Here is a 53919-nt window from a genome sequence, read left to right as displayed (position 1 = left end):
CGCGCTCTACGGCGGCCTTGAGGAGAAAGAACTCTTCGAGGGCATAGCTTCTTACCTAGCCGTTATAGTGCTCACGAGCATGATATACTGGATGGCGACCAAGGGGAAGAACATCAAGGCAGAGATAGAGAGCAAGGTGAGCAAAACAATCAACCCTCTCGCGCTCATAGGCTTCACATTCATCGTCGTCTTCAGGGAGGGGCTTGAGACTGTGCTCTTCCTCACGCCCTTTGCAACTCAGGACTTGGGCGGAACACTGGTGGGACTCCTGCTGGGAGCCGGTGCTGCTTTGGTACTCGCCTACCTCATCTACGGAGTGGGCATGAGGATAAACCTCAGGACGTTCTTCTACTACAGCTCGATACTGCTCGTTTTCGTTGCAGCTGGATTAGCCGGCTACGGAACCCACGAGCTCATTGAGTGGGCCGAGGAGGAGGGAATGCACCTCGGCTTTATTGAAGAACCCGCCTACAACCTCGGCATTCCTGAGGAGAGCGTGTTCCACCACAAGGGAGCTATTGGCTCGATCTTCGCGGTCCTCTTCGGCTACTCCGTGAAGATGGAGTGGGGAAGGGTGATAGTCCAGTTCGGGTATCTAATAGTGGCCCTCTACCTCGTGCTGAGGGCCTATGGAAAGGAACCCTCGGTGAGTCCAAGGGAGGCCAACGCCAGGAGCGTCTCGTAGTTCTTGCCGTTTTCACTTTTCCTTTTTTGGCTGATTGTTGGACGGTGGGTGTATGAAAGGCGGGTTTGACGCTTCGAGGGTCCGTTTTATGTACACGGGGCCAGCTGGTGCCCCGGCTGCAAAAGGCTGAGAGAGGATATCACAGAGACCTACGGAAAAAGGCCCTTGTGTACTACGAGCTTGAGGACAATGAAAAGAACCGCAAGCTCTTCTCAAAGCTCCATGAGATGACGGGTGTAAAGGGTGTCCCAACCACGGGCGTGTTCTATGGGGACGAACTCTGCGCTGTCGTGGAGGGTACGTTCAACGTAGCCCGAGCCCCTGAGATGATTGCCGAGGCGATGGAAGAAGGGGGTGTCCTGTTGGTGCTGGGCAGTGGAAAGTACCTTGTAGGCTGGGCTGATTCCAGGAAGCTTAGGGAGCTTTTCCTGGGTGGAGAGGGGGAGTAAGTTGGGCATATAGGTTGCCCATTTTTGGCTAGTAATGTATAAAAAGGGTGAAAACGGATTCAGCCTTGGTGAAAAAATGAACCCGAAGGAATTCAGGAGGATAGCCCTCGTGGGAGCGAGCAAAAACCCAACCAAGTACGGCAACATAATTCTAAAAGACCTCCTTGGTAAGGGCTTCGAAGTTCTACCTGTGAACCCGAACTACGATGAGATCGAAGGCCTCAAGTGCTACAGGAGCGTGGGGGAGCTCCCGAAGGACGTGGACGTTATCGTCTTCGTCGTCCCGCCCAAGGTGGGTCTTCAGGTGGCCAAAGAGGCCGTTGAGGTCGGCTTTAAAAAACTCTGGTTCCAGCCGGGGGCGGAAAGCGAGGAGATAAGGGAGTTCTTGGAGAGGGCTGGAGTTGAGTACAGCTTCGGAAAGTGCATAATGGTCGAGACGGGCGACAAAAAGATGTTCCTGGAGGTGTGAGCGTGTTTTATACGTGAAAAAGTTCGAGGAGGACCTGGATTTCCTCTGGGAGCGCTTCAAGAAGAGGCTTGAGGAGGAGGGCTTTCTCCTCATAGGGGAGCGAATACCGGTGGCTATCGTCGAGAGGGAGGATGGCATTGTCGCCGACTACCACCTGCTCTTCATATGCGACAGGGAGCTCGTGGCGGAGCTGGTGAAGATAGACCCTAACATAGGCGCTTTGCTCCCCTGCACGGGCTTTGGCTACAGGAGGGAGGACGGCAACTACCTCGGCGTTACACTGCCAAGTGTGGCGTGGAAGATAGCTGGGGAGGATGTAGTTAAGCTCATGAGGCCCATGGAAGAGAGGGTCCTCAGGATCATTGAGTCGCTGTGATTTCAATTTCCAAAGCCCTTCCCGCTTTTTCTTCTCACTTTGGAAAAGGTAAGGGCAATAAGCAATTCTTTCCAATAAATCCCTGTGATGCAAATGGCGAAGGCCGTATTGAGGATACCCAACATGAGCTGCAAGCACTGCGTCATGAGGATCAAAAAGGCCATCGAGAGCGTTGGCGCCAGGGGAGAGGTCAGCCTTGAGAAGAAAACAGCCGTTGTTGAGTTCGAGCCCGGAAAGGTGAGCCTCGACGAGGTTATAAACTCGATAAAGCGCTACGGCTACGAGGTCGAGCTTGGCGGGGAAGGCTGCTGATATATTCTGTTCTCCATCTTTTGAAGCGGGAAGAAGCTGCCGTGTGTGGAACCCATTCCCTTTAGGGAGCCTTTAGGGGCTTCACCATTCGGTAGAACCCATACCTTCTCCCCTCAAGCTCCACTTCGTGCTCCCGCTCGATGGTATAGCCGAGCTTTTTGTAAACCGCTATCGCTATCTCGTTGTCCTTCTCAACGTCCAGAGCGATTCTCTTCGCTCCGCTCTCTCCCGCCAGCTTCTCGGCCTTGAGCATTAGGGCTTTTCCTATCTTCTTTCCTCGAAATTCGGGATAAACCGCTATGTTGCCGATGTAGTAGTCGCCCTCATCCAGCTTCCCGCTCCCCGACCTGGCGCTTATGAAAGCTGGAAGCCGCTTGAGGAAGTCAAAGCCGAGGATCTTCAGCAGGAGCCAGCCGGTTTTCTCCTCCTTGTTGTACTTGGATCTCCAAGAGTAGCCGAGGAGTATCCCGACTATCCTTCCGTCGTACTTTGCGAAGACCACGTGCTAGTTGCTGAAGAGGTTTCCCCTCCAGAAAGGCCGTCTTGAAGAGCTCTTTGAATTTCTCTCCGAGAAGACTTGGGAAGTACTCGGGGGCTGAGATGCGCATGAGTTCCACAAAGTGCTCGACCTCGTCATCGGTTCCCTTTGCGGGTTCGATAGTGACTTTTGACATGGAATGTACTGGGGCAAGGAGGTATATTAGGTTAGCCTCCCAGAGCCGAGCGCTCCCTTAAATGTCCGTAGAAAATCTTTTTATTTTTTCCGCCTCACTTCCTTCATGAACGCGATAAAGAGACTCCTCGCAACCCTCTCGCTCGGCTACATCCTTTACTTCTACTCCGAGCTCGCCTTCTGGAGCAGGTGGAAGGCTGACGATACCATCATCGGGGCACTCATGACGTGGCTGATCTACTCGGTTTTGGCTTTCTTCGTCCTCCTAATGGCGGAACACTTCAAGGCGGATTCTCCCTACCCAGTATTTCTGGTAGGGGCGGTCTTTGGCTGGCTCGTTGAGGGAGTTATCGTTCAGGAAGCATACAAGGCTTTCCCCTTCCAGCTGGTGTGGACACCACTGGCGTGGCACGCACTGATTTCCATGCTTCTGGGGGCTTATCTCGCGAGAAGGGCCATTGGTGAGTGGAGCCTCCCTCGGGCGGCGGCCCTTTTTGCCGGCCTCGGCGTTTTATTAGGCCTCTGGGCGACCTACTGGAAGCTTGAGGACGGCTACGCGGTGAGTGTTGAACACTTCGCGGCCTACACCCTCATCCCGGCGGTCTTTCTCGTGGTTGCGTACTTTGCCCTCGATTTAACCTCTCCCGCGGAGTTTATCCCGACTAGGTGGGAGATTGGGGCGTTCGGCGCGGTGGTGGCGTTCTTCGCCCTCTTCACGTTTATGGCGGTGCCCTTTTCACCCCTTGTGCTCCTTCCCCTGCTTGCCCTAACGCTGTACGCACTCAAAGGGTTGAGGGGTGAGAAAAACTTCCTCAAGGGTTCGAGAGCTCCCACCTACAGATATCTCCTTTCCCTCATTATTCCGCTCTTCGCCGTGCCTACATATGCCGCGTTGAGGGATGTCTGGTTTGAGGTAAACGTCCCGGTGGCACTCGTAACGTCGGGAGTGGGGCTGTTCCTATACGTTAAAGGCATCTACCGCGGGCTGAAGGCCCGGCGTTCTGGAAAAATTTGGGATTAATGATCGTTGGTTAGGGATATGAGTGTGTAGATAATATCCCGCTACTAACTGGCCCATATTAAAGCAGGTATTCAACGGCCACAACCGAAAAAGCCTAAGTTTTGGACACTTTTCTCCCAAAGCTCAACTGGAGAGCGTAGCCTAATACCAGCATAAAGAGCGAAGTGGTTATAAGCCCCCTCATTATTCCAACGCAGTTGAAGAGAAGCCCAAGAAGAACGTTCAGAACTCCACTTGTTATTGCTGCCGTGAGGGAGTAAAGAGAGCCCAACGTTGCCCTTTTCTCGTCTGGAATAGCAGCTTGGAACCGTCCCTGCCACTCCTTAAAGCTCTGGGTAAAAACGAATGTGCCAAGAATCATCGTAAGAAAGCCAAACCACTCATTGAGACCTGCAAAAAACAGAAGGATGGGTAAAATAGCGCCAGCTTTATCGTAGATCCATTTCCTATATTTCCCGGTGTCTATGTACCATGAAGCACTGTTAATTACGGCTTGAAGGGCCATGACCATAGAGACTCCAAGGACAGAGGAGAGGACATCGTAAAAGTAGAGCTGCATAAAGGAGGTAAAAGCGGCGAAGGAAAGCCCAATGAAGTTCGCATATACGATGAGCCACGCCACAACGGAAGAGCTTCGAACGAAATCTATGCTCTCAAAAATGTGGGACATGTAAGATGTCCTGCTTTTTACCGTGTCCGCAGGAATTGTTGCCGTGAGCACCAGCGACAGCAGGAAGAACGGTGCGCTCATTAGGACGGCGAACCTCATTCCAAAAGTCTCCGCCAGCATGCCACCAGTGATCATCCCCACGAGCCCACCAGCCAGTTCAAAAGCCCTTAGCCTGCCGTATACCCTGGGATAGTCGTTAGCCCTGCCGTCCCTGCTGAGCAGTTCGTAAACCCAGGCGGTTTCTGCACCAGTTCTAAATGCCGTGGCCAGCGCGGCAATTATCATGGAAGCGAGAACCATGGGAAAAGAGCTTGCCAGATATAGAACTGTCACGTAGAGGACGGAGAGGCCCTCAGAGAGAAGGACGCTCAGCTTCTTTGAGACTCTGTCGGCAACCACGCCCGTTGGCACCTCAAGGAGGGCGACTAAAATTAAAGAGAGACCCATCAGGAAGCCGATCTGGGCCTTTGAAAGCCCAATCTCCTGGAGGTAAACCAGAAAGAAACCAGAGTAAAAGGCTATCCTGAGGAATCCAGATAGGTAAAAGCGGGTTGTGTAGTCCAAGTCTAACCCCCCATATCGAGGGACTAATCCTACATCACCTATGCTCGTGAGATTCTCTATTCTTTCTCTTCTCCTGCCATGGCTTTCTCTAAGTTCTCCCTCGCCTTTTTGAACTCCCTCAAACACGTCGGGCAGCAGAAGAAGTAAACCTTGTTTCTGTACTTGTAGACTATCGGCTCGCCAACTATCTCCTTCCCGCAGTAGTCGCACTTGTAAGAGACTTTTATCCTTGGCTTGGGTGGTTTCTCTTTGTTCTCAAGGATCGGCATTATCTCAATGACTTCAACGCCGGTGCCCTCGATTACCCGCTTGAGGTCTTCCATGTTCTCAACTGCCACCTTTATGAGGTACTTAGTGCTCGTGAAGCGGTTTACCTCGATTATCTCCTCAAACCCGTCCATCTTCTCCGGGTTCTCCGTTTTGACAACAAGAGCGACAACGTTGTGAGCCCTCTGGAGCTCTGGGTTGAGCTTTATCGTGTAGCCCTGGATTACCCCCTCTTTTTCGAGCTTCTCCAGTCTCGCTCTCACCGTCGGCCTGCTGACGCCGAGCCTCTCAGCGAGTTCAGAAATGCTCAGCCTCGCATCGTCCATTAACAGATATATGAGCTTCAGATCAAGGTCGTCTATTTTCATAAAACCACCGATGAGTGTTCTCGCACACTCATAAAAATACTTTCCCTTCACTCTTTCCACTGTGGCCAAAAACTGGCGCTCAAATTTTATGCTGTGCAAACTTACGCCGCGACACTTTTTTAGCATAAAAATGCTAATTTTTTCCAAAAAAATTTATAAACTTAGCATTTTTTAGTTAAAAACATGAGGGACGGCTTTAGAATTGGAATCCTCGGCGGCGGACAGCTGGCCAAGATGAGCGCGCAGGAAGCAAGAAGGATGGGGTTTGATGTCTTAGTTCTGGATCCAACCCCGGGATGTCCCGCCAGCATGGTGGCGGAGCAAATAGTTGGGAGCTTCCAGAACGAGGAGAAGATAATCAAGCTCGCCGAAAAGGCCGACGTCGTAACTTACGACATAGAGAGCGTCAACGTTGAGGCGCTCAAAAAGGTGGCGAAGGAGAAGCCGGTCATTCCAGAGCCGCACGTCTTGGAAGTAATCCGCGACAAGTACGTCCAGAAGAAGGTGTTGAGGAGGGCAGGAGTCCCAGTTCCGTGGTTTCGGGAGCTGAAGAGTTTAGATGAGCTTGAAAACCTGATCCCCGTTGTCCAGAAAGCCCGGAGCGGTGGCTACGATGGGAGGGGTGTTGTGGTCATTAGAGACGAAAAAGACCTTCAAAAGGCTCTGAACGTTCCTTCGTACGTTGAGGAGCTCGTGCCGATCGAAAAGGAGCTTTCCGTCATAGTGGTTCGCAACGATGACGAGACGCTGGCTTATCCAACCACCGAGATGGTCTTCAACAGTGAGGGGAACATTCTGGACTTCCTCGTGGCCCCCGGGCGGGTCGAAAAGGACGTCGAGAAGGAGGCAGAGGAGATAGCCATTAGAGCCGTTGAAGCCCTCGATGGGCGCGGGGTTTTTGGGGTCGAGATGTTCCTTGCCAGGGACGGGAGGGTGCTCGTGAACGAGATCGCCCCGAGGCCCCACAACTCAGGGCACTGGACGATAGAAGCGGCCGTATCGAGCCAGTTCGAGCAGCACGTTAGGGTAGTGGCCGACCTGCCCCTCGGGAGCACCGAGGTAGTTTTAAACGCCGCCATGGTGAACCTTCTAGGAGAAAAAGGCTATTACGGAAAGCCCGTCTATGATGGGGTTAGTGAAGCGCTCAGGATTCCTGGGGTTTTCGTCCACATATACGGGAAGAGGGAGGTGTTCCCCTTCAGGAAGATGGGGCACGTTACTGCAGTTGATAGAACCCTCTCAGGCGCCATCGAGAAGGCCCTGAGGGCGAAGGCACTGATAAGGGTAAGGGGTGAGGTGAATGCCCAAAGTGGGAATAATAATGGGTAGCGACTCCGACCTCCCGGTCATGAAGGCCGCGGCCGAGGTGCTCGAGGAGTTCGGTGTTGACTACGAGATAACCATAGTTTCAGCCCACAGAACCCCCGAGAGGATGTTCGAGTACGCCAAAACGGCAGAAGAAAGGGGGATAGAGGTCATAATAGCCGGAGCTGGAGGTGCCGCCCACCTTCCGGGCATGACGGCATCCATAACCACGCTCCCCGTGATAGGCGTCCCCGTAAAGACATCCACGCTGAACGGGCTTGACTCGCTCCTCTCCATAGTCCAGATGCCGAGGGGAGTGCCCGTTGCAACCGTCGCCATAAACAACGCCAAGAACGCGGCCCTGCTGGCCCTCTCAATCCTCGGGGTGAAGTACCCGGAGATAAGGGAGAAGCTCAAGGAGTACCGGAAGAGGATGAGAAAGGAAGTTGAGGAGAAGGCGGAGAGGCTTGAGGAGATGGGCTACGAGGAGTACCTCCAAGTGACAGGGCAAGGAAAGTGATGCAGACTTTTCGTAGGGGAATTTCAATTTTTTAGGTTAACAAGACATGAAAAGACTGTATAGCACTCTATAGACTACTGCGGCAACGCCTTTAAACCTCTTCTCCGAGTTCTCCCTGGTGGAAAAATGGACAAGAAGCTCATCCTCTTCGTCTGCGTCAAGAACTCCGCGAGGAGCCAGATGGCGGAAGCGTTCTTCAACCACTTCAACGACGATCCAAGGTTCAAGGCCATAAGCGCCGGAACGGAGCCTGCCCAGGAGATAGACCCTCTCGCGAGGAAGGTCATGGAGGAAATTGGAATTTCCCTTGAGGGCCAGTATCCGAAGCTTTACACCGAGGAGATGGCCGATAAAGCGTACATCGTCATCACGATGGGCTGTCTCGACAAGTGCCCCTACGCTCCGCCTGAAAAAACGTGGGACTGGGGGCTCGATGACCCCTACGGTCAGCCGATAGAGAAGTACCGCGAAGTGAGGGACGAGATAAAGCGCCGCGTTTTGAAGCTCATCGATGACTTAAAGGCTGGAAAGAGCAGGGAAGAGATAATCGGGAAGAAATCGGCGTTTTCAATTTCAATTAGTGCTAAATGAGGGTATTGGTTAGGTTCTGCTGTTTCGTTTCAAATATTTTGCCGCTAGTTCTTTCTTTTTCAAAAGACGAAGGGGAGAAAATAAGAACCTCGTGAAAAGAAGAAAGAGAAAATCGAGGATGAATTATCTCACTGTCCGCTAAACTCCATCCTCTTCTTTACTACATCAATCGCCCTCGCTGCGTCCTCCTTGAACTCCGGAAGGCCGAGCTTCTCCATCGTCTCCGGCAGTGGGACGCCGAGCTCCTCGTGCCAGCCCCTCAGCCTGTAGAACTCCCTTCTCGCTTCGAGGAAGTCGTTGTAGTCTATGAAGGCCGCGTTGCCCTTCGCCGGTCCGTCCGGCTCGGGCTCCCACCAGCGAGGAGGAATGGTGTCGTCGAGCGGCGGTGTTACCCAGTCGAGGGCGTCGTGTATTCTCGCTATGCTTTCAACTCCCCATGCCCTCTTTCTGAGTTCTTCTACTGTCCACTCTTCCCCGGTAGCTACAGAGTAGAGCTTGGCCAGGTCTTCCATCTTGTAAGGCACGAACTTGCATGTTCCAAGCATGTCGGTGATGTAACTCTCGTCTCTACCCTCGATGAGAGAAGGTACAAGCTCCTTCGCCGGCCCCTGATTGGGGAGCTGGTGAGGCCTCGGCCAGCCGCGGAGGTGTGAAGCGCCAACGTCAGCGGTGGCGTAGCTAAGTCCGTATGTCCTCCTGCCGCGCGGGTCCCAGGCCGGGCTTTCCATGCCCTTGACGTGAACGGCGAACTCGCAGCCCCGCCCAAGCCTCTCGCAGGCCCTCTTGACTCCGTCCGCTAAGATGGCCCCGATGCCCTTCCTCTCGGCCATCAGCTTTATGAGCCTCTCCTCAGCCTCAGCATCGCCAAAGCCCTTCACAGGGAAGCCTATCTCGTCTTCGCCGATAAGGCCTCTCTCAACCATCTCGAAGAGCCAGGCTATCGTCGCTCCTGTCGCTATGCTGTCCATTCCGTAGTCGTTGACGAGGTGTATGAAATATGCTACGGCGGGGAAGTCAAAGACACCGGTGGCTGCTCCGAGCATGGCTATGCTCTCATATTCAGGCTTGACGCGGATCTTCTTGCCCTTGTACTCGACCTCAACGTAGCGGGCGCACTTTATCGGGCAGCTCTTTCCATGGACGAACCACTCCGGCTCGACCTCGTACTTCTTGACCTCATCTCCACCGAGTTTGGAAGCAAGCTCGTCCGGGATGTAGGGCCTTGAGAAGTTGTAGGCCGGGCTCATTCCGAGTGAGGCCGAGCTCCTGAGGGCGTCGGTCGTTCCGTAGGTTCTCGTGTGCTCGTACTTGGGGTTTGTGGCGAACTCGTTGTAGTATTCCTGCCAGAGTCTCTGGAACTCCTCTGGCTCCGCGACCTTAGGTTTCTCGCCGGGCTCGACGACCACGGCCTTTACCCTCTTGCTTCCAAGGACTGCACCAAGACCACCCCTTCCGCTGGCCCTCTCGGTGTCGTAAATAATGTCCGCTATCCTGCTGAGCCTCTCTCCAGCCGGGCCGACCATTGCCATGCTCGCCGTCGGATACTCCTTCCAGAGCTCCTTAGCTACCTCGTAGTTGCCCTTGCCCCAGAGGTGGCTCGCGTCCTTAATCTCGACCTTTCCGTCGTGGATGTAGAGGTAAACGGGCTCCTCGCTCTTCCCTTCGATTATCAGTGCGTCGAAGTGCCCCCTGAGCTTCGGGCCGAAGGCGTCGCCACCGCTCGAATCGCTGATGAGCCTCGTTTCGGGGCTCTTGCTGACGGCGATTACCTTGCTCGAACCCGGAACGAGGCCAGTCAATCCACCAGCCGCGAAGACGAACTTGTTCGCTGGGCTGAGCGGGTCGGTTCCAGGCGGGACTTCCCTGTAGATGATGTAGTAGCCGAGCCCCTTTCCACCGATGAACTTCCTTATCACCTCATCAGGAAGCTCTTCGTAGGTTACCTTTCCAGTTGTCAGGTTTACACGGGCTATCTTGTTCTGGTAGCCATACATCAGACACACCCCCTTGCGTTCTCTCTATCCTCCTTTGAGAGTCTCCATCCCATAGCACCGAAGTTCTCCTCTAGGTGAGCCTTGTTTCCAGCCTTTGGGATGGCTATGACGTTCTCCTCCCAGATGAGGTAGTTGAGCGCAACCTGAGCGGCTGTCTTACCGTATTTCTTCCCGATCTCGGCCAAACATTCGTTTCTCGCGAGGGTTCCCTTTTCAAGCGGCGTGTAGGCTATCAGCGCAATCCCCTCACGCTTCATGTAGTCAAGCAGGCCGGTAGTTTCGGGCCAGCGGTCTTTGAGGGAGTACTTGACCTCGTTGGCGACTATCTCGTACTTCTTCATCGCCTCCTGGCTCCTTTTAAGGAGCTCAAGGTCGAAGTTGCTGACGCCGATGTAACGAATCAGCCCCCCGTCGACGAGCTCCTCTAACGCGTGCAGCGTCTCCTTGATCTTCTCCCAGCTGTCTCCGGGCCAGTGGAGGAGATATAGGTCTATGTGAGTTCCCAGCCTCTTTGCGCTCGCTCTTGCGGCCCTCTTTGCTTCCTCGTAGCCGAAGTGTGTCGGCCAAACCTTGCTGATGATAAATATGTCTTCGCGCTCGAACTCCTTTATGGCCTCTCCTACGAGCTCCTCAGAGTGCCCAGCTCCGTAGAACTCAGCGGTGTCTATGAGGTTTATTCCGAGCTCGAGGCCATGCCTTAGAACCTCAACGCTCTCATTATCCTTTGAATAGTCTGGACTCTCGTAGCCGCCTATTCCCCACGTGCCCATGCCTATGGCCGTAACTTTGTCGTCACCTATCCACTTAAGGTCGTTAAAAATCCTAACCTTCTTCATCTTTCACACCAAAACGATTTGGAACTCGACCTTAATTAAGGTTTCTCTCTGAACGATAAAATGAAAGAAGAAATGATGGGTCGTGGCCAACTCTGGAAACTGAGTTTTGGCCAAACGGTTGGGGACATTCTGAGAGCGCTACCATGAACGGCAGTTTTATTAACAACGATAGATTCACGCCCAATATGAGACACTTTATTCGACCCTTTAATGAACCAATGCTCGCACTCAGCAACGCACCTCACAACGGGGGCCTCTTTAAGGCAAACGGCTTCTTCTTCATGATGGTTCACAAGAACTATTCTGGAGACTATAAGGCCGACTGTCTAAAGTTCGAACAGGAAAACGGCCTAAATAACTTCGTCGGCTTCATGACGGCGGCTAACATTGAGAAAGTCCTGGCCGTCTCAAGGAGCGGAAGCGTTACAGCCTACATAACTGCAGGGGTAACCAACCCCGCGATAGCCGGAGAAGTCCCACCGCCTTGGAAGCCCGGGACGATAAATATGGCGCTCGTTATTGAAGACGGCCTGACGGTCGGGGCAATGGCCAACGCAATAATGACGGCTACCGAGGCGAAGACATACACCCTGCTGAAGCTCGGCTACAACGCGACGGGAACGACGAGCGATGGGATAGGAGTTTTCGCCTTCGAGGGAGAAAAAGAATGGGCTGGGACGGCGACGGAGCTGGGGATAAACATAGGCCGAGCCGTTAGGAAGGCGCTGGAGGAGAGTTTGGGGAAGTGGAAGTCATCGAGAAAGGGTTAAATACACGTTCGTCAAAATTTACCTCGGTGAGAGGATGGAAGATATGGAGAGCCAGGTTGAGAGACTTTTCCTGTACGCCCAGAACCTCCTCTTGAAGCTTCGGCTGAAGGAACTTCAAAAGGATCACGTTACACTTGAAGACATTGAGAGAATTGTTCAGGAGGAGTTAACTGTTGACGAGGATGTTGAAGACATAACAGAGATAATTCGTCAGATGAGGGAGAGAGATTATGAGTTTGAGTACTGACGTGGTACTGGATACCAGCGTTCTCGTTAAGGGTATTTTGCCCCCTCTGCGTAGGAAACGTGATGAGGTTTATTATAGACAGCTCTCCCTTCATTTGAAGGCCAAGGAACTTTTGAATAACGTTCAGGACGGAATATTCTCGCTTCACGAACCCGTTGTAGCCCTTATTGAAACTTCAACCGTGCTGTGGAGACTTTCGAAAAGTGAAAGAATAGTCAATGTTGGGATAGAGTTTTTGGAGGCACATTCCCTCTTTTACTTTTTTCTTCTGAAAGCCTCGCCCTTTAGGGCGGGGATGCAGTAATCAAAAGACCAGCCTGAAAGCGAGAAAGCACTTCACCAAAATACTTAAATACTAAACCATACTACTAAATACTGGTGAGTGGAGTGGGAGTAATCACAATCTCCGTTGATGATGAAGTCGAAAAGAAATTCAGAGAACTCGTGGAGAAAAAATACGGGAAAATCAGAGGGGCTTTAGGTGTTGCGGTAACCGAAGCAATTAAACTCTGGATTAAAAAAGTCGAAAGCGAGGAAAAATGAAGCGAACAGTAACAGTAAAACTACAACCCTCAAAAGCCCAAGAGAAAGCTCTTTCCGAGTTAGCTCTTATTAGCTCCAAAGTTTGGAACAAGGTGAACTACCTAAGAAGACAAGAATTCTTTGAGAGCAAACCAATAGACTTTAACAAAACCGAGAAAATAGTCTATGAAGAGTTTAAATCCGAGTAGGCTCGGCAACAGTCCAGCAAATAGCGAGAAAGAACGCTGAAAGCTGGAGAAGTTTCTTCTCACTCCTTCGGAACAAGCGGAACGGAGAACTACCAAAATGGTTCAAGCCAAAACCCCCGAACTACATCAAGGAAGGAGGCTTAATAATCCTCAGAAACGACCAATACAAAATTGAGGGAAACAAGCTAATCCTCAAAGGCCTCGGAAAATTCAGAAGACTGGAAGTCCAGTTCAAAGGGAGAATCCACCTTAAAGGCAAGCAAGGTCGCTTAGAGATAACTTTCGACCCTGTAAAGCGAAAATGGTATGCTCATATTTCATACACGGTGGAGGAGAAACTAATTAACGGTAAGTGGGTTAAGCTTCCAAGAGAACCCTTAGGCAACCTTTCAGCAGGCATAGACTTGGGAGTGAACAACCTAATGGCCGTTTACGTTGAGAATGGAGAGAGTTTCTTGGTGAACGGTAGGCCATTAAAAAGTATTGATTTTTACTGGCAGAAGAGGATTGCAGAGTATCAGTCCAAACTTAACAAAAGCGGAGCTAAAAAGAGTAAGAAACTCTCCAGAATGCACCAGAAGGCCAAGCTTCAGGCGAAACACTACATTAACACGATGGTGAGACAAACCGTTGAGAAGCTTTATCATCTCGGAGTTTCGAGAATAATAGTCGGTTATCCGAAGGGGATAGCAAGAAACTCCGACAGAGGTAGGAAGCAGAATTATCTCCTCTCCCACGTCTGGCGGTTTAACACGGTGATAAAACGGCTCAAGGAAGTCGCCGAAGAGTATGGTATTCAGGTTTTGGTTGTGAATGAGGCTTTCACTTCAAAAACGTGCCCCGTCTGCGGGAAGCCCCACGATGGGGCGAGATTTGTTCGGGGTTTGTTTAAGTGTCCCGCAACGGGGCTTATCTTCAATGCAGACCTCGTTGGAGCGTTTAACATTTTGAGAAAGGCTGTAAAAACGATAACCCCGAGCCTCTCTGCTTTGTCAGGAGGTAGGGGTAATTGGCCGGAGACCCGGCCAGAGGGGTCGAAGACCCGCTTTAAATTGGGTCTGAATGAGACTCCTCAAACCTCTCCGCCAATGGTGAGGGGTTAATTCGTTGGAACCCTCGCCCTTTAGGGCGGGGAGGAGGTCAGTCGGATGTGTACCTAATGGATGAGGCTATGAAACTAGGTAAGAAAACTGGGGCCAGCGGCTTTGATGTCCTTTTCCTGGCCTGTGCAAAGGTCTGTGGAGCAGTCCTCATCACAGATGATCTAAAGATGTATGAAAAGGCGAGAGAAATAGGAATAATGAGCCAGCTTCTCAGGGAGATTTCATCCCCATGAGCCTTCTGTAAAGCTCCTCAACCTTCGCTGAGACCTCCTCGGGTGAGAAGCCTGCCTTGATGGCAAGCCAGGTCGCTCCCCCAGCTCCCACGCCCTCTTTTACATAGCCCCTCTCATAGTCCCTCAGACCCCTGAACTCGCTCTTTGAGAAGTCGAGGTCGGCCGCATAGGTGATTGTCCCTATCTCCTTCGCCGTCTTAAGGAAGGTCGCGCTCTTATCGCTGACTACCCACTTTGTCGTAGCTATCATGAACCTGCTCATGTCCTCGCCAAGGGCCTTCAGGAGGGCAGATACTGCCAGCATCTGCGTTCCTCCTGCTAAAACTACATTTTTCCTGAAACCGAGCGCCAGACCCACGACGGCCGCCATCATCGGGTCTCCGAACTGCCTAAGGACCTCAAGAGGATTGTCTCTTAGCTGGCCCCTCTCGATCCCCGCTCTCTTGAACCCTTCGGCTATCACCTGCTCCTTGAGGCTCTGGGGGTTCTCAGGTGAAGCTGAGCTCGTCCTCGCATCGTAGCCCATAGCCCAGAGGACTGCCTGGGCAGTGGTCGTTCCGCCGGGGGTTGACTCGCCGATAACCAGCTCTTCTATCTCCGCCCTATTGAGCTCCTCGCCGAGGAGCTTTGCCATCCTGACAATCTCACCGAATTCGGGGAGTGCCGGCTCTTTCCTGAAGTCCCTTCCAACGGCTGAGCTTATGTGAACGTGGGGTACGAGGGGGGCGAGGTATGTTCCGCCCCTGACCACGAGTATCGGAAAGTTCGCAAGTTCCCTAGCGGCCTTGGTGATTATAGCTGGTGTCGGGTGTCCTTCGGGGGTTACGGGGATAGCGTCTATTATCCTCGGCTTTTCATAGAAGAGGTATTCGGCGTCAGCGGGCGGAGTCAGCTTTGTCAATTCGGGAGTCGCTCCAGCAACGCTTATCCCTGGTATCAGGCTGACCTCAGTGTTTCCCAGAACCAGAACAAAGATGCTCTTCACTTCAACCACCGTGGACTTTTTATCCAGAGCCAATTTAAACTTGTTGGGTGTGGGAATGACGAGGGTTTACCACGTGGTCAGGTTCAAGGGCGGAAGCGCCTACGTGTTATTCGACGGCTGTAACTGGAACTGCTCTTTCTGCGTATGGAGGGAGGTAACGCGATGGAGCCTCTGCTTGCCGTTGGAAACGCACAGAAAGCTCGACTACATGTGGAGGACGGGCAGGGTTAGGTACCTCTCCGTTAATGAAGTCGTGGACCTCCTGAAAAAAGCAAGGGTAACAACGGCCTTCCTCGGCGGAGGAGAACCAACCTTGGACCCCGAACTCAAGGCTCTAATGCGGGCCCTTAGACGCGAGGGGATAAAACCCTGGCTCGTTACCAACGGCGAGAACCTCGACGACGAGATGGTGGAGCTCGCCGAGGGGGCGACCTTCAGCATAAAAGCCCTCGACGATGAACTCCACCGCAGAATAACGGGAGTCTCAAACGGAAAGGTGATCAAGAACTTCAGGCGCTACGCGGGAACAGGAAAGCTTGTCGCGGAGGCGGTCTTTGTGCCCGGCCTCGTGGAGTGCGAGGGAATAGAGAGAATAGCACGCTTCATAGCGTCCATCAGCCCAGAAATGAGGCTCAGAATAGACCCACTCGTCCAGGGGGTCGACATTGAGAAGGTGGACGAATGCATAGAGCGCGTGAGGGAAATTCTGCCGAAAACGGATAGGATACGCGTTAAGGGAAGCGTTGAGCCCCCCAAAGTCCTCTACCCGGAGGTGTGAAGATGGGAAAGGCGCTGATGGTTCAGGGAACTATGTCTGGGGCCGGAAAGTCCCTCCTCGTTGCTGCCCTCTGCAGGATTTTTGCGAACCTGGGCTACGATGTGGTTCCCTTCAAGAGCCAGAACATGAGCCTAAACTCCGCTCCGAGCATCGAAGGGGGCGAAATAAGCCGTGCTCAGTATTTACAGGCTCTAGCCTGCAGAAAAAAGCCGAGCGTGAAGTTCAATCCTATCCTACTCAAGCCCGAGGGCAACATGAGAAGCCAGGTCGTCTTCATGGGAAAGCCGATAGGGAGTGTCTCGGCAAGGGACTACATGCTCTCGAAGAAGGCTGAGCTTTTTGAAAAGGCTGTTGCAGTCTTGAGAGGGCTTATGAAGGAGCACGACCTCGTTATAATCGAGGGCGCTGGTTCTCCTGTCGAAATAAACCTGAAGGACTACGACATAGCCAACATGCGCGTGGCAAAAGCTGTTAACGCCCCCGTCCTCCTGGTGGCGGACATAGACAGGGGCGGAAGCTTCGCCCAGATAGTCGGGACTATGGAGCTCTTAAGCGAGGAGGAGCGGGAGCTCGTTATGGGCTTCATATTCAACAAGTTCCGGGGCGACGCTTCCCTCCTGAAGCCGGGCTTCGAGTTCCTTGAAAAACGCTACGGGAAGCCTGTTCTTGGCGTTGTTCCGTACATTGAGCACCGCCTGCCCGAGGAGGACTCGCTCGCCAAGTTCCCGAAGGTTAAGGGCGATCTGCACATTCAGATAATCAAGCTCCCCCACATAAGCAACTTCACTGACTTTGAACCCCTCCACTGGGCGAACGGCGTGGACTACGTAACGAGGGCCGAGGAAATAAAGGGCGACCTCATAATAGTTCCGGGAAGCAAAAATACCGTAGAAGATTTGCTTTGGATGAGGGAGAACGGAATCGAGGATGCGATAATCGAAGCCCACCGCGAAGGTTCCTTCGTCGTTGGCATATGCGGCGGCTTCCAAATGCTTGGAAAGGAGATAATCGATGAGGTCGAGTCGAAGAGAGGAAGAGTAGAAGGCATCGGCCTTCTGCCAGCCAAAACCGTCTTTACAAGGGAGAAGAGAACCAATCATCTAAAGACTGAAGTGCTTTGGGAACCCGCAAGGGGTATGCGGGTTGAGGGCTACGAGATAAGAATGGGGCGCTCAACTTCTGAAAAGCCCTTCTCGGTAATAACCTCAATAAACGGGGCCAGAGCCTTCGAGCCTGAGGGAGCGATAGGCGAGAGGACCTTCGGCACATACCTCCACGGAATCTTCCACAACTTCGCCTTCACGGAGAGATTTCTCAACATGCTGAGAGCCGAGAAGGGCCTTGAGCCTGTTAAGGTCGAGGAGTGGAGTATAGAGGGAGAGATAGAGAGGTTCGCGAAGGCTGTGGAGGAGAGCGTTGATGTCGAGTACATAATCCAGAGACTTAGCCTCTAAAGATAATCCTCCGGCCCTTCCAATATCTTGGGTGGATGTCTCCGATACCACCAAAGCTTTAGGCGTATGTAAGCGTAAAGACCTGCCATAAGAACGAGGAAAACTACCACTAAGATGAGGGCAAAGAGCAGGAAGCCGGTTAGCAGGACGACTCCAACTATCACCAGAAAGATTAGTGCCAAGGCACTCAACACCCTATTACGGTTCTCCATTTTCGTCCCTCCCAGTGACAAGCCTCGCTATCCTCTCCGCGAGCTTTAACTCTTCCGGCGTGTTGACGTTCAGGGCCAAAAGCGGGTTCTCAAGCTCAAAGAATCTCTCCCCCTCGAAGCCAACCGCGTTAAGGCCCACTATTGCGTAGCCCCGATAAACGAGTGGCTTAAGGTCTTTTGGAACTTTCTGTAAAGGCAAAACTCCGGTCAGGCTCGTTTTCCCGTTGAAGGCCTTTTTAACGGCATAGAAATCGCTCGGCTTTACGAAGGGAATATCCGATGAGGAGCTTATAAACGGTCCGAGCTCACTCAAAAGCCACTGAACGTCCTCGACATAGCCTTTCCCAGGGGTCTCTATGAAGGGGATACCCTCGCGAAGGCACAGCTCCCTTGTCTTCGGCGTGTTTTTTGAGAGGGCCACAATGGTCTCATCAACCCGGGAAGCGGAAGCGTAAACCCAGAGGAGCATCTCTTTGCCGGCTATTTTCAGAACGGGCTTTTCCTTGCCCATGCGTGTGGACTTGCCTCCCGCGAGGATGATTATCACAGATACCACCACACCAGTGCCATAACCAAGAGCGTCCCTGCCCGCGTTATCTCCGCAGTGGCCCCTAGACAGTCCCCGTTCAAACCCCCAAAGTCCTTCAGCGAGAGCCTGACGACATAGGCACCAAAGAGGAGCCCGAGGATTCCGGCTAAGGCTCTCGGCTCAAACAGGACAACTGAAAGGCCCAACAAAACATAGAGGAGCGTCCCGAGTGTCAGCTGTCTTCCGTTCATTCCCTCCATGAAGTACGCACCCAATCCTTTTCCGAGGGGCCGTTTAGTTGCTAGAGCCAGCAACATGGCGTATTTGGAATTCAGCTCTGCCAGAAAGATGGCGTAGAACGGGAGAAGCTGGAGGGAATAAACTTGAAGGAGAAGAACCATAACGACTGCAAAAAGCCCCGCTATACCCGTGTTCACGTCCTTCATAACCTCAATTTTCCTCTCCCTGTCGCCTTTGGCCATTATCCCGTCGGCCCAGTCTGCCAAACCATCAAGGTGGAGGAGACCGATCGTCCAGTAGAGGGCGAGAACCGCAAGCAAATTAGAGAGAGGAAGTCTGAGATACAGGATAAGGGTCGGAAGGGCCGAGCTAACCAGTGCCACGAGTGGGAAGGCCCAAAGCTCGTTTCGGGCCTTTTCAAAATCTCCTTTGACAGGGATTCTCGTGAGAAAGGGCAGGATGTTCCTCATAATTCTCCCTCGAACAGCTTTGTCATGCAGCCAGCTATAAACCCGCCGATGGCATCATCGAGGAACGGTGGAAGTTCAGCCAGAATTCCGGGCTTCCTCGTGTCGTAGTAGAAGAAGTTGAAGAGCGCCATCTTTCCGCCGATGTACTCCGCTAGGTTTATCCCGATGAGTTCATCAGCCACGAGGTTCACGGGGTCGCCCTCAACTTTGAAACCTTCTTCGAGAAGCAGGGCGGCCATCAAAAGGGCCTGGACGTTGATATCGTTTAAGTAACGGAGCATCAAACCTCTGAGCTTTTCTCTGGCGGCTTCTTTTTCCTCTCCGATGTAGAGCTCCATGGCCGTGTCGAGCATCGCCTCCAGGGTTACTCCTTTGGATTCGAGCTTTTGGAGGAGTTCTTGAGCGTTCATAGCTCAGACCTGCCTTCGAGGAAGTTCAAAACTTCTCTGGGAGTGTAAACCTTGATATATCCGCCAACAGATTTCGCAAGCTTCTTGTCTCCCGTGAGAAGCGGGACGTTGAGTGCCAGAGCGAGGGCTACATATGGGATGTCTTTTGGATCAGGACAAATTTCCCTGGCCTTTTCCATCCCTTGAAGGACTATGTTTTCGGGAATTACGACAGTCTGTCTCCGTATAATCGAAAGCACGTAGGCAACTTCGTCTTCACTCAAATGCGTGAGCCTCGATATTCTTTCGCGCTTGGAGTCAAGCTCTTCCCATAAATAGGCTGGAATCAAGAATCGGAACCTCTCAAGGACGTGGTTCTCCATAAAAATCCTGTAGGCAACGCCTCTTCCGTGGAGTGCCGAGAAGATGACGTTGAAATCGAGCACAAGCTCCATTCATACCGCCCCGTATCTCCGGGCTATTGACTCTTTTATCTCCTCTTCGAGCTTTTTGAGTCCTTCTTCATCTGGTTGAGCTTTTTTCAGGATCTCCTCAAACTTTCTTGCCCCCTCAATCCTCCGCTGTATCTCCTGGGAGACCTCAAGGATCACCTTTTCCCTAATGGCCTCGGACATCCCCTCCCACTCGGGAGGTACCTTGATCCGTATGACGATCTCGGACGCCCCCATAATCCTCACCTCAATACGCCTAACACCTATAACGTTATTATGTCTTTCTCAACCCAAACCTCGCCCACAGGTACCGCTCGCTCTCTTCAACGGACTTCACTTCGATGCCGAACCTTTCTTCAAAGAGGGGAGCTTCCAAAACGACCGTGTGAAACTCCCCTGCTTCCCCGACGGGGTCAACTCCTGGGTTCGCTTCCAGGAACTTCTCCAAATCCTCAACCGAGCGGAAGATGTAGCCTAACCACTCCCTCCCGAGCTTTTCTTTGTTCACGGCTATTATATCCCACTTAAAGCCCGCTTCCAGCATCTCCTCAGCGAGTTCTCTAGTGTCCCTCCCCCAGAGGGGTTCGAGCGGTTTTATGCCCGCTTTCTCGGCAAGAAGCTTTACCCACCTCAGGTGGTCTTCGAGGTAAACGTCTCCAGCTATGAGGTAGTCAACTCCAATGGAGCCTATGAACTCTGCCAGGGCATCGCTCCCCTCTTTCATGTCAAAAGTGAGCATCTCCTTTCCCATGGCAGTTGCCAGCGTCTTTAGCGCCTCTAGATTTTCCCAGTGAGGGGAGAGGTCTATCGTGGTTTTGAGCGTGAGGAGGTAGGGCACCACTATTCCTTTTTTCTCAGCTAAGTGGAGGGCATAAAGCCCGTCCTTGCCGCCCGAGAAGAACGCAACACCCGTTCCCATCCGACCACCAAACCTATAAACCCCATGGAGTTTTTATCCATTGCGCCCATGAGCAAAAACTGTGTAGCAGTAACCAACGGGAGGAGTCCTCAGGATGCACGCTTTAGTTCCCTTTCTCCTGGCACTCGCGTGGGACTTAACCCCTGGCGAACCTCCTGCAAAGCTCCATCCCGTAGTCTGGTTCGGGAGAATAGCTGGCTTTATCGACTCCCGCTACAAAAGGCGCTCTCCAGTCCTTGATTTCACTGCCGGCCTTCTCACTGCACTGGTTGTAATCACCTTCGCGTTTCTGCTCTCGATCGTGCCGTTTTACGCGCCCTTTCCCTTAAACTATTTCCTAGCGGCGTATCTCCTCAAGAGTTCCTTTGCCATAAAAAGCCTCCACGAGCACGTTTCGAGGACGATAACGGATGATATCGAGGAAAAGAGAAGGGCAGTCTCAATGATAGTGAGCAGGAACACAAAAGTCCTCGATGAGGCCCATCTAAACTCCGCCGCCATAGAGAGCCTCGCGGAGAATCTGAACGACTCAGTCATAGCGCCTCTCTTCTACTTCCTCCTCTTTGGACTTCAGGGAGCGGTGATTTACCGAGCCGTAAACACTCTCGACGCTATGCTCGGCTACCGAAACGAGCGCTACGAGTTTTTCGGCAAGTTCTCAGCGAGGCTCGACGATGTTCTGAACTTCATTCCTGCCCGGCTGACCGTTCTTCTCTACCTTCCCCTCGGCGGGAGGAAAGTTCTTGAGTACTACAGGCTGGCAAGGTTCAAGATAAACTCCGACAAGCCAATGGCGGCGATGAGCGCGGTCCTTGGCGTTTGGCTCGAAAAGCCCGGAGTTTACCGCTTTCCAGGGAAAGAGCCGAAAAACGAGGACATAAAACGAGCTTTGAGAATTTACTGGCTGGTTGTAACTGGGTGGGTTATAGTTGTGGTATTACTGCTCGCAACGGGGGTATGTCCATGCTTAAGCCTGTAGAGTTCTCCGCATACCATGGCGGGGCAAGGAGAAAAGAGGAAGGTTTGATAGACTTCTCGGCTTCCCTGAATCCCTATCCGCCCGAGTGGCTGGATGAGATGTTCGAAAGGGCCAGAGAGATAAGCGGCCACTATCCCTACTATGAAGAGCTTGAGGAGGGTCTCGCTGAGCTTGTGGGCGAACCGATCACCGTAACTGCAGGAATAACCGAGGCCCTCTACCTCCTTGGAATCCTCGCGCTGAGGGGCAGGAGGGTGATAGTGCCAGCCCACACCTACGGCGAGTACGAGAGGATCGCTAGAATCTTTGGGGCGAGAGTCAACAAGGGGCCGAACGATCCTGAGGGGCTTTCACAGCTCGTTGAGAAGGGCTCCGTCGTCTTTTTCTGCAATCCAAACAACCCGGACGGGAGGTTCTACAGAGAAAGAGATCTCAAACCTCTACTCGACGCTGTGGAAGATAAAAATGCCCTTCTAGTCCTCGATGAAGCTTTCATAGACTTCGTGGAAAAACCCGAAAGTCCTGAAAGTGAGAACGTAGTGAAGCTGAGGACGTTCACGAAGAGCTACGGCCTGCCGGGGATAAGGGTAGGCTACGTGGCGGGTTTTCCAGAAGCTTTCAGGAGCGTCAGGATGCCCTGGGCGATAGGCTCAACGGGAGTTGCTTTCCTTGAGTTTCTGCTGGAGGACAGGTTCCATCACTTAAAGAGAACGATGCCCTTAATCTGGATGGAAAAACGGCGGATTGAGAAAGCCCTTGGAGTCAAGAGCGATGCGAACTTCTTCATAAAGTACGTTGGGGATGCCAAAAAGACAGTTGAGGAGCTGAAGAGAAAGGGGATGCTCGTGAGAGACTGCACGAGCTTTGGCCTTCCGCAATATGTCCGATTTTCGGTCAGGAAGCCTGAGGAAAACGATGCCTTAGTTCGGGCGTTATTGGAAATTTCCCCCTAGAGTCATCCCAATCTTTGGCCGTTTTATCCAATAACTTTTTAAGCCTCAAGTCTACCCACAGCCGGACAAATAATCCAGGTGATAAAAATGAAGAAGACCAAGCTCTTTGGAGCGCTTCTTTTAGTGGCCATCGTCTTCGTGAGCGGGTGCATAGGAGGCTCGGGAAGCTCAACGACCCCGAGCCAGACCCAGAGCACTTCCACACCGAGCACGACCCCAAGTACCACCCCCAGTTCGACCCAGACGCCGACTGAAACTGCCACAAAATCCTGCGAGTGCCCGAAGGCCAAGCCCTACTATCCTCTAACCATCACTGACTTCGCGGGCAGGAACGTAACCATCGAGAAGGAGCCGAAAAAGATTATTTCTCTCGCCCCGAGCATCACCGAGACCCTCTACTTCCTCGGAGCCCTCGACAGGGTCATAGGAGTTACCAAGTTTGACGACTATCCCCCTGGAGTTCAGGAGGGCAGGAAAATAATAGGGGGCTTCAGCGACCCGAACATCGAGGTGATAGCTTCTCTCGAACCTGACTTGATAATAGGCACTTCGATGCACCTACAGTACCTCGACCAGCTTGAGAAGATAGCGCCGGTCATAATACTCGACCCTAAGAACATGGATGAAGTTTACGAAGCCGTTGAACTCCTTGGGAAGGTTCTTAACCAGAGCGAAAGGGCCGAAGGAGTGGTCGAGTTCATGAAGGCCGAGGTTGCCGACGTTCAGTTCCGCGTTTCAAATAAGACGAGGCCGAAGGTTCTCTTCATAAGCTGGTGGAATCCGCTTTACGTCCCGGGCAACGGCACCTTCCAGGACTCACTCATCGAACTCGCCGGCGGTGAGAACGTCTTCCACGACGCTACTAGCTGGGCCCAGGTCAGCCTTGAAGAGGCCGTCGCCAGAAACCCGGAGATAATAATCCTATCGGCCCACGCGGGAGCCACCATTGACGACATCTGCAACAGCCCGCTCGCGGACACAGATGCCGTAAAGAACGGCAGGATATACTTTGTCAGCGACGACAACGCCATATCAAGGCCGGGGCCGAGGCTCGTCGAGGCCCTTGAGGAGCTCTCCTACTTCATCCATCCAGAGGCCTACGGCTACAACTTCCAGCCCGTCACCTGCCCCGTTGAGGGCTGAATTCTTTCTTCTTTTTATTCCGGCAAAAGAAGTTTTAAGAACAGAAAAAAGGAAATCACGCACCGAACTTCTCGCTTCTGTTCATAAGATCCATCATTATGGGCACTATGTCGTGGCCCTTTATCCTGCCGATTCCGCCGCGCATGCACTCCCTCTCGCCGAAGCTCTCGGTGTGGTCTGGTCTGACTCCGCCGCCAGCGATGAGGAGCGGAACCGGGTCGCCGCTGTGGTTCATAACCTCGCACGGTGTCGAGTGGTCGCCGGTTATCGCTATGACCACATCCTCAAGGTCGATGTGCTCGAGGATGTAGCCTATCATCCTGTCGGCCTTCTCTATCATCTCGGCCTTGAGCTTCGGGTTGTTGTCGTGGCCGGCAGCGTCGGTCGGCTTGAAGTGGAGGAACACGAAGTCGTAGTCCTTGAGTAGCTCAACGGTCTTCTTGGCCTTGGCCATCACGTCGGTGTTGTACTCTCCAGTTGCACCCTCTGGAGTGTAGACGTCGAAGCCTATGGCCCTTGCAACGCCCTTGACGAGCGAGACCGCTATAACTGCGGCGGCCTTCACCTTCCACTGCTCGGTGAACTTCATCGGTATGTCCGGGTAGGTTCCGGCACCGCGGATGAGGAGGTAGTTTGCCGGCGGCTTGCCCTCCTTCCTGCGCTTCTCGTTGATCGGGTGCTTGTCAAGGACTTCGTGGGCCTGTCTGACGAACTCTTCAAGGATTTCCGCAACCTTCTTGCTCTCCTCGTCCTCCCAGGTGAACTTATGCGGCGGCTTTCCGGCCTCGTGCGGGTCGTTTTCCCCTACGCGGTAGCCCTTCGCCATACCCCTGAGGACGAGGACGGCCCTGTGGCCGGTCGCGCCGACGAATATGAAGTCAACCGGGAGCTTGACATTCTCTTGAATGGCCTTGGCCAGCTCGTGGGCCTCCTCAGTGCTTATCCTTCCCGCGCGCCTGTCGGTGATTATTCCGTTCTCAATCGTGGCAAAGTTAACGCGGAAGGCCAGATCGTCCTCGTTGAGGTCGAGTCCAACGCCAAGGGCCTCAAGGAATCCCCTTCCGCGGTAGACCTTGTAGGGGTCGTAGCCGAATATTGAGAGGTGAGCGGTATCGCTTCCGGCCGGCTGGCCGGGTTTTATCGGATCCTGCTGGCCGAGTATTCCCATCTTAGCGAGCTTGTCCATATTGGGGGTGTTAGCGTACTCAAGCGGCGTTTTTCCGCCGAACTCTTTTATCGGCCTGTCCCCTAGACCGTCCAGGATTATGAGAAGTCCCTTTCTCTTCTTCATATCTATCACCTTTGGTGATTAAGGCATTGGGTTTAAAGGTTTGTTGGATAAAACTTTATGAACACCCTTTCAAATCTCCCGCCGGTGAGAGAAAGTGGAAATGCTGGTGTGGGCAGGTTCAATAGTTATCGGAATAATACTCCTCGTTGTCTTTGGAGACAGGCTCTCGGATAAAATCGTAGAGGTCGCCGAAAAGGCGGGGGTTTCCCCCCTAATTATAAGCCTTGTAGTCATAAGCCTCGCAACGACGCTGCCGGAGATAACAACCAGTGCGATGGCAAGCATCACTAAGGCCGAGGGTATAGCCCTCGGCAACGCCCTCGGAAGCATCTTCGCCAACATAGCACTCATTCTCGGCCTTGCGTCAGTGATAAGACCTCTAAAAGCTGGTAGCGGAGCTTATGAGAATTCCCTCGTCATGCTTGCTTCTCTCGGGTTCCTCATGTTGCTCTCCGTTGATGGCACCCTTTCAAGGCTTGACGGTGCCCTCCTTCTCGTAGCTTACGCCCTGTACCTGCGGTGGCTCTACAAGAAGCACTTCAGAAAGGGACGCAAAAGTGGAGCTGAACGTCACACAAAGGCAACGGCCCTCGACTACGTCTTACTCCTCATATATGGTGGCTTAATGGTTATTGGGGCGAGGCTCGTCGTTTACGGCGGTAGGAACATCGCCGAGGCCCTTGGGGTGGCGGAGTACGTCATAGGTGCCACCATTGTTGCCATTGGCACCTCCCTGCCCGAGATGACGAACGCCCTTTACGGGGCAATAAGGGAGCGCGGAAGCATAAGCGTCGGCAACATAATTGGGGCGAACATAATGAACGCCCTCGTAGTCCTTGGACTGGCCTCACTGATAAGGCCAATCCCGACTGGTGCATCGACCCTAACCATCGTGCTCGTCCTCATGGCCATGCTCCCGATGATAGCTGAACTGAAGCGCTCTGGCGGCCTCGACAGAAGAATAGGGGTTTACTTCCTGATCCTCTATGCGGCCTATCTCGTTCTGCTGTTTTCGGGGGCGAAACTCTAGTTAAGCTTTTAAGTCCCCCCTCTTTCTCCCGCTGGAGGTGAGGATATGAAAGTCCTGTGGGCACCTTGGAGGATCGAGTACATACGCTCACCCAAGCATGAGGGATGTATATTCTGCGACTTCCCGAAGGAGAACCGGGATAAAGAAAGGCTCATCCTCTACCGCGGGAAGCACGCTTTCGTGATAATGAACAACTATCCCTACAACCCCGGCCACGTCATGGTGGCTCCATACAGGCACGTCGGGAGATGGGAAGACCTGACAGATGAAGAGCTTTTGGAAATAATGAAGCTCTCCCAGCTCATGATAAAGGCAATAAAGAAGGCCATGAACCCGGATGGCTTCAACCTCGGAGTGAACCTTGGAAGGGTGGCCGGAGCGGGGATAGACGACCACGTCCACCTTCACATCGTCCCGCGCTGGAACGGGGACACCAACTTCATGCCGGTCATAGCAGACACAAAGGTCATTCCTGAGTCCCTGCAGGAAGCCTACGACGAGCTGAAAAAGGCAATAGACGAAGTTCTCAGGGAGTGAGCTTTCTCACTTTTATTTTGAAGTTTCTGTCCAAGGGAAGGTCTTCAAACAGACCCTCATCCAGTTCAACCACGCTGACATCGGTGCTTATCACGGATTCCCTTGTTCCCTGTTTTAGACGAAGTTCAACCAGCTTTCCGTTAACTACCTTTGCCGCCAGGTAAGTTCCGTCATCTGCAGTCCCCTCTACTATGAAGCTGGGACCGAACTCAAGTGAAAGCCTCGTTAAGAGGGCAGGCGCGCTTTCGGGATTTATCCTTATAACTTCCCCATCTTCAGAGGATACCTTAACTACAGGGCACAGGGAGGATAAACAAAACTCCTTCACTGCTTCTGCTATCCCCTTTGCAAATATCTCCAAGGGCTTGCCCATCAGGGCCTCTCCAAAACCCGCCCAGTTTGCAGTTACTTTAAGACGGCCGTTCTGGACTTTAAAGGTAACTGTGAGTATCCCCCTCTCTCCTCTGAAGGTATATATCGCCTCGCTATTCCCAAACCCAACGTCTAACTCAAACTCATAGCCGAAATTGAATATGAACCTGGGCACTTCAAACCTGACTTTTTGTCCGTCGAATTCCTTAAAGTACGGGAAGAACGGCAGTGTCTTCTTCGGCTCGCTCAGGATAGTTTTAAGGGCGTCCCAATCAACGTTAACTTCCACTTCCCAGCTCCGTGATTTCAACGGTGATCACCAGAACCGAATGAGAGAGGGGAAATAAAACCGTTTCTAAAACCAAAGGTTTCTAACCCTCAAAAAGCGTTTTCCACTTTTCCCCTGTCCTCTTCCAGCATCCCGGGGGCATCAGTTCTCCCTCAGGGCAGTAGCCGAGCTGGACACACCTTGGCCCGAGCTTCGCCCACTTTATTATCGGTTTTAGCTCGTCGTTCTTTGCAATCTCCTCGAGCATTTTCCAGGCCACTTCCCTTATCTCCCACTGCGCCCTCTCGCAGGCCCTGAGTCCCAGAAAGTGCTTCAGCTCGCGGAGGTTCATCGTGACGACTATCTTCGTCCTGACGGCCTGGGGAAGGATAAAACGCGCGTCTTCCTGATGCTGGCCGCGCTCAACACTCTTTTTATAGAGCTCGATGGATTTTTTCATGAGTTCCTTCCACTCAGCAAGAAGCTCCGGGTCTTCTTTTATCCCACTTGGAATGACAAAGGTCTCCTCAACGTCTTCAGGGTTCAACACGATATAACGCTGTGACTGCTGGGTATAAGAAGCAAGCCTATGACGAACAAGTTGATGCGAACAAACGCGAGAACATCCCTCAATGGCGAAGGTCAGCGTCGCGTGCTCGAGGATACTCTCGTGCCCATAACCTAGAACCCTCGGAAGGTGCATCTCAACGTCCTTGTCGCTCATTCTCCCGAAGGCCTCAGTTTCCCATTCATCCCAGTAGCTTATGAGGGCTGCCCATGTGACAGTTTCAAGAGGTTTTTTTGTATAATTGACAAGCTTTACCCTTATTCCATTGTCCATCCTGCCCACCTGCAGTGAGATGTAGTACTTCTTTATATCTTCTACCCCGTTCTAGTTGGGACAATCTCCGAGGAGAGTGTAGTTCAGTGAGCATAAGCCCCAAGATTGAGCCAGCATTCTGCCATACTGATAAAACTTTGCGTTTGTAAAGTTGTCTTTCTTCTCCCCCAACTCCCTTTCGCTCCCCGAGCCCCTTTTCCGACGAAAGGGTTATTAAACTCGCTCCACAGTTCTATACGGTGATGCACATGGTGGTTAGCCTTGCAGGAAGAGATGTTCTCTGCCTCCAGGACTTCACGAGGGAGGAGCTTGAGACTATTCTCAAGACTGCCGAGATGATGAAGATCTGGAACAAGATTGGAAAGCCGCACCGCGTTCTTGAGGGCAAGACCCTCGCCATGATATTCCAGAAGCCCTCGACGAGGACGAGGATTTCCTTTGAGGTCGGAATCTACCAGCTCGGCGGCTACGGCCTCTACCTCAACGCCCAGGACCTCCAGCTCAGGAGGGGTGAGACCATAGCCGACACGGCAAGGGTTCTCAGCAGGTACGTCGATGGAATAATGGCTAGGGTTTTCGACCACAAGGACGTTGAGGACCTCGCCAAGTACGCGAGTGTCCCTGTCATAAACGGCCTCTCGGACTTCTCACACCCGTGCCAGGCCCTAGCTGACTACCAGACCATCCTCGAGAAGAAGGGCAGGATTCAGGGACTTAAGATTGTCTACGTCGGTGACGGAAACAACGTCGCCCACTCCCTCATGATAGCCGGAACCAAGCTCGGTGCCAACGTTGTCGTTGCCACCCCAGAGGGATACGAGCCAGACCCGAAGGTAATCAAGTGGGCCGAGCAGAACGCGGCCGAAAGCGGCGGAAGCTTCGAGCTCCTCCACGACCCTGTTCAGGCTGTCAAGGATGCGGACGTCATCTACACCGACGTCTGGGCTAGCATGGGACAGGAGGCCGAGGCCGAGGAGAGGAGAAAGATATTCATGCCCTTCCAGGTCAACAAGGAGCTTGTAAAGCACGCCAAGCCCGACTACATCTTCATGCACTGCCTCCCGGCCCACAGGGGAGAAGAAGTCACCGATGATGTCATAGACAGCCCGAACAGCGTCGTCTTCGACCAGGCCGAGAACAGGCTCCACGCCCAGAAGGCAGTTATGGCCCTCGTCATGGGCGGGATTAAGGTGTGATTTTGGACTCTTTTCTCCATTTGTCTTTGCACTTGTTACCATGCAGAGGAAGGTCTCTTCGAGTTGTAGGCATTGCAAACGGCGAACCTTTTAAATCAATTCCCTAACTCCCAAACATGCTCGAACGTCTCTTCAGCCTCGGCTACTCAAAGACCTTCGCGGAGCGCTATTACCAGCTCTGGGGTGAGAGGGCTTTAGCGATAGCCGAGGCGATGGAAAGGCCTCTTCCGAGGTGCTTCCGCGTTAACACGCTCCGCATCGAGGTTCACAAACTAACTAAGCTCCTCAACAAGAAGGGCTTTCAGTTCAGGCGCGTCCCGTGGGCTAGGGAAGGCTTCTGCCTCACGAGGGAACCCTTCTCGATAACCTCAACTCCCGAATATCTAAGCGGCTTACTCTACATCCAGGAAGCGAGCTCGATGTATCCTCCCGTTGCCCTCGGGCCCAAACCAGGTGAAGTCGTCGCCGACATGGCCGCCGCCCCCGGCGGGAAGACCTCTTACATGGCCCAGCTGATGGAGAACGGGGGGATAATCTACGCCTTCGATGTCGGCGAGGACAGGCTGAGGGAGACGAGGCTCAATCTGTCGAGGCTGGGCGTTACTAACACCATACTCTTCCACAGCTCGTCGCTCCACATAGACGAGCTCGGCGTCGAGTTCGACAAAATCCTCCTCGATGCGCCCTGCACAGGTTCCGGAACTATCCACAAGAACCCCGAGAGAAAAGCCAACAGGACAATGGAAGACGTGAAGTTCTGCCAGGGGCTCCAGATGAAGCTCCTTGAGAAGGGCCTGAGCGTTCTGAAGAAGGGTGGCGTTCTGGTTTACTCCACCTGCTCCCTTGAACCAGAGGAGAACGAGTTCGTAATCCAATGGGTTCTGGACAACTTTGAGGTTGAACTCCTTCCGCTTAGATACGGTGAGCCGGCTTTGACGAAGCCATTCGGCATCGAGCTGAGCGAGGAAATAAAGAAGGCGAGGCGCTTCTACCCGGACAGGCACGGAACGAGCGGCTTCTTCGTTGCGAAGATTAAGAAGCTCTAACCCTTTTCATTCTCGGCTTCCTTCAGAAGCTTTTCCTCGATCTCGTGCAGCCTTTTCTTCACGTCCTCGCTCAGGTGTTTCTCCAGCTCTTCCCTAGCTGCCTTCGCCAGCTCGAACTTCGAGTCGAACTTTCCGAGCTTTACCCAGTCTATCTTCTTCCCCTCCATGAAGACGTCTATGTCGCAGAACCTCTTGTAGTCCCTGTATTCGAGGCCCTTTAGGAAGAACTTCACCTTTACAGGGTCTTCCCAGGTCAGGAGCTTGAGCTTGTAAACCGGAACGCGCATGAACGGCCTCGGGTGGTCCCAGTCCCAGCCCTCGCCAACGACGAAGCCTAGGTCAAGGTCTTCGAGAACCATCATAAGCCTCGCGATGTTCTCTTCGTACCTCTTCTCCGTGTCGTAAATTTTTATCGTGATTTCGTTCCACTCCGGCATCAGCTTGAGGAGGAGCATCGGGGCCTCTATGCTCAAGCGGCGGTAGACCTTCAGAAAGTGCTCCCTGACGAGGACTGCACCCTCAACTTCCTCAGGCCCGAGAGGACAGGAGAGCCTTTTTCTTGTCACAGCTATAACGGTGTCCCTCGCCTCGCCTTCGTCCAGGGCATCTCTAAGGGACATTACCTCGCCGTTGAGCTCTTCAGACAGGAACTTTAGGGCTTCTTTGACTTTTTCAGGGACTCTAAGGAATATTATCGTACTCTCCACGTGGACTTTCTCTATTGGAAGGTCGTTGTTTATGATGGCTGCCAAAACAGAGCGGGCTGAGTCCCTTATTAAAAACCCAAATTCGGGTGGTATCGTCTCCTTCTGCCATTCAGAGGTGACAAAGAGAACGGTTTCAAACTCACTGCTCTCCTTTATCGCCCGATCAGTTGGAATTGGATCAACTCCAAATATCTTTGTGATGCCCTCGCTGACAGCCTCAGGGTGAGGAGTCCTCAAAAACAGGATTGAAGGGCCAAACCGCATAAACCTCATCACAATCCCCTCCAGAGCTTGTAACCCCGGTGAGTATCGGTGCCCGGGGGATAACCTATCTTTACAACCCGCTTTGAGGGAAGAAAGACGATGTTGATACTTCTGAGGCCGTTTAGCCCTCTGGGTATCACTTCGAAGTTGTGCCCGTAGAGTCTGAAATCTGCATCCAATCTCGCAACATCTTCTGGCCTGTGTCCAAGTGCAAACTTTACCCCCTCTATCTCAACGACCGTGCCGGGTTCCACCACTGAACCCTCGAAATACTCTTTCAGAACCTCCGGGTCGTCCTCGTTGCCGGGGACAATGTAAAGCTCAGCCCCTGAGCCTTTCAAAATTCTCGCAAGCTTTCTAACTCCACCCACGTAGAGGGGTTTCAGGTCGGGCCTTCTCTCGAGCTTTATGTTGTCAACGAGGTCTCCGGTGTGGACTATGTAATCAGGATGAAGCTCATCTATAAGCTGCGCTATCCTGGGGTAAGTCCTCTCAGGTGTGTCGCTTATGTGGAGCAGGGCCTTTTCATCTTCGTTCTCTCTTCGAAGGCGCTTTCTCCGAAGGAACTCAAGCATAGCGGGCACGGCACCTTTTACTTCTTCGCCTTAATTTACGTCGGGAGACCTTATAAGGCCATGCTTCCATAAGTCAGGATGGTGATAGGATGAAGGTTCTAGTTCTGGGTGCGGGCAACGTTGGAAGGGCCGTTGCTTGGGATTTGAAAGATGAGTTCGAGGTTTACGTTGGGGACATAGACGATGAAAAGCTGAAGGCAGTTGGGGAGTTCGCCACTCCCCTGAAGGTTAACGCGGCCAACTTCGAAGAACTAGTCGAGGTCATGAAGAGCTTTGACCTCGTTGTTGGCACCCTGCCCGGGAGGTTTGGCTACGGGTCAATCAAAGCGGCCATCAAGGCGGGCGTTGATATGGTTGACGTTTCCTTCATGCCCGAAAACCCGCTTGAGCTGAGAGAGGGAGCCGAAAAGGCGAACGTGACTGTTATCTTTGACGCTGGCTTTGCACCAGGGCTGAGCCACATCCTAATGGGTAGAATCTGGAATCAGCTTGATACTCTTGAGGAAGGAAGAATATGGGTGGGAGGCCTGCCCAAGGATCCAAAGCCACCACTTTATTACAGAATTACATGGTCTCCTAAAGATTTAATTGAAGAATACACTAGGCCGGCGAGGGTAATAAGGAACGGCACCCTGGCCGCAGTTGATCCGCTTGGTGAAATCAGGGAAGTCAACATAAACGGCATGGAGTTCGAGGCCTTCCTAAGCGACGGTCTAAGAAGCCTGCTGGAAAGTGTAAGGGCAGAAACCCTTGAGGAGTGGACTCTCCGCTGGCCGGGTCACCTTGAAAAGATGAAGGTTCTCCGCGAGCTGGGGTTCTTCAGGGAAGAGAACCTTGACTTCACACTGAAGGTCATATCCCCCCTCATGAGCTTTGACAGTCCGGACTTCTCGATAATGCTGGTTGAGGGGGAAGGCGTTGAGAACGGGGAGAGAAAGAGGATGTCCTACCTTCTGTACGATGAGGAAAAAGATGGTTTCACCTCAATGAGCAGGGTCACGGGCTTCACAGCCGCGATAATAGCCAGGATAGTGGCAGAGGGAAGCTGCATTTACGGTGTGATACCACCTGAGATACTGGGAATGCGGATAGACACGTTCTCCAGAATAGTTGGTGAGATCCGCGAGAGGGGGATAATGTTAACGGAGGGGGTGGGGAATGCTTCACCTGATAATAGCTGAGGCGGAGCTTGAGCTGGTTCCGGAGAGCATTAGAGACCATCCGGCAGTCGTGAACTACGCAAGAAGACGGAAGAAGAAGCCAGAAGAGGTTATACTGGACAGCACCTACCACCACGCGGCACTGAAGAAGCTCCCGGACGGCGACAGGCGCGGAAGGCCAGATATAGTTCACATCTGCCTCCTCAACGCCCTCGAAAGTATAGCGAACAAAGAGGGCTTCCTGCGGGTTTACGTCCACACGAGAAACGATGAAGTGATACACATAAAGCCCGAAACACGGCTTCCAAGGAACTACAACAGATTCCTGGGCCTCATGGAGAGCCTCTTTAAGAAGGGTGCCGTTCCGGAAGGGCTAGAGCTTTTGAGGATAGAAAAGAAACCGCTTGAATCTTTGATTGAAGATATAAACCCTGATACGGTCTTCATAATGCACGAGGAAGGGGAGCTAATAAGGCCCAGGTCGTTCGGAGAGATCTTGGCTTCCCACCAGAACCCCGTCGTTGTAGTCGGAGGTTTTCCCCACGGCGACTTCATGAGGCCCATTGAGGGGAAGAAAGTCAGCCTGTATCGTGAGCCTCTAATGGCATGGACGGTAGTAAGCGAAGTCATCGTAAACTTTGAGGCTGCCCTGGGACTTTGAACGTGGGATTGAGTATCCACAAGTTTTAAGCTCCCCAATTTTCAGTTCCAAAAAGCTTTTATCTTTTAATTCAATCGATACATGTATTGTCAATTCAAATCGCTCTACCGTAGAGGTGATGAAAAATGAAGAGGATTAACACTCTGATGGCGCTGTTGATAACAGGTTATATTATAGGAGTACTGAACTACGTCCTTCTTCCCAAGTACAACATAATCTTTGGTCTCAAAGGAATACTGATAGGGGCATTAGTCTCCCTTGCAGTCCTCGTATTAATCCGCTCTGAGACTGAAAGTACCAAAAGGACAAGGTATTTACCTTATGAGTTTATGTTCAAGGTCTCGCGTACTCCAGGCCTGATGATAACGTTCGTTCTGTTCCTTGTCATAGTTGCTGGAATCACGGCGTATCTCTCTGGATGGGCAATGATATTCCTTCTCGGGCAGGATAGCAGCTTCATAGTCCCCCTGGCGATCCTGACAATCCTAATAGCCGCACTCCTCCTGCTTCTCGCAAAGGGCAGAACTGTCGAACTCTTAGCGGTTCTCTCAGTCTTGGTTATAGTCCTAACACTTGTCTCTGTCTTTCTAATACGCAACGAGGCCTCATCGGTGATAGTCTCAAAGCAGGCAAAGCTATACATGGATCATGTGCTCTCGAGTATGTGGTCGTTTGATTCACCCCTAAACATACAAGGGTTGGCTACATTCTTCTCTGGGATCCTGCTGGCGTTTGGTTTGGGAGCCGGCGTCTATTACGTCATAGGAAGCTTTTCTCCAGAAGAACTGAACGTGGAGAGAGTCCTGTTGGGAGTCTTTGTCCTTCAGCTGATCTTGGGCATTGCAGCCTCGTATACTGTGGCGTATTCCCTTGGGGCCTCCTTCCAGGCCTTTGAAGACGCCGTTCGCAATCCCAACGCATCCCCAGAAGAGGTATTCAGGCTCTATCGGGAATTCCAGACATTGAAATCATACACTGGGAATCCATCAGTCTCCGTTCACGAGTCAATCCAGGCATTCTACTTAATACCCTCCATTCTCCTTGACGTCCTCCCAAAAGCCAAACTAATGGTATACTCCCTCCTGATATCTCTATACATGGCAGGCTTCACAACGGTAATAGTCCTTATAGAGATGGGTGCTCAGATGACGGCAGAAGTCGTCCAGACAAACAGAAGAAACGCCCTAGCAACGGTCTCAGTCCTGAGCCTGGCGATTTCCCTTGCCATGTGGAACGAGGCATTATTTAAGGTATTCATCTTCCTCCCGTTCAGTATCGTGGGAATCTTGGCTGCTATCGAGGCATATCCCTCCCTCAAGAGCCTCCAATCCCATGAAAAGCTCCTGACTGCCCTCGGAGCCGCAGTAATGCTCGTGATAGGGCTTGGCTCCCTTTACTATTCCCTTACCGGGATCTTTGCCATGAAACTCGCGGCCATTACCGGCCTGATACTGCTAGTGCCCGTGGCATTTAATAGTATGCTTCTTGGGGGCGGAAGACAAAGGTAGCTCCCCTTTTCAAAAATTTTTTAAATGCCCCTTCCTATGCAAACCAGAACGCTTATGGGAGGTATGTGAGATGGGAGACAAGACTAAGGTTCAGGTCAGCAAGCTCAAGCCGGGCAGGTACATAATTATAGACGGTGAGCCGTGCAGGATCGTCAACGTTACGGTCTCCTCACCGGGCAAGCACGGTTCTGCCAAGGCAAGGATAGAGGCCGTCGGCATCTTCGACGGCAAGGTCAGGAGCATCGTCAAGCCGACCAGCGCCGAAGTTGACGTCCCGATCATCGACAAGCGCGTCGGTCAGATCATTGCCATAACCCCTGACACAGTCCAGCTCATGGACATGGAGACCTACGAGACCTTCGACGTCCCGATCGAGGGCGGCGTTGACGACGAGGTCAAGGGCCAGCTCACCGAGGGAATAACCGTCGAGTACTGGGAGACCCTCGGCAGGATACAGATAAAGAAGATCAGGGGCGAGTGATCCTTTCTGTTTTTCTTTCACACCCTTAGGGTTTTAACTTGAAACGAAACTCATTTAAGAGGGCCTTTTCTCCCCCAGCTGGGGGTAGTTATGGGCTGGCTTCACGATGTAATACTCAGAAAGTTTAACAACATAGCCGGCACAAGGTATGAGGAAATACTCAAGGCCTACGAGAACTTCTTTTTAACCGAGGAGGAGCTAGTGATTCCAGAAATAAACTCCATACTGCTCGTTTTTGACAGGTTCTCTGAAAAAGTTCCAGAGGAAGTCCACGAGACACTCTCAGCTTTCGAAGAAGCGGCTGTCCGGATAGTTTACGTAATCGACGAGGGCGTTCTCAAAATGATACGTGAAACACTCGGAGAAGAAGCTGCCGAGGAATTCAGAAAAAAGGAGATGGCATTTGCCGAGACTTTCCTCAGAGAGGTTGAAGAAAAGCTGGGCGATCTGAACATCAAGTTTAGCAGGAAAATAGCCTTCGGGGACAAGGCTGAGTACGTTGAGGGTATCGCCAAGAAATACGACTTACTCGTAATCTCCCGTCACTACGGCTCCGAGACGACGAGAACACACCGCGTAAGTCCCGTTGTCTTTAGGATAGTCCAGCACGTTGAAAAGCCCGTTGTTCTCTACTGAGGTGATGAAAATGGAGCCAATGGAGCTGATAGCACTTGCGATATTCATAGGCGTCTATGGGCTCATAATGAGCGAGAGAATTCACCGCACGGTAGCGGCAATGGTCGGAGCCTCGCTGGTGCTCCTGATTAAGATAGTTCCGTGGGAAAAGGTGCCCGAGTACCTTGACCTCGACACAATACTTCTCCTTGCTGGAATGATGGTTGTCGTGAACGTAGCCAGGGAGAGCGGACTGTTTGAGTACATAGCTATAAAAACCGCCAAACTCTCAAAGGGAAGCCCGATGAAAGTCCTCCTTCTGTTCTCGGTGGTGACGGCCGTCGTCAGCGCGTTTCTCGACAACGTTACGACGGTTCTCCTCCTGACGCCAATGCTCCTGTATATAACCAAGAAAATGGGTGTGAACCCAATACCGTTTCTGCTCTCGGAGGTGTTTGCCTCGAACATCGGCGGAACCGCGACGCTCATCGGTGACCCGCCCAACATTATGATAGGCTCCGCAGCTAACCTCAGCTTCAACGAGTTCATCCTCAACATGGGGCCCATAGCTCTCGTTGACCTCTTTGCGACCATTGGAATTATCTACCTCGCGTACCGCGCCGAGATGAACTCTCACAAGGAAAACGAAGAAGCAATTAAGATGACTATAATGTCGCTGGACGAAAGGGATGCCATCAGGGATCCCTCACTTTTCAGAAAGTCCATAACAGTGCTCATTGGTGTCGTCATTGGATTCTTCTTCCACGACAAACTTGGTGTTGAGCCTGCTGTTATAGCCCTCACAGGAGCCTCAATACTGCTCCTCTGGAGCAGAGCGTCACCTGAACACGCACTTGAGAAAGTCGAGTGGGCGACGCTCTTCTTCTTCGGCGGCCTGTTCATAATCGTTGGCTCCCTAGTTGAGACGGGTCTGATCACCCAGGTCGCCAACTGGATGGTTAGTCACATCCACAGCGAGGGCGAGGCCGTTCTGGTCATTTCATGGTTCTCAGCGTTCTCAAGTGCAATAGTTGACAACATCCCATTCACAGCGACTATGATACCGCTGATAAAGGCAATGGGTAATCACATGAACCCCTACCCGCTCTGGTGGGCGCTCTCACTGGGAGCGTGCCTCGGAGGGAATGGTACTGCCATAGGTGCCAGCGCGAACGTCGTCGTCATAGGTATAGCCCACCGCGAGGGCGTGAGAATAACGTTCAACGACTTCCTGAAGGTTGGAATGACCATTATGGTAACGACCGTGGCCATAGGGACGGCTATAATCTGGTTGAGGTACGTTGGGTTGTGAGGTGGTGGATATGAGGATACTCGTGCTCGTGGATGGCTCAAAGTGGAGCCAAAAGGCAGCCCTTCATGCGTTTTCGGTGGCGAAGAAAAAGGGAGCTAAGGTGGTACTGTTCTCCGTCCTGGACAGGAAGGAGGCGCAGGCGATAGCGGTAAGCCTCGCAATGAGAAGCGGCGACGTTGAAAAGCTCAAGAAGTTCGAGGAAACTGCCTGGAAGGAGATGAAGAAGGGCATCCACGACGTTATCTCCGCTCTTCTAGAGCTCGGACAGAGGGAAGGTATAAACTGCTCCTTCAGGATTGTCGAAGGAAACGCCCGCGAGAAAGTCCTTGAGGAGGCAAACAGCGGAAAGTACTCCCTTGTCGTGATGGGTGCGTACGGAAAGAGCGGAAAGACGAGGATAGGCTCTCTCCTCGAGGACGTTGTGGGGGTAATAAAGCCTCCCGTGATGATAGTCAGGTGAAGGCTTTTAAGCCCTCTTCTATTTTTGCCTTTAGGTGAGAGAATGGAGTTCCTGTACACGTATGAGACTCTCAAGCTGGAGTTCCCGCTCGTAGAACCCGAGAAAGCCAGGTTCATCCTGCTGGGAGTTCCCTTCGACGGGACTACGAGCTACAAAGCTGGGGCACGCTTCGGGCCGACCCTAATAAGGCAGGCAACCCTGAACCTTGAAAGCTACATCCTAGACTACGACCTTGACATAGCGGAGCTTCCGATAGCAGACATCGGGGACGTTGCCGTCGTCGCTGGAGACCCGAGGAAAACGGCAGACAGAGTAAGGGAAACCATTGAAGAGCTCAAGAAGGCAAACCCAAAGGCTATTCCAATCCTCCTAGGCGGAGAACATTCCCAGACGCTTGGAGCAGTTGAAGCACTGAAGCCAGCAAGCTACGTCGTCTTCGACGCCCACCTCGACCTGCGCAACAGCTACGAAGACAACCCCTACAACCATGCCTGCGTCGCGAGGCGGATCAGCGAGCTAGGGGTAAAGGAAGCGATGTTCGGAATCAGAAGCGGGACGAAGGAGGAAGTGGAATACGCTGAAGAGACTGGAATAAGGTGGGTGCACGCGAGGGACTACAGCTTTGACGCCTTCGTTGACCTCGTAGAGGCTCTTCCCGAGCCGGTTTACCTCTCAATTGACATCGACGTCTTTGACCTCTCTATGGTGCCATCAACGGGCACTCCTGAGGCGGGAGGTTTAAGGTTCTGGGAGGTAGTGGAGGCAATAGAATGGCTGGTCGAGAAGAAGGAGATAGCGGGCTTTGACATAATGGAGGTTGCAGGTGAAAAGCTCGGCGATCCGACGGCATTGACGGCTGCAAAGCTCCTCTTCTACTCCATTGGTGCAATGGCAAAATTCGGGCGCTGAGCCTTCTGCGTTCTTTTTTCAGTATCCATCACCGTGAAAAAATGCATTTTTCTATGCTCTTCTGCTTTTCACCGTTCAGAAACCCTTAAGAGGACTTTTTCAAATCTTACGCCCGGTGAAGCATATGGATGTCGAAGCGGCCCTTGAGAAGTTTCACTCGCTCAAAGTTTCTGGAATAATGCCAAAGCTCGATGCAATGCCCATCGTGACCGCTGATTCTGACCTCCTCAACGTCCTCAAGCTCCTCAGGACGAGGCACCACGTCTGGGTCGTGAAGGACAGGGAGAGCATGAAGCTCGTCGGAGTCATCCGCTACATGGACGTCATTGACATTCTTCTCCCACCAGAGTCTCACAGGTTCAAGCTCGGAATGACGAGCAGAAGCATGAGGTCCCTTCTCGGCGGTGCGACCAAGGCTGAGGACGTCGCAGACAGGCACCCTCTAACGATTGAGGAAGAGGCAACGGTTCTCGATGCACTCATCAAGATGAGGCGCTACAAGGCCCAAGTTCTGGCAGTGGTCGAAGGAGAGAGGCTGGTCGGCGAAATAAGCCTGAGGATTCTGATAGACGAGTTCCTCAGGCTGCTCAGGGTGGGTGGTGCCCAATGGAAGGGGTAGCGTGGCTTCTAGCAACTATAGGCATCGCCCTAATCCTGGCCAAAATCGGCGACAGCATAATAGAGCGCTTTGAGCTCCCCGGAGTCCTCGGCGAACTTATAATGGGTATGATCCTCGGCAACCTCGTTTACTTCGGTTACGTTGCTCCCGATTATCTGCCCATCGTCAGCGGGATGGGCTATGAGTCCGTCTTAAATCAGATCGCTGAGTTTCTGGCGAAGCTCGGCATAATCTTCCTGCTCTTCTTAGGCGCTCTTGACGCGGACATAGAACAGCTCAAGAAGACTGGCCTCACGGCGACGGTTTCCACCGTTCTCGGAGTCTTCGTTCCGCTCGTTCTTGGCTGGTGGGCGCTCATGGCAATGGGCTACCCGAGCAGGGAGGCCTTCGCGGGTGGTGTTCTGCTAACTGCTACAAGCATAGGTCTCACCGTTAGGGTCATGATGGATTTGGGGGTTTTAAGGAGCGAGGTCGGGGCAGCTTCCCTCAGCGCGAGCGTCATGGACGACTTCCTGGGCATAGCACTCATTATCTTTGCAGTTGGTACTGGAAGTCTCTTCGAGCTGAGCATTAAGATAGTTGCCTTCTTCATCATAACGGGCGTTCTTGGATGGTACTTCATCGACCACTACATCAGGTTCGCGGAGAGGCTTCACGTGGAGAAGGGCATCCTGGGGATGGCCATCGGTATGATGTTCCTCTTCGCGGCTTTAGCCGAAGGGTGGTTTGCAGCGGCCATCGAGGGCGCCTTCATGATGGGCCTCATACTCTCGAAGCTCCCTGAAGGTAAGCGCATTATGGAAGATGTCCGTGCGATAGGCTACGGCCTCCTGATTCCGTTCTTCTTCGTCCACACTGGAGCTATGCTCAACCTTAAGGTCTTCGAGCACGGCGATGCAATAACCCTCGCGGCAGTTCTCTCAGCTATAGCCATAGTCGGAAAGATCGTCGGCAGGGGCTTTGGAGCGTGGATAACGGCATGGGGCAGGGGAAGGGACTTCCTCTTCACGCGGGAGAACTTCTGGATGTCGCTCCAGATGGGCATAGGCTCCGTTCCAAGGACTGAAGTAGCGCTCGTTAACCTCATGGTGGCAATCCACGGCGGGGCCATACCGCCAAGCGACGCTCCGAAGTTCATAGCGGCCACGCTGATATTCATCACGGTCTCAGTACTGATAACGCCGCCGCTCCTCAAGTGGGCCTTCAAGGCAGAGATAGAGAAGGCGAAGGCGGAGAAGGCCGCTCAGAAGGTCGGGAGAATACAGGAAACAAAGGAGAAGATAAAGGAGCTGAAAGGCTCTGAGTGAGCCTCTCCCTTTTTCATCCAAAGAAAGCACCCATCATGTCCATCTGTTCTTCGCTCATTCCCTTTACCTTGAACTCGGGCATCTCGGGAAGGAGCTTCTCGTATTCCTCCTTTGTTATCTCCCTAGCCTCGCCGTTCTCGACGAGATAGAAGATACCGTAGTCGGGGTCGCGGTAGGCAACCAGGAACTTCTCGACCTCTATGTCGTCGAAGTTCACGAATATGACGTTTCCACCGGTGTAGGGCTTCTTGCACTTGAATGGGAAGCTCGATGAGTTAAGCATGGCATCGCCGAGGGCCTGGTTGGCCTTCTCACCGTTTATCTCGGTCCAGAAGGGCCTGCCCTCGAAGTCCCCTTCCACCACGATGAGGAACTTTCCGCCGTCCAGTTCGAGAACAGGGGCGCCTTTCTCCTGGAGTATCTTAAAGAGCTCGCCTATCGTCTCGGCTTCTCTGAGTGCAGCTACAAATCCTTCAACTTTCACAGTCTTCACCAAAACCAGTTGGGGCGGTGGGTATAAAAGCTTAAGCCCCAACATCGGTAGGATACTATGGCAACCTCAAACGGTCGCTACATCAAGAAGTGGGCAACGGTGCTTGGGTTCTCGCTGATGGCAGGAGTAGTTGGGGGACTCGGTGCCGTCCTCTTCAGAGTTCTGATAGCTTGGACTCATGATTTCTTCTTCGGTAAGATTCTGCCCGTAGTCTCCTACCAGGTAGGCGAGCTAAACCTGGGCTATGCTCTTCTTCCAGCTTTGGGTGCGCTCATTGTTGCCTTCATCATTGTTGAATTTCCTGACATAAGGGGAAACGGAATACCGGAGGTCATCGAGGCGGTCATCTTCAAGGGAGGCAACATACCGGGCCGTTTCGCAGTAGCAAAAATAGTTGCCACAGCCATAACCATTGGTTCTGGAGGAAGTGTGGGCAGGGAAGGGCCGATAGGCTTCATAGGTGCGGCATTGACTTCGATCCTCGCGAGGTGGTTCAACCTTTCAAAGGAGATGAAGAAGCTCCTCGTAACCTGTGGATTGGCCGCTGGAATAGCGGGAACCTTCAACACCCCGCTCGCTGGAGCGATGTTCGCCCTTGAGGTTGTTTATATGGGGGCCTTCTCCGTTAACTTAGTCCCAATCTTCATTTCCTCTGTTACTGGAAACGCCATCACACTCGCCATACTCAAGAGGGCCTTTGAGGTCGAAATCCCCGGAAACCTCGGGCATACCCTCCTCGAGCTTCCCTTTTTCTTCCTGCTGGGTATAATCCTCGGGGTTCTCGCGGCATTCTATGCTAAGTTTATCTATCGCGTTTTTGACACCTTCGAGAGTCTGAGGGTCAACCCGCTTTTAAAGCCTGTAATCGGCGGCCTCGGCGTTGGTTTTCTCGGAATGTTCTTCCCAACGTATGGGATATTTGGAATAGGTTATGAGGGAATGGAGCTGGCCTTCTATGGAAAGCTCACCCTCGGGCTCCTGCTGACCCTTGGGGTGGTTAAGATGCTCGCAACGGCACTGACCGTTGGCTCTGGAAACAGCGGCGGTGTCTTCGCACCGAGCCTCTACATAGGGACGATGTTCGGTGTGGCCTTCGGGATTCTTGTGGGAATGGCTTTTCCGTCCCTTGCCCCAAACCTAACTGTTTATGCCCTCGCCGGAATGGCGGCCTTCTTCAGCGGGATGACGCAGGCACCGATAACGCAGATACTCATGGTGACCGAGCTGACGAGGAGCTACGCGGTTTTGCCGGCGGTCATGACCTCCGCCACGATGGGCTTCCTGACGGCGAGGTTTTTCCTCAACGGCGAGTCCATATACACCCTCAAGCTCCTGAGAAAGGGCTACCGTGTCAGGACTGGAAGACCTGTGGTTCTTGAGACAATCTCGGTCGGTGAGATAATGAGCAGAGACCCCGTCTATGTAACAAAGGACATGACCCTCTTCGAGGTTGAGCACCTGATCGGAGAGACCGCCCACGACTGCTTTCCTGTGGTTGATGAGAACCTCAACGTTATCGGCATAATAGGTATCAAGGACATCCTGAAGAGGCCATCATCCGTGAAGAGGCTGAAAGTTGAGATGTTCTTAAACAGAGCCTACGTCGTTACCTATCCAACCGAAACGGCCGAGGCGGCATTCGAAAAGCTGATGGCATACGACCTGAACCTCCTTCCAGTGGTTGAGAGTCCGACCAACAGGAAGCTCGTGGGCGTGGTGACCAAAAGGGACATATACCGCGCCTACTACCGCGGCCTTGAGGGGATGTACATAGACTGAGGTGGTCTTATGATAGTCGATGCCGACCTCCACATTCACTCGCGCTACTCAAAGGCCGTCTCCAAGGCAATGACTATTCCAAATCTGGCCGAAAACGCCCGCTTCAAGGGGCTGGAAGTGGTCGGAACTGGAGACATTCTCAATCCAAACTGGGAGAAAGAACTTCTCAAATACACAAAAAAGGTAGACGAGGGGACCTACGAGAGAAACGGCATCAGGTTTCTCCTAACGACCGAGGTTGAAGATAACCGAAGGGTTCACCACGTCCTTATTTTCCCGAACATCGAAACCGTCCGCGAGATGAGGGAGAGGCTTAAGCCTTATTCTTCCGACATCGAGAGCGAGGGAAGACCACATCTCACTCTTTCGGCTGCCGAAATAGCGGACATTGCCAACGAGCTCGACGTTCTCATAGGCCCGGCTCACGCATTTACACCTTGGACAAGCCTCTACAAGGAGTATGATTCACTTAAGGAAGCCTACAATGGAACGAAAATTCACTTTCTCGAGCTCGGCCTCTCGGCTGACAGCGAGATGGCGGATATGATTAAAGCCCACCACAAACTAACCTACCTCAGCAACAGCGACGCCCACTCACCGATGCCCCACAGGCTTGGAAGGGAGTTCAACCGCTTTGATGTTAATGAAGCTACCTTCGAAGAAATTCGGAAGGCTATACTGAAGCGCGGGAGAAAGATCGTCCTCAACGCTGGTCTCGACCCTAGACTTGGCAAGTACCACCTCACCGCTTGCTCCCGCTGTTATACTAAGTACTCCCTCGAAGAGGCAAAAGCCTTCCGCTGGAAATGCCCAAAGTGCGGTGGGAGAATAAAGAAGGGCGTGAGGGACAGAATCCTTGAGCTTGCAGACACTACCGAGAGGCCGAAGGACAGACCGCCCTACCTGCACCTCGCCCCCCTCGCCGAGATTATTGCGATGGTTCTCGACAAAGGAGTCGAGACCAAGGCCGTTAGGCTTGTCTGGGAGAGATTTCTGCGGGAGTTCGGAAGCGAGATTAGGGTTCTTGTTGACGTTCCCGTCGAGGAGCTGGCAAAGGTTCACGAGGAGGTAGCCAAGGCAGTCTGGGCATACAGAAAGGGCAAGCTCATCGTTATCTCCGGCGGAGGGGGCAAGTACGGCGAGATCAAGTTGCCAGATGAGGTAAGGAATGCGAGAATTGAAGACCTAGAGACCATCGAGGTTGAAGTTCCCAACGTTGAGGAAAAGCCCAAGCAGAGGAGCATAACCGAATTCCTCCGAAAGTCAAATAAGTAAGAAAGTTGGAATTTCTTACGGTGATACTCATGGAGGTCGTGAAAGTCTCCTCGAAGGGTCAGATCGTGATACCGAAGAGCCTCAGAGAAAAGCTGGGTATAAAGGAGGGGGAGTATCTGCTAATCTTCTCCAGAGGGGACGTTATAGTGATGAAAAAACTTAATATCGACGTCGAGGAGATCCTCAAAGAAGGAGAAGAAGCGGCAAAATCCCTTGGAGTTTCAGAGGAGGACGTTGCCAAAGCAGTAAGGAAAGTGAGGTATGGAAAATGAGGTTTTTGCTTGACACAAATGTTCTCATTTCCGCCTACTTCTGGCACGGTAACGAACGGCGGCTCCTCTGGGAATGCCTTGTGGGACTCCACGAGAACGTCATCTCAGATTATATAGAGGATGAAATTAGAAGAGTCCTTACTGGAAAATTTGGGATTTCTCCTGATAAGGTCGACAGATACCTCTTGCTCTTGGAAGAGTTCTCGATCAAAGTGCAAACAGGAAAAATTCCGCCTATTTCGCGGGATCCAAAAGACAATCCAATAATCGCTGCAGCAGTTTCGGGAAAAGTTGAGGCACTGGTAACGGGAGATAAAGACCTCCTTGGCCTTCGAGACGGTGAAAAGCTTTTCTGCCACATGGGGTTCTGTTTTATAGTCTTAACACCCTCGGAGGCGATATCATGCGGGAGTCAGAAATAATCGAGCTCTTCCTCAAGCACCTGAAAAGGCATGGTGAGCTCCCCCTTGGTGACGATGCCGGCGCACTAAAGATAAGAGACAAGTGGCTCGTTGCCACGAACGACATGCTCGTCAGGAAGACCGATGTTCCGGACATAATGACTCCAGAGCAGGTTGGGTTCAAAGCCGTGACGATGAACGTGAGCGACGTTGCGGCTATGGGAGCGGAACCCATCGGTTTTCTATTTTCGCTTGGACTCCCGGAGGGGTTGGATGAGGACTACATTGAGGGAATTGCCCGGGGCATAGGAAAGGCCCTCGACTACTATAAAATCCCCGTCCTAAGTGCAGACACCAATGAGGCGGATGACCTGATAATAGACGGCATTGCCCTTGGAAAAACCAAAAGGCTGTTAACCAGGTCGGGAGCGAAGCCCGGAGACCTCGTTTGTGTGACAGGGGATATAGGGCGGGCGTTCGCTGGCTACCTTGTCTGGAAGTACAACCTCGAAGTATCAGAGAGCACCAGAAAAGTTCTCTACGAAAAGTTCCTTGAACCCATTGCACGGGTTAAGGAGGGAATTATCCTCAGCAAATCTGCGAACTCGGCTATAGACATAAGCGACGGCCTATCTAAGGAGCTTCATTTGACCTCCAAAATGAGTGGTGTTAGGATTGAGATAAGCTCCGGGAAGCTTCCGATACGTGAAGAAGTGTATGAAGTGGCTGAGGTCATTGGTAAGAGTCCCGTTGAGTTAGCCCTCGCAAGCGGGGAGGAATTTGAGCTTCTCTTTACCGTGCCACCAGAAAAGATTTCAGAGCTTGATTTCGATTTTACCGTTATCGGGCAGGTCAGAGAGGGAAAAGGAGTTTATATAGACGGAGAGCCGCTTTTCCCACTTGGTTGGGAGCATTTTTCGAGATTGGATTAAACTGAATTCCGCTAATGTTTTAAAAGGCTCACATTAGATACTGCAGGTCGAGGTAAAATGGAGACCCTCAAAATAGCGCTCGTCAGCGACTGGTACTATCCAAAACTCGGCGGGGTAGCCGTTCATATGCATGACCTCGCGTTGTACCTGCGGGGGAGAGGGCATGAAGTTGATATAATCACGAACAACAGAAAAACAGGAAAAGAGGACGAGCTAAGGGAACTCGGCATCGGGCTCGTCAAAGTTCCGGGCAAGATTTTTCCGAGCGCAAGCCTAAACGTTTCCGCCTTTGCTAAGGGCTACGGCCTGCTCGAGCCGTTGATCCGGGACTACGAGGTCGTTCACGGGCACCATGCGTTTACCCCCCTTTCCCTGAAGGCTGCAATGGCGGCGAGAAAACTCGGCAAGGGCAGTGTCGTGACGACACACAGCATAAACTACGAGAACTCCTTCACAATACGCACCATGTCACGGGCAAGCTATCCCTATTACCGCTATCACTTAACTTACCCCCACAGGATAATAGCAGTCAGCAAGGCCTCCAGAGAGTTCATAAAGAGGTTCACAAGAGTGCCAGTGAGGATAGTTCCCAACGGGATTAACCTCGAAAGGTTTGATATTCCCGTGAGCAAAGAGGAGGCCAAAGAGCTCCTGAACCTTGATGGAAAAGTCGTTCTCTACGTCGGGCGTCTTGAGCCCAGAAAGGGAGTGGGGACTCTCATATCGGCCATGAAAGACGTAGATGGAACCCTTTTGGTTGCAGGTTCAGGGAGCATGCTGCCCGTTCTCCGCAACAAGGCAAAGCTCCTTGGAATCTCCAACAGGGTGAAGTTCCTCGGCACGGTCAGCTATTCGATACTCCCCCTCTACTACCGCGCGAGTGATGTTTTTGTTCTTCCAAGCTTAAGTGAGGCCTTTGGAATAGTCCTTCTTGAGGCGATGGCAAGCGGGACTCCCGTAGTAGGGACAAAAGTAGGCGGTATCCCTGAGATTGTTGACGGCTGCGGTATGTTAGTCCCCCCTGGAAACGCCAGAGCGCTCAGCAGTGCCATCAACGAAATATTAAACAACCAGAACCTGGAGAGAAAACTTGGAAAACTCGGAAAGCGGCGGGTAGAACGGGTTTACGACTGGAGAGTCGTCGTGAAGTCCGTTGAGAAGGTTTACCGTGAGGCCATGGAGGAGGCGGAAAAAGATGGTTCAAGTTATCTTCACGTTTGACGTCGAGCAGGACTGTCCGCCGTTTGCCTCATCCACCAGAGGGATGGAAGAAGGCCTGCCGCTGGTCATGGATCTCCTGGAGGACAACGGGATCAAAGGGACGTTTCTATTTACTGGAAGAATGGCAGAAAAGTTCCCCGAACTCGCCAGAAGAGCAGCCAAAAAACATGAACTCGGGTGCCATGGACTTGAACATGAAAGGTTTGACAGACTCCCCGGGGAAGAGGTTAGACGCCGGCTTTCTGAAGCGAGAGAAATTCTCTCCCGGTTTGGAAAAGTCGTTTCATTCAGAGCGCCCAACTTCCAGTTTCCAGATGAGTACTATCCAATACTCAAAGAGCTCGGATTTTTAGTTGATTCAACGAAGGCAAAGCACAAGGGCTGGCGAGGAGAAGTCTCAGAGATTTCTGGCCTGCTCGAAGTCCCAGCAACTACGACGTCCATAGTTACCCGCCTTCCGTGGACACTGCAAAAGTCCTTCCACAAACGCTTCGAAGACCCAATCGTTTACATATTCCATCCGTGGGAATTCGTGAGAATGAGCAAGAGGCTCAGGCCGGACTGCTGGTTTGGGACTGGCAAAAGTGCCCTTGAAAACCTCCGCAGGCTGATAGAGTTCCACATTTCAAGGGACGCCGAGTTTCTTACCCTTAGGGAATTCTACCACGAATACCAAAAGCTTAAACGTGAAGGGGAACTATGATAACTGGGTGAGAACATGCGCGAGGCGATGTGGTGGGAGCCGCTCGAAAACAACCGCGTGAGGTGCAGGCTCTGCCCCCTCAACTGCATCATAGACGAGGGCAAGAGGGGCTCCTGTAAGGTTAGGAAGAACATAGGTGGAAAGCTCTACACTCTCAACTATGGAAAGGTCTCTTCGATAGCGGCCGATCCAGTTGAGAAGAAGCCGCTCTTTCACTTCTGGCCGGGTTCATGTGCATTCTCAATAGCTACCGTTGGATGCAACATGCACTGCAAGCACTGCCAGAACTGGGAGATAAGCCAGGCTGATGAAAGTTTCCCATACCTCCACGATATGACACCAGAAATGATAGTCACGATGGCGAAGAAGTACGGCTGTGAGAGCATAGCCTACACTTACAACGAACCCACTATCTGGTATGAGTTCGTCCTGGACACGGCAAAGCTGGCCAAAAAGGAGGGCCTCTACAACCTCATGATAACCAACGGCTACATCAATAATGAGGAACCTTTCAGGGAGCTCGCCCCCTATATAGACGCAATGAACATCGACATCAAGGCCTTCAACGATGAGTTCTACATGAAGATAGCCAGTGTCCCAAGCGGAAAGCCCAGCAGGAGGACAGCTGTGATAGCTAAGAAGGAGTTCGGTATTCACGTCGAGCTGACGTACCTTATAATCCCGACGCTGAACGACAAGGAGGAGGAGATAAGGGCCTTTGCCCGCTGGGTCGTTGATGAGCTCGGCGACGACACTCCGGTTCACTTCTCCCGCTTCTTCCCGCACTACAAGCTCCTTCACCTTCCTCCGACGCCAGTTGAGACGATTGAGATGGCCTACCGCGTTGCCAGGGAAGAGGGCCTGAAGTTCGTTTACATCGGCAACGTGCCCGGTCACCCGGGTGAGCACACCTACTGCCCCAAGTGTGGAAAGCCTTTAATAGTCCGCTATGGGTTTGAGATTGTTGAGTACAACGTGACCGATGATGGAAGGTGCGGGTTCTGCGGAGAACCCATTCCAATCGTTGGCACATACACAAAAAAGAGATATCCTGGTATGTGGTGGTGAAAATGAGGCCGATTGAGGTTATCTTCTACATTGAGGGCCTATCCAACGACAAGAAAGCTTTAGAAAGCGCCATGGAGCAGACTGTTGAATCACTAAAGGCCGAAAAAGGTGTCGAGATTAAGGACATCTACGTCGATGAGATAGTTGAAGACCCCGATAACGATCTCCTGCCATACTCCGGGATGATAGAGGCCAGAATCAGGGGGCCTTTTGAAGTCCTTGTTGATCTGGCCATCAGGTATGCCCCGGCAGCCATAGACCTTGTTTCGACGAATACAGTGGAAGTTTCAGCTGAACATCTCACAAAGATATTGGGTGGAGTTTCATACTTGATGGGACAGCTTATTGATAAGTTTGGCCCATTGGCCGTTTACCCAAAGCTCGAAGATATCCCTGAGCCACGTATTGGATATTCGAGGGAAGAAATCGAATCAATGATAATCGACGATAGGATGCTTCTCTACAGGTTTGTCATTGAAGCTTACGGTGAGGACGAGAAGAGGGTTGAGGAAGACCTCAAGAAGGCTCTCTCCTATGAGGGATGCAAGATAAACAAGTTTGTTATGCAGCTTCAGGATGAGAACAAAGAAACCGGTAGGAAGCTTTTCCTAGTGGCTACGGAGCTGGTATCAACCGTGGAAACTGCCTTCCAGCTGACGGGGAAATATGCCCCGGTTGCCATATCAGTAGTGGAGCCAGAAATAGTTGATTTGAACCCATCTGAGATCCAAGGTATCCTTTCCGACTTAGCAGGCTTCGCTCACGAGCTTGTTACAAGGCCCTTGAAAGCAAAGGCTCTTGAGAAGGCCAACACCTCATTTAAGTTGACTAGATAATATCGGCAAAAGGCGAATTATCTGTAGGCATTAGTTTAAGCCTCCTTTTCATTTTTACGGCAATCAGCGAGCTTTTTTTGGCCGCTGAAAGGGTCTGAAAGCGAAAAGTATTTAAACCCCAAGTGGCCAGATAGGTATGACAACACTTGTTAGTAGGGGCTAAGTCCCCCAACAACCCAAGGAGGTGTTGTGGAGATGAAGGTGAAGAAGATCGCGGCACTCGCAGTCGGTGCCGCTATGGTTGGCGCAACCCTCGGCTTTGCCAGCGCTACCGAGGTCCCGAACATCCCGAAGGACTTCTTCGTTAAGAACGGAGAGCCCAACGTTAAAATCGTCATTGGAAGTCAGGCCGCTGCTCAGGATGTTGCTTCAGCCGCTGACATAGCCGTTGCCCTTGGTACCCTGCTCTACACCGAGGAGGATGTTAAGGTTAAGGACGCCAGCGTTGTTGTTAAGAAGGACGTCGCCTACGACCCGGATGACATACCGGTCTTTGACAACTTCTACAGGGGCGACTACAAGGTTGGAGACGACCTTAGTGACTACGAGGCCTGGTGGAACGGAAGCTACGATGAAGATGGCAAACCGATCTTCAACGCTAACCTCTCAGCTTCAGCCTGGAACGGTGGCGTTTACGACGACGGATACACCGACTACGTCTTCAACGCCGTAGAGTGGAAGGACGGAAACGACAACAACTACTGGCAGGACCCGAACGGCGACTGGCACGACGCTACCGACGTCAGCATCCACTATACCATATCTATAGGCAAGATCGAGCTCAAGGGCTTTGACGAGGTTGACACCACCGACATAGACGAGTTCAGCGACTTCACACTCATCGTTGACGACGTGGTTGCCAACGTGACCTTCAGCCTGAACGCTTACAAGATGACCCTCTGGGACCCAGTCCTCGGTGCCAATGGAGAGACCTACGCCGTCAGTGACGTTAGGCCTAACAAGTACTACACCACCCTCGAAGAGGGAGTTATCAAAGGCGTTGAGAAGGGAGACACAATCACCCTCTTCGGCAAGACCATCAAGGTTCTCGACATAGGCGATGGCTACATCGAGTACGGTAACGACTGGGGAGAGAAGTACGTCAACAAGGACGAGGTGGCAACCTTCGGCGACTATACCATCAAGGTCATCGATATCGACGTCAACAAGGTCAAGGCCCTCTTCGAGGTCTCAGGCCCGGCCGGAAGCAAGATAGTAACCCTCGACACTGACGACAGAACCGACATAAAGGACTCCGAAACCCTCTTCAACGGAGGCATAAGGATAAAACTCCTCGACACCTTCATTGGTATTGGTGGAACCACCAGCGCCCTCATCGAGGTCCAGACCGACATCAGCTACATCAAGGACGGTAAGGAGTTCATGCCCGGCTGGATAGCCAAGCTCGGCATAAAGGACGGCAAGCTCGAATGGTTCGCCCTCCAGAACAAGGAGGAGCTTGAGGGCAAGGAGGTCAAGCTCTTCGACACATACAAGGTTGACTACGTCGCCGACATCATGAAGAAGAAGAACCCTGACGACGACAAGACCTACGCCGCCATGAGTGCCTACGTTGTCATCGACCCGCTCAAGCCGGAGTACACCACCAAGGAGCTCGGCGTCGGCGACGAGCTTGAGGGATGGACAATCGACGACATAAAGGCCACCGCCAGCCCGGCCAAGGCCGCCGTCGTCAGCAAGATAACCACCCCGATAACTGTCCTCGACGACGAGATCATCGAAGCCGGCCTCGACAGCGTTGACAGCAACCTCATCCTCGTCGGTGGTCCGGTTGTCAACAAGGTCACCGCCGCCCTTGCCGACAAGCTCGGCGTCCCGACCACCTACGAGGAGTGGGCTGCTGACGAGAACCTCAAGGCCGGTGTCGTCAAGTACATCGACAACTGCCCGACCATCGGCGGCCACGGCGTCGTCCTCGTCGCTGGTGCTGACAGGGACGGCACCAAGGCTGCCGCCGAGGCTCTCATGGAGTACCTCGCTGGCCTTCACTGAAGGCCTTTCTTCTTCTCTTTCCTTTAGTTAGAACTTCTGGGAGGTTGCTAATGTGTCCAGAAGACTCCTTGCTGCCCTAGTTCTTATAATCCTGATTGCTGCTCCGCTAGGTTATCTGGGATATGGATATTCAAATTATGAGAGTTCAATTCATCCGTCCAAGTCAGCACCTGCTAAAACATACCTGGTTTTCAAACTGCCCGATGGTCGTTATCTCTCCCTCACCCCCAAGGAGTACGTTAATCTGACACTCCAGGGTTTTAAGCTACCTGCGGGCGCTAAAGGCTACGCGGTAAATGTCACGGGATACGTGACTGGAATCCCCGAAGTGGACGTAAACGTAACACTAAGAGCACCTTACGAGAAGTTCACCATAATCATCGGCGACACAAACGTCAAGCTGTGCTCATCGTCTCCCGAAGAATTCGTTGGCAGCTGTGTTGATAGAACTGCCGCGGTTACTGAAATAAGCGCCCTGACCTCAACCCTGTTTAAGAGGTACTACTACTGGAAGGGCCTTCAGGAGGGCATGGACAACGCCAGTGCCAAGGCCTATGCATACGAGGAGACCATGAAAAGGCACGACGTTAGATACCTGACGTTCTTCACCAAATCCCTCATTGGATTGGGCCGTATTGGAAACAAAAACCACCTTGCAGTCGTGTTGTTGGGACCCAATGAGGGGGCTACCGCGAACAGGATTACAGTGCCGAGGGAAGGCCTGATAGTACTTGAAGGAAAATCTGACAGTGCCCTCCGCGCTGAAGTAGCACTCATAGAACACATAATCGGGTTTAAATGGCCAGAGGGCAACCAGACCTCTACAGGGTGATTAGGTCTTTTAGCACGTTCTTTTTATCCTCTCCAATAACTTCAAAGAACTCTTCTGGAGTCTTAAAGGGACGTTTTGCCAGTATTTTCACGGCAGTCTTCTTTCCTATGCCCGGTATGTACTCCAAGACCCTTGGGCTCTCTTCATTCACATTTATCGGCACAGGGATTCCAGTTATGCTCCTGAACCCGTGATCAACGATTAAAACGTTGTAGAATTTGTTGAGGGGAACCTGCTTGGGCATCCCGACTATGAGTGGGTAACTCCCAATCTGCCTCCCATAGGTTAAGCCGTTATCAAAGACTTCAGCGCGGACGTCCCTTAGAACAGTTCCCACTGGGACAACACGCCTGAGCATAGGTAGGTCTATCTCGTGCCTTATCTTGTAGCGGTAGTGCTGGATAAGCTTCTTGTGCTTCTCAACCTTCACTTTATCCCTCATGTGCCACAAAGGTGTTCCTGGAAAAACTACTACCTGGCGGATGTTTATGCGCCTGACCATCAGACCATCATCCAGGAGTCTTTTCAGGAACTGGAACGTGATTTCATAGCTCTTCTTTGTCTCACCGGGAAGGCCAAAGATTATGTTTATGCCCGGAAGAAGCCATGGCATTCCGTTGTAGCCTCTTCTTCCCCCAATTTCGTTGAGAAGTTTAACCGCCTCGTAGGTCTCCTCAGCTGTGGCGTTAAGGTTGTTGAGCTTTGCAACCTTTGGGTCGGCGCTTTCGAGACCAAACGCGACTACATCCCCGGGAGTGCCGTACTCTATCAGGGCCTTCGCTATTCTCCTGCTCTCGTCAGGATAGTTTGCTATGACAGCAGGGTTGGCGTTGTCTACATGGAGCGTCTTAACATTCGGAGCGACCGAGCGAATTCCGCGGAAGAGCTTCTCAACTGCCTCGGGGTTTGGTATAGGGACCCTGCCATCTGGCTTTGCCATGTAGGAGAATATACAGCTCTGCCTGCCTACCCGGAAGTGTCTGACACCAAGGGTATAGAGGGCTTTAACCTCTGCAACGACGTCCTCAACCGACCTGTCTTCCACTCTGCGATACCTGACAGGCTCGGTACAGAAGGAACATCCCCCAATTCCCATGGCTTTGGGACAGCCGCGTTGGGTTTCAATTTCAACTATAACAAAGTCAGGATAATCGGGAAACTGCTTGACGACTTCTGCTCCGATAATTGCATAATCCCTTAATTCTGCATAAGTCCTGAAGCGAAGCGGGTCTGCATCTTTTGGATTGC

Annotated in this window: 64 protein-coding genes and 1 pseudogene (2 of these 65 running past the window's edge); 45 read left to right on the top strand and 20 right to left on the bottom strand. The window is 52.3% G+C overall.

Features of this window, described 5'->3' with window-relative positions; genetic code table 11:
* From ACZ5TN_RS01865 to ACZ5TN_RS01845, 5 genes are all read left to right on the top strand, one after another.
* Positions 1-685, top strand: partial view of an FTR1 family iron permease gene (locus ACZ5TN_RS01865; RefSeq protein ID WP_464916985.1) — the 3' portion only. It extends 170 nt beyond the left edge of the window; 685 of the gene's 855 nt are visible here — the last part of the coding sequence; the start codon falls outside the window, past its left edge; it ends in the stop codon at positions 683-685.
* Between the two features lie 107 nt (positions 686-792).
* Complete coding sequence (locus ACZ5TN_RS01860; protein WP_464916984.1) at positions 793-1134, top strand: hypothetical protein; 342 nt, start codon at positions 793-795, stop codon at positions 1132-1134.
* A gap of 76 nt (positions 1135-1210) precedes the next feature.
* Entirely contained in the window at positions 1211-1603 is a 393-nt protein-coding gene (locus ACZ5TN_RS01855; protein WP_464916983.1) for a CoA-binding protein, read from the top strand.
* Between the two features lie 13 nt (positions 1604-1616).
* Positions 1617-1979: a DUF302 domain-containing protein gene (locus tag ACZ5TN_RS01850; RefSeq protein ID WP_464916982.1), complete on the top strand. Its 363-nt coding sequence runs from the start codon at positions 1617-1619 to the stop codon at positions 1977-1979.
* Between the two features lie 93 nt (positions 1980-2072).
* Positions 2073-2291, top strand: a complete 219-nt coding sequence (locus tag ACZ5TN_RS01845) for a heavy-metal-associated domain-containing protein (RefSeq protein ID WP_464917454.1) — start codon at positions 2073-2075, stop codon at positions 2289-2291.
* A gap of 61 nt (positions 2292-2352) precedes the next feature.
* Here ACZ5TN_RS01845 and ACZ5TN_RS01840 read toward each other — a convergent pair whose 3' ends face one another.
* Positions 2353-2793, bottom strand: a complete 441-nt coding sequence (locus ACZ5TN_RS01840; RefSeq protein ID WP_464916981.1) for a GNAT family N-acetyltransferase — start codon at positions 2791-2793, stop codon at positions 2353-2355.
* Positions 2794-3070: 277 nt separating this feature from the next.
* Between ACZ5TN_RS01840 and ACZ5TN_RS01835 the strand changes: the two genes are divergently transcribed.
* Positions 3071-3985 (top strand): hypothetical protein, encoded by a 915-nt coding sequence (locus tag ACZ5TN_RS01835; RefSeq protein ID WP_464916980.1) that lies wholly within the window; start codon positions 3071-3073, stop codon positions 3983-3985.
* A 94-nt stretch (positions 3986-4079) separates the two neighbouring features.
* On the opposite strand, the gene ACZ5TN_RS01830 is transcribed toward ACZ5TN_RS01835, so the two are convergent.
* Positions 4080-5345, bottom strand: coding sequence for an MFS transporter (locus tag ACZ5TN_RS01830; RefSeq protein WP_464916979.1), 1266 nt, complete (start codon positions 5343-5345; stop codon positions 4080-4082).
* Entirely contained in the window at positions 5276-5854 is a 579-nt protein-coding gene (locus ACZ5TN_RS01825; protein ID WP_464916978.1) for a TRASH domain-containing protein, read from the bottom strand. The genes ACZ5TN_RS01830 and ACZ5TN_RS01825 overlap by 70 nt, the downstream gene beginning before the upstream one ends.
* Positions 5855-6037: 183 nt before the next feature.
* Here ACZ5TN_RS01825 and ACZ5TN_RS01820 point away from each other — a divergent pair, with 183 nt between their 5' ends.
* The 3 genes from ACZ5TN_RS01820 to ACZ5TN_RS01810 all read left to right on the top strand — a co-directional run bounded on the left by ACZ5TN_RS01820 (position 6038) and on the right by ACZ5TN_RS01810 (position 8270).
* The gene (locus ACZ5TN_RS01820) at positions 6038-7183 is read left to right on the top strand and encodes a 5-(carboxyamino)imidazole ribonucleotide synthase (RefSeq protein ID WP_464916977.1); all 1146 of its coding nucleotides are present in this window, start codon (positions 6038-6040) and stop codon (positions 7181-7183) included.
* Positions 7155-7679 (top strand): 5-(carboxyamino)imidazole ribonucleotide mutase, encoded by a 525-nt coding sequence (gene purE, locus ACZ5TN_RS01815; RefSeq protein WP_464916976.1) that lies wholly within the window; start codon positions 7155-7157, stop codon positions 7677-7679. The genes ACZ5TN_RS01820 and purE overlap by 29 nt, the downstream gene beginning before the upstream one ends.
* Before the next feature lie 126 nt (positions 7680-7805).
* Positions 7806-8270: an arsenate-mycothiol transferase ArsC gene (locus tag ACZ5TN_RS01810; protein WP_464916975.1), complete on the top strand. Its 465-nt coding sequence runs from the start codon at positions 7806-7808 to the stop codon at positions 8268-8270.
* A gap of 128 nt (positions 8271-8398) precedes the next feature.
* Here the strand turns inward: ACZ5TN_RS01810 and ACZ5TN_RS01805 are convergent, their stop codons facing one another.
* Both ACZ5TN_RS01805 and ACZ5TN_RS01800 read right to left on the bottom strand, forming a co-directional pair.
* Positions 8399-10264 (bottom strand): aldehyde ferredoxin oxidoreductase family protein, encoded by a 1866-nt coding sequence (locus tag ACZ5TN_RS01805; protein ID WP_464916974.1) that lies wholly within the window; start codon positions 10262-10264, stop codon positions 8399-8401.
* Entirely contained in the window at positions 10264-11100 is an 837-nt protein-coding gene (locus tag ACZ5TN_RS01800) for an aldo/keto reductase (RefSeq protein WP_464916973.1), read from the bottom strand. The genes ACZ5TN_RS01805 and ACZ5TN_RS01800 overlap by 1 nt, the downstream gene beginning before the upstream one ends.
* A gap of 185 nt (positions 11101-11285) precedes the next feature.
* Here ACZ5TN_RS01800 and ACZ5TN_RS01795 point away from each other — a divergent pair, with 185 nt between their 5' ends.
* The 6 genes and pseudogenes from ACZ5TN_RS01795 to ACZ5TN_RS01770 all read left to right on the top strand — a co-directional run bounded on the left by ACZ5TN_RS01795 (position 11286) and on the right by ACZ5TN_RS01770 (position 14184).
* On the top strand, positions 11286-11870 hold the full coding sequence (locus tag ACZ5TN_RS01795; RefSeq protein WP_464916972.1) for an adenosylcobinamide amidohydrolase: 585 nt from the start codon (positions 11286-11288) through the stop codon (positions 11868-11870).
* A 34-nt stretch (positions 11871-11904) separates the two neighbouring features.
* Positions 11905-12117 (top strand): hypothetical protein, encoded by a 213-nt coding sequence (locus ACZ5TN_RS01790; RefSeq protein ID WP_011249798.1) that lies wholly within the window; start codon positions 11905-11907, stop codon positions 12115-12117.
* Complete coding sequence (locus tag ACZ5TN_RS01785) at positions 12107-12421, top strand: hypothetical protein (RefSeq protein ID WP_464916971.1); 315 nt, start codon at positions 12107-12109, stop codon at positions 12419-12421. Before ACZ5TN_RS01790 ends, ACZ5TN_RS01785 begins: the two co-directional genes overlap by 11 nt.
* A gap of 74 nt (positions 12422-12495) precedes the next feature.
* Positions 12496-12660 carry a hypothetical protein gene (locus ACZ5TN_RS01780; protein ID WP_158298051.1) on the top strand — a complete coding sequence of 55 codons (165 nt, stop codon included), beginning with the start codon at positions 12496-12498 and terminating at the stop codon, positions 12658-12660.
* Positions 12657-13951, top strand: a pseudogene (locus ACZ5TN_RS01775) (RNA-guided endonuclease InsQ/TnpB family protein). Before ACZ5TN_RS01780 ends, ACZ5TN_RS01775 begins: the two are co-directional and overlap by 4 nt.
* 56 nt (positions 13952-14007) lie before the next feature.
* The gene (locus ACZ5TN_RS01770; protein WP_011249802.1) at positions 14008-14184 is read left to right on the top strand and encodes a PIN domain-containing protein; all 177 of its coding nucleotides are present in this window, start codon (positions 14008-14010) and stop codon (positions 14182-14184) included.
* On the opposite strand, the gene cobT is transcribed toward ACZ5TN_RS01770, so the two are convergent.
* Complete coding sequence (cobT, locus tag ACZ5TN_RS01765) at positions 14162-15169, bottom strand: nicotinate mononucleotide-dependent phosphoribosyltransferase CobT (RefSeq protein ID WP_464917453.1); 1008 nt, start codon at positions 15167-15169, stop codon at positions 14162-14164. The genes ACZ5TN_RS01770 and cobT overlap by 23 nt on opposite strands.
* A gap of 55 nt (positions 15170-15224) precedes the next feature.
* Between cobT and ACZ5TN_RS01760 the strand changes: the two genes are divergently transcribed.
* Together ACZ5TN_RS01760 and ACZ5TN_RS01755 are read left to right on the top strand one after the other, a co-directional pair.
* Entirely contained in the window at positions 15225-15947 is a 723-nt protein-coding gene (locus tag ACZ5TN_RS01760; RefSeq protein ID WP_464916970.1) for a radical SAM protein, read from the top strand.
* Between the two features lie 2 nt (positions 15948-15949).
* Positions 15950-17401 carry a cobyric acid synthase gene (locus ACZ5TN_RS01755; protein WP_464916969.1) on the top strand — a complete coding sequence of 484 codons (1452 nt, stop codon included), beginning with the start codon at positions 15950-15952 and terminating at the stop codon, positions 17399-17401.
* Here the strand turns inward: ACZ5TN_RS01755 and ACZ5TN_RS01750 are convergent.
* Genes ACZ5TN_RS01750 through ACZ5TN_RS01720 form a run of 7 tightly spaced genes read right to left on the bottom strand, consistent with a single transcriptional unit; the run spans position 17398 to position 20612 of the window.
* Positions 17398-17592 carry a hypothetical protein gene (locus tag ACZ5TN_RS01750; RefSeq protein ID WP_464916968.1) on the bottom strand — a complete coding sequence of 65 codons (195 nt, stop codon included), beginning with the start codon at positions 17590-17592 and terminating at the stop codon, positions 17398-17400. The two genes, ACZ5TN_RS01755 and ACZ5TN_RS01750, sit on opposite strands and share 4 nt — an antisense overlap.
* A gap of 7 nt (positions 17593-17599) precedes the next feature.
* The gene (locus tag ACZ5TN_RS01745) at positions 17600-18160 is read right to left on the bottom strand and encodes an NTP transferase domain-containing protein (protein WP_464916967.1); all 561 of its coding nucleotides are present in this window, start codon (positions 18158-18160) and stop codon (positions 17600-17602) included.
* Positions 18157-18852, bottom strand: a complete 696-nt coding sequence (gene cobS, locus ACZ5TN_RS01740) for an adenosylcobinamide-GDP ribazoletransferase (protein ID WP_464916966.1) — start codon at positions 18850-18852, stop codon at positions 18157-18159. Before cobS ends, ACZ5TN_RS01745 begins: the two co-directional genes overlap by 4 nt.
* Positions 18849-19262 carry an alpha-ribazole phosphatase CobZ gene (cobZ, locus tag ACZ5TN_RS01735; RefSeq protein WP_011249809.1) on the bottom strand — a complete coding sequence of 138 codons (414 nt, stop codon included), beginning with the start codon at positions 19260-19262 and terminating at the stop codon, positions 18849-18851. Before cobZ ends, cobS begins: the two co-directional genes overlap by 4 nt.
* Complete coding sequence (locus ACZ5TN_RS01730) at positions 19259-19696, bottom strand: PIN domain-containing protein (protein ID WP_011249810.1); 438 nt, start codon at positions 19694-19696, stop codon at positions 19259-19261. The genes cobZ and ACZ5TN_RS01730 overlap by 4 nt, the downstream gene beginning before the upstream one ends.
* Positions 19697-19930, bottom strand: coding sequence for a hypothetical protein (locus ACZ5TN_RS01725; RefSeq protein ID WP_464916965.1), 234 nt, complete (start codon positions 19928-19930; stop codon positions 19697-19699).
* 37 nt (positions 19931-19967) lie between these two features.
* Positions 19968-20612 carry a PAB0415 family putative ATP pyrophosphatase gene (locus tag ACZ5TN_RS01720; RefSeq protein ID WP_464916964.1) on the bottom strand — a complete coding sequence of 215 codons (645 nt, stop codon included), beginning with the start codon at positions 20610-20612 and terminating at the stop codon, positions 19968-19970.
* 94 nt (positions 20613-20706) lie between these two features.
* Here ACZ5TN_RS01720 and cbiB point away from each other — a divergent pair, with 94 nt between their 5' ends.
* The 3 genes from cbiB (at position 20707) to ACZ5TN_RS01705 (ending at position 23687) form a co-directional block, all read left to right on the top strand.
* A complete protein-coding gene (gene cbiB / locus ACZ5TN_RS01715) occupies positions 20707-21591 on the top strand; it encodes an adenosylcobinamide-phosphate synthase CbiB (RefSeq protein WP_464916963.1) in 885 nt (294 codons plus the stop codon).
* The gene (locus tag ACZ5TN_RS01710; RefSeq protein ID WP_464916962.1) at positions 21576-22544 is read left to right on the top strand and encodes an aminotransferase class I/II-fold pyridoxal phosphate-dependent enzyme; all 969 of its coding nucleotides are present in this window, start codon (positions 21576-21578) and stop codon (positions 22542-22544) included. The genes cbiB and ACZ5TN_RS01710 overlap by 16 nt, the downstream gene beginning before the upstream one ends.
* A gap of 87 nt (positions 22545-22631) precedes the next feature.
* A complete protein-coding gene (locus ACZ5TN_RS01705) occupies positions 22632-23687 on the top strand; it encodes an ABC transporter substrate-binding protein (protein ID WP_464916961.1) in 1056 nt (351 codons plus the stop codon).
* 55 nt (positions 23688-23742) lie between these two features.
* Here ACZ5TN_RS01705 and ACZ5TN_RS01700 read toward each other — a convergent pair whose 3' ends face one another.
* Positions 23743-24978, bottom strand: a complete 1236-nt coding sequence (locus ACZ5TN_RS01700) for a 2,3-bisphosphoglycerate-independent phosphoglycerate mutase (protein WP_464917452.1) — start codon at positions 24976-24978, stop codon at positions 23743-23745.
* Between the two features lie 100 nt (positions 24979-25078).
* Here ACZ5TN_RS01700 and ACZ5TN_RS01695 point away from each other — a divergent pair, with 100 nt between their 5' ends.
* Positions 25079-26008: a calcium/sodium antiporter gene (locus ACZ5TN_RS01695; RefSeq protein ID WP_464917451.1), complete on the top strand. Its 930-nt coding sequence runs from the start codon at positions 25079-25081 to the stop codon at positions 26006-26008.
* 45 nt (positions 26009-26053) lie between these two features.
* Positions 26054-26545: an HIT family protein gene (locus ACZ5TN_RS01690; protein ID WP_464916960.1), complete on the top strand. Its 492-nt coding sequence runs from the start codon at positions 26054-26056 to the stop codon at positions 26543-26545.
* On the opposite strand, the gene ACZ5TN_RS01685 is transcribed toward ACZ5TN_RS01690, so the two are convergent.
* Positions 26535-27206: an STK_08120 family protein gene (locus ACZ5TN_RS01685; protein WP_464916959.1), complete on the bottom strand. Its 672-nt coding sequence runs from the start codon at positions 27204-27206 to the stop codon at positions 26535-26537. The two genes, ACZ5TN_RS01690 and ACZ5TN_RS01685, sit on opposite strands and share 11 nt — an antisense overlap.
* Positions 27207-27288: 82 nt before the next feature.
* The gene (thyX, locus tag ACZ5TN_RS01680; RefSeq protein ID WP_464917450.1) at positions 27289-28026 is read right to left on the bottom strand and encodes an FAD-dependent thymidylate synthase; all 738 of its coding nucleotides are present in this window, start codon (positions 28024-28026) and stop codon (positions 27289-27291) included.
* Positions 28027-28274: 248 nt separating this feature from the next.
* Here thyX and argF point away from each other — a divergent pair, with 248 nt between their 5' ends.
* Together argF and ACZ5TN_RS01670 are read left to right on the top strand one after the other, a co-directional pair.
* Entirely contained in the window at positions 28275-29222 is a 948-nt protein-coding gene (gene argF, locus ACZ5TN_RS01675; protein WP_011249822.1) for an ornithine carbamoyltransferase, read from the top strand.
* 116 nt (positions 29223-29338) lie between these two features.
* A complete protein-coding gene (locus tag ACZ5TN_RS01670) occupies positions 29339-30268 on the top strand; it encodes an NOL1/NOP2/sun family putative RNA methylase (protein ID WP_464916958.1) in 930 nt (309 codons plus the stop codon).
* Here the strand turns inward: ACZ5TN_RS01670 and ACZ5TN_RS01665 are convergent.
* Complete coding sequence (locus ACZ5TN_RS01665; protein ID WP_464916957.1) at positions 30265-31248, bottom strand: hypothetical protein; 984 nt, start codon at positions 31246-31248, stop codon at positions 30265-30267. The genes ACZ5TN_RS01670 and ACZ5TN_RS01665 overlap by 4 nt on opposite strands.
* Positions 31248-31823: a metallophosphoesterase family protein gene (locus tag ACZ5TN_RS01660; protein ID WP_464916956.1), complete on the bottom strand. Its 576-nt coding sequence runs from the start codon at positions 31821-31823 to the stop codon at positions 31248-31250. The genes ACZ5TN_RS01665 and ACZ5TN_RS01660 overlap by 1 nt, the downstream gene beginning before the upstream one ends.
* Before the next feature lie 80 nt (positions 31824-31903).
* Between ACZ5TN_RS01660 and ACZ5TN_RS01655 the strand changes: the two genes are divergently transcribed.
* The 10 genes from ACZ5TN_RS01655 to ACZ5TN_RS01610 all read left to right on the top strand — a co-directional run bounded on the left by ACZ5TN_RS01655 (position 31904) and on the right by ACZ5TN_RS01610 (position 40846).
* A complete protein-coding gene (locus ACZ5TN_RS01655) occupies positions 31904-32995 on the top strand; it encodes a saccharopine dehydrogenase family protein (protein WP_464916955.1) in 1092 nt (363 codons plus the stop codon).
* Positions 32973-33635 carry a 16S rRNA methyltransferase gene (locus ACZ5TN_RS01650; protein WP_464916954.1) on the top strand — a complete coding sequence of 221 codons (663 nt, stop codon included), beginning with the start codon at positions 32973-32975 and terminating at the stop codon, positions 33633-33635. Before ACZ5TN_RS01655 ends, ACZ5TN_RS01650 begins: the two co-directional genes overlap by 23 nt.
* Before the next feature lie 125 nt (positions 33636-33760).
* Complete coding sequence (locus ACZ5TN_RS01645) at positions 33761-35143, top strand: sodium-dependent transporter (RefSeq protein ID WP_464916953.1); 1383 nt, start codon at positions 33761-33763, stop codon at positions 35141-35143.
* Positions 35144-35213: 70 nt separating this feature from the next.
* On the top strand, positions 35214-35624 hold the full coding sequence (locus tag ACZ5TN_RS01640) for a translation initiation factor IF-5A (RefSeq protein WP_011249829.1): 411 nt from the start codon (positions 35214-35216) through the stop codon (positions 35622-35624).
* Positions 35625-35714: 90 nt separating this feature from the next.
* Positions 35715-36260 (top strand): universal stress protein, encoded by a 546-nt coding sequence (locus ACZ5TN_RS01635; protein ID WP_464916952.1) that lies wholly within the window; start codon positions 35715-35717, stop codon positions 36258-36260.
* 10 nt (positions 36261-36270) lie between these two features.
* On the top strand, positions 36271-37551 hold the full coding sequence (locus tag ACZ5TN_RS01630) for an ArsB/NhaD family transporter (RefSeq protein WP_464917449.1): 1281 nt from the start codon (positions 36271-36273) through the stop codon (positions 37549-37551).
* Positions 37552-37561: 10 nt separating this feature from the next.
* Complete coding sequence (locus ACZ5TN_RS01625; protein WP_011249832.1) at positions 37562-38011, top strand: universal stress protein; 450 nt, start codon at positions 37562-37564, stop codon at positions 38009-38011.
* 42 nt (positions 38012-38053) lie between these two features.
* Positions 38054-38920 carry an agmatinase gene (gene speB / locus ACZ5TN_RS01620; RefSeq protein ID WP_464916951.1) on the top strand — a complete coding sequence of 289 codons (867 nt, stop codon included), beginning with the start codon at positions 38054-38056 and terminating at the stop codon, positions 38918-38920.
* A gap of 124 nt (positions 38921-39044) precedes the next feature.
* Entirely contained in the window at positions 39045-39539 is a 495-nt protein-coding gene (locus ACZ5TN_RS01615; protein ID WP_464917448.1) for a CBS domain-containing protein, read from the top strand.
* Complete coding sequence (locus ACZ5TN_RS01610; RefSeq protein ID WP_464916950.1) at positions 39527-40846, top strand: cation:proton antiporter; 1320 nt, start codon at positions 39527-39529, stop codon at positions 40844-40846. The genes ACZ5TN_RS01615 and ACZ5TN_RS01610 overlap by 13 nt, the downstream gene beginning before the upstream one ends.
* 13 nt (positions 40847-40859) lie before the next feature.
* Here ACZ5TN_RS01610 and ACZ5TN_RS01605 read toward each other — a convergent pair whose 3' ends face one another.
* Positions 40860-41330: a hypothetical protein gene (locus ACZ5TN_RS01605; RefSeq protein WP_011249836.1), complete on the bottom strand. Its 471-nt coding sequence runs from the start codon at positions 41328-41330 to the stop codon at positions 40860-40862.
* A gap of 66 nt (positions 41331-41396) precedes the next feature.
* Here ACZ5TN_RS01605 and ACZ5TN_RS01600 point away from each other — a divergent pair, with 66 nt between their 5' ends.
* From ACZ5TN_RS01600 to ACZ5TN_RS01550, 11 genes are all read left to right on the top strand, one after another.
* Positions 41397-43118: a chloride channel protein gene (locus tag ACZ5TN_RS01600; RefSeq protein WP_464916949.1), complete on the top strand. Its 1722-nt coding sequence runs from the start codon at positions 41397-41399 to the stop codon at positions 43116-43118.
* Positions 43119-43127: 9 nt separating this feature from the next.
* On the top strand, positions 43128-44393 hold the full coding sequence (locus ACZ5TN_RS01595) for a TIGR00375 family protein (protein ID WP_464916948.1): 1266 nt from the start codon (positions 43128-43130) through the stop codon (positions 44391-44393).
* Between the two features lie 29 nt (positions 44394-44422).
* The gene (locus ACZ5TN_RS01590) at positions 44423-44665 is read left to right on the top strand and encodes an AbrB/MazE/SpoVT family DNA-binding domain-containing protein (protein WP_464917447.1); all 243 of its coding nucleotides are present in this window, start codon (positions 44423-44425) and stop codon (positions 44663-44665) included.
* Positions 44662-45087, top strand: coding sequence for a putative toxin-antitoxin system toxin component, PIN family (locus ACZ5TN_RS01585; RefSeq protein WP_464916947.1), 426 nt, complete (start codon positions 44662-44664; stop codon positions 45085-45087). Before ACZ5TN_RS01590 ends, ACZ5TN_RS01585 begins: the two co-directional genes overlap by 4 nt.
* A complete protein-coding gene (locus ACZ5TN_RS01580) occupies positions 45069-45998 on the top strand; it encodes a thiamine-phosphate kinase (protein WP_464916946.1) in 930 nt (309 codons plus the stop codon). The genes ACZ5TN_RS01585 and ACZ5TN_RS01580 overlap by 19 nt, the downstream gene beginning before the upstream one ends.
* Before the next feature lie 57 nt (positions 45999-46055).
* A complete protein-coding gene (locus tag ACZ5TN_RS01575; protein WP_464916945.1) occupies positions 46056-47219 on the top strand; it encodes a glycosyltransferase family 4 protein in 1164 nt (387 codons plus the stop codon).
* Complete coding sequence (locus ACZ5TN_RS01570) at positions 47194-47922, top strand: polysaccharide deacetylase family protein (protein ID WP_464916944.1); 729 nt, start codon at positions 47194-47196, stop codon at positions 47920-47922. The genes ACZ5TN_RS01575 and ACZ5TN_RS01570 overlap by 26 nt, the downstream gene beginning before the upstream one ends.
* 15 nt (positions 47923-47937) lie before the next feature.
* On the top strand, positions 47938-48990 hold the full coding sequence (gene amrS, locus ACZ5TN_RS01565) for an AmmeMemoRadiSam system radical SAM enzyme (protein WP_464916943.1): 1053 nt from the start codon (positions 47938-47940) through the stop codon (positions 48988-48990).
* A gap of 2 nt (positions 48991-48992) precedes the next feature.
* Entirely contained in the window at positions 48993-49826 is an 834-nt protein-coding gene (locus tag ACZ5TN_RS01560; protein ID WP_464916942.1) for a hypothetical protein, read from the top strand.
* A 195-nt stretch (positions 49827-50021) separates the two neighbouring features.
* The gene (locus ACZ5TN_RS01555; protein WP_464916941.1) at positions 50022-51839 is read left to right on the top strand and encodes an S-layer protein; all 1818 of its coding nucleotides are present in this window, start codon (positions 50022-50024) and stop codon (positions 51837-51839) included.
* A 52-nt stretch (positions 51840-51891) separates the two neighbouring features.
* Positions 51892-52671 carry a hypothetical protein gene (locus tag ACZ5TN_RS01550; protein WP_464916940.1) on the top strand — a complete coding sequence of 260 codons (780 nt, stop codon included), beginning with the start codon at positions 51892-51894 and terminating at the stop codon, positions 52669-52671.
* Here the strand turns inward: ACZ5TN_RS01550 and ACZ5TN_RS01545 are convergent.
* Positions 52661-53919, bottom strand: partial view of a radical SAM protein gene (locus ACZ5TN_RS01545; RefSeq protein ID WP_464916939.1) — the 3' portion only. The gene runs 487 nt beyond the window's last position; the window shows 1259 of its 1746 coding nt (coding positions 488-1746); its start codon lies beyond the right edge, outside the window — the gene reads right to left on this strand; the stop codon is at positions 52661-52663. The genes ACZ5TN_RS01550 and ACZ5TN_RS01545 overlap by 11 nt on opposite strands.

The organism is Thermococcus sp. JCM 11816, from assembly GCF_055396515.1.
The sequence above is the reverse complement of the archived record's forward strand: the minus strand, read 5'-3'. Positions and strand labels throughout refer to the sequence as shown.

Coding starts and splice junctions, on each gene's coding strand:
- ACZ5TN_RS01810 (WP_464916975.1), top strand. CDS start 7,806: ATGGACAAGAAGCTCATCCTCTTCGTCTGCGTCAAGAACTCCGCGAGG.
- ACZ5TN_RS01705 (WP_464916961.1), top strand. CDS start 22,632: ATGAAGAAGACCAAGCTCTTTGGAGCGCTTCTTTTAGTGGCCATCGTC.
- ACZ5TN_RS01690 (WP_464916960.1), top strand. CDS start 26,054: ATGAAAGTCCTGTGGGCACCTTGGAGGATCGAGTACATACGCTCACCC.
- ACZ5TN_RS01730 (WP_011249810.1), bottom strand. CDS start 19,696: ATGGAGCTTGTGCTCGATTTCAACGTCATCTTCTCGGCACTCCACGGA.
- ACZ5TN_RS01755 (WP_464916969.1), top strand. CDS start 15,950: ATGGGAAAGGCGCTGATGGTTCAGGGAACTATGTCTGGGGCCGGAAAG.
- ACZ5TN_RS01585 (WP_464916947.1), top strand. CDS start 44,662: ATGAGGTTTTTGCTTGACACAAATGTTCTCATTTCCGCCTACTTCTGG.
- ACZ5TN_RS01700 (WP_464917452.1), bottom strand. CDS start 24,978: ATGAAGAAGAGAAAGGGACTTCTCATAATCCTGGACGGTCTAGGGGAC.
- ACZ5TN_RS01580 (WP_464916946.1), top strand. CDS start 45,069: ATGCGGGAGTCAGAAATAATCGAGCTCTTCCTCAAGCACCTGAAAAGG.
- ACZ5TN_RS01600 (WP_464916949.1), top strand. CDS start 41,397: ATGGCAACCTCAAACGGTCGCTACATCAAGAAGTGGGCAACGGTGCTT.
- cobZ (WP_011249809.1), bottom strand. CDS start 19,262: ATGAACGCTCAAGAACTCCTCCAAAAGCTCGAATCCAAAGGAGTAACC.
- purE (WP_464916976.1), top strand. CDS start 7,155: ATGCCCAAAGTGGGAATAATAATGGGTAGCGACTCCGACCTCCCGGTC.
- ACZ5TN_RS01625 (WP_011249832.1), top strand. CDS start 37,562: ATGAGGATACTCGTGCTCGTGGATGGCTCAAAGTGGAGCCAAAAGGCA.
- ACZ5TN_RS01645 (WP_464916953.1), top strand. CDS start 33,761: ATGAAGAGGATTAACACTCTGATGGCGCTGTTGATAACAGGTTATATT.
- ACZ5TN_RS01825 (WP_464916978.1), bottom strand. CDS start 5,854: ATGAAAATAGACGACCTTGATCTGAAGCTCATATATCTGTTAATGGAC.
- ACZ5TN_RS01760 (WP_464916970.1), top strand. CDS start 15,225: ATGACGAGGGTTTACCACGTGGTCAGGTTCAAGGGCGGAAGCGCCTAC.
- ACZ5TN_RS01635 (WP_464916952.1), top strand. CDS start 35,715: ATGGGCTGGCTTCACGATGTAATACTCAGAAAGTTTAACAACATAGCC.
- ACZ5TN_RS01570 (WP_464916944.1), top strand. CDS start 47,194: ATGGTTCAAGTTATCTTCACGTTTGACGTCGAGCAGGACTGTCCGCCG.
- ACZ5TN_RS01835 (WP_464916980.1), top strand. CDS start 3,071: ATGAACGCGATAAAGAGACTCCTCGCAACCCTCTCGCTCGGCTACATC.
- ACZ5TN_RS01610 (WP_464916950.1), top strand. CDS start 39,527: ATGGAAGGGGTAGCGTGGCTTCTAGCAACTATAGGCATCGCCCTAATC.
- ACZ5TN_RS01725 (WP_464916965.1), bottom strand. CDS start 19,930: ATGGGGGCGTCCGAGATCGTCATACGGATCAAGGTACCTCCCGAGTGG.
- ACZ5TN_RS01695 (WP_464917451.1), top strand. CDS start 25,079: ATGCTGGTGTGGGCAGGTTCAATAGTTATCGGAATAATACTCCTCGTT.
- ACZ5TN_RS01590 (WP_464917447.1), top strand. CDS start 44,423: ATGGAGGTCGTGAAAGTCTCCTCGAAGGGTCAGATCGTGATACCGAAG.
- ACZ5TN_RS01670 (WP_464916958.1), top strand. CDS start 29,339: ATGCTCGAACGTCTCTTCAGCCTCGGCTACTCAAAGACCTTCGCGGAG.
- cbiB (WP_464916963.1), top strand. CDS start 20,707: ATGCACGCTTTAGTTCCCTTTCTCCTGGCACTCGCGTGGGACTTAACC.
- speB (WP_464916951.1), top strand. CDS start 38,054: ATGGAGTTCCTGTACACGTATGAGACTCTCAAGCTGGAGTTCCCGCTC.
- ACZ5TN_RS01770 (WP_011249802.1), top strand. CDS start 14,008: ATGGATGAGGCTATGAAACTAGGTAAGAAAACTGGGGCCAGCGGCTTT.
- ACZ5TN_RS01650 (WP_464916954.1), top strand. CDS start 32,973: ATGCTTCACCTGATAATAGCTGAGGCGGAGCTTGAGCTGGTTCCGGAG.
- ACZ5TN_RS01820 (WP_464916977.1), top strand. CDS start 6,038: ATGAGGGACGGCTTTAGAATTGGAATCCTCGGCGGCGGACAGCTGGCC.
- cobS (WP_464916966.1), bottom strand. CDS start 18,852: ATGAGGAACATCCTGCCCTTTCTCACGAGAATCCCTGTCAAAGGAGAT.
- ACZ5TN_RS01555 (WP_464916941.1), top strand. CDS start 50,022: ATGAAGGTGAAGAAGATCGCGGCACTCGCAGTCGGTGCCGCTATGGTT.
- ACZ5TN_RS01560 (WP_464916942.1), top strand. CDS start 48,993: ATGAGGCCGATTGAGGTTATCTTCTACATTGAGGGCCTATCCAACGAC.
- ACZ5TN_RS01595 (WP_464916948.1), top strand. CDS start 43,128: ATGATAGTCGATGCCGACCTCCACATTCACTCGCGCTACTCAAAGGCC.
- ACZ5TN_RS01795 (WP_464916972.1), top strand. CDS start 11,286: ATGAGACACTTTATTCGACCCTTTAATGAACCAATGCTCGCACTCAGC.
- ACZ5TN_RS01615 (WP_464917448.1), top strand. CDS start 39,045: ATGGATGTCGAAGCGGCCCTTGAGAAGTTTCACTCGCTCAAAGTTTCT.
- ACZ5TN_RS01655 (WP_464916955.1), top strand. CDS start 31,904: ATGAAGGTTCTAGTTCTGGGTGCGGGCAACGTTGGAAGGGCCGTTGCT.
- ACZ5TN_RS01665 (WP_464916957.1), bottom strand. CDS start 31,248: ATGAGGTTTATGCGGTTTGGCCCTTCAATCCTGTTTTTGAGGACTCCT.
- ACZ5TN_RS01800 (WP_464916973.1), bottom strand. CDS start 11,100: ATGAAGAAGGTTAGGATTTTTAACGACCTTAAGTGGATAGGTGACGAC.
- ACZ5TN_RS01710 (WP_464916962.1), top strand. CDS start 21,576: ATGCTTAAGCCTGTAGAGTTCTCCGCATACCATGGCGGGGCAAGGAGA.
- ACZ5TN_RS01640 (WP_011249829.1), top strand. CDS start 35,214: ATGGGAGACAAGACTAAGGTTCAGGTCAGCAAGCTCAAGCCGGGCAGG.
- ACZ5TN_RS01790 (WP_011249798.1), top strand. CDS start 11,905: ATGGAAGATATGGAGAGCCAGGTTGAGAGACTTTTCCTGTACGCCCAG.
- ACZ5TN_RS01720 (WP_464916964.1), bottom strand. CDS start 20,612: ATGGGAACGGGTGTTGCGTTCTTCTCGGGCGGCAAGGACGGGCTTTAT.
- ACZ5TN_RS01845 (WP_464917454.1), top strand. CDS start 2,073: ATGGCGAAGGCCGTATTGAGGATACCCAACATGAGCTGCAAGCACTGC.
- argF (WP_011249822.1), top strand. CDS start 28,275: ATGGTGGTTAGCCTTGCAGGAAGAGATGTTCTCTGCCTCCAGGACTTC.
- ACZ5TN_RS01630 (WP_464917449.1), top strand. CDS start 36,271: ATGGAGCCAATGGAGCTGATAGCACTTGCGATATTCATAGGCGTCTAT.
- ACZ5TN_RS01855 (WP_464916983.1), top strand. CDS start 1,211: ATGAACCCGAAGGAATTCAGGAGGATAGCCCTCGTGGGAGCGAGCAAA.
- thyX (WP_464917450.1), bottom strand. CDS start 28,026: ATGGACAATGGAATAAGGGTAAAGCTTGTCAATTATACAAAAAAACCT.
- amrS (WP_464916943.1), top strand. CDS start 47,938: ATGCGCGAGGCGATGTGGTGGGAGCCGCTCGAAAACAACCGCGTGAGG.
- ACZ5TN_RS01805 (WP_464916974.1), bottom strand. CDS start 10,264: ATGTATGGCTACCAGAACAAGATAGCCCGTGTAAACCTGACAACTGGA.
- ACZ5TN_RS01575 (WP_464916945.1), top strand. CDS start 46,056: ATGGAGACCCTCAAAATAGCGCTCGTCAGCGACTGGTACTATCCAAAA.